The organism is Chromobacterium sp. LK11 (genome assembly GCF_001043705.1).
Lineage (GTDB): Bacteria > Pseudomonadota > Gammaproteobacteria > Burkholderiales > Chromobacteriaceae > Chromobacterium > Chromobacterium alkanivorans.
On the sequence record NZ_LDUR01000034.1, the window covers coordinates 1 to 55,851 of the forward strand.

Consider the following 55,851-nt stretch of genomic DNA (forward strand, 5'->3'; position numbering starts at 1 on the left):
AGCGGTTTTCGCCTTGTCTCGCTCTTGCTCGCGAGATCGTAAACACGTCTAAGAACCTGTTCAATGTCTGCTGCGCTGCGGCGATACGGCGTTAAAAACCGCTTCGAAATGCTCATGTACCACTCGTACATTCCGCTTTCTCAGCGGTTTTCGCCTTGTCTCGCTCTTGCCCGCGGGACTTTGAACAGGCGCTAAGCCAGTGCTGGAATACGACACCGGCCTCCCCGTAAAATCCCTTAGCAATCAAGCCCTCAAGCGATGACGCCGGTTCCTGATCAAGCCCGGCGCTCAAAACGCTTGCCTGCGCGCCGCAAAGCCGACATATTGTTATCGGCATAATGTTACCGGTAACAATCACGATCCGCCTTCATACCATCCGACAACTCATTGGAGTGGCTTCATGAATTCCACACCACATCAGGTTTACGTGCTGATGGGCGTCTCCGGCTGCGGCAAGTCCGCGCTCGCCGCGCGGCTGGCCCAACACCTGACATGCGCCGTGCTCGACGGCGACTTCCTGCACCCGCGCGCCAATATCGACAAAATGGCCGCCGGAACGCCGCTGGACGACGCCGACCGCCTCCCCTGGCTCGCCGCGCTCAGCGACGCCGCCTACGCCATGCAACGCAGCAACGCGCTGTCCGTCATCGTCTGCTCCGCGTTGAAACGGCGCTACCGCGACCAACTGCGCGCCGGCAATCCCCAGCTGTCCTTCCTGTACCTGAAAGGCGATTTCGACCTGATCCTGCAGCGGCTGCAGGCCCGGCAAGGCCATTTCCAGAAAGCCGACATGCTAGCCTCGCAATTCGCCGCGCTGGAAGAGCCGGGGCCGGACGAGACCGACGTCCACACCCTGGACATCCGTCCCGAACTGGACAGCGTCGTCGCCGCCGCGCTGCGCCTGATCCAGTCCCGCCGGGAGCGCTGACATGTCCATCGCAACCCTGGTATTGACCGCGCTGGGCTCGGTCGCCCTGCTGTTGTTGCTGGTGATGAAGGCGCGCCTACACGCTTTCATCGCGCTGATGCTGGTCTCCATCGGCGCCGGCGTGGCCTCCGGCATGCCGGTGGAGAAAATCGCCGACACCATGCAAAAAGGCATGGCCGGCACCCTGGGCTTTCTCGCCGTGGTGGTGGCGCTGGGCGCGATGTTCGGCAAGATCCTGCACGAGACCGGCGCGCTCGATCAGATCGCCGGCCAACTATTGAGCCGCTTCGGCGAACGGCGCGCGCATTACGCGCTGGGCGTGGCCGGGCTGGTCTGCGCGCTACCGCTGTTCTTCGACGTCGCCATCGTGCTGCTGATAGGCGTGGTGTTCGCGGTGGCGCGCCGCACCGGCGGCAATGTGGTCAAGCTGGCGGTGCCGCTGTTCGCCGGCGTGGCCGCCGCGGCGGCCTTCCTGCTGCCCGGCCCCACGCCCATGCTGCTGGCCTCGCAGATGCAGGCCGACTTCGGCTGGATGATCGTCATCGGACTGGCGGCGGCGATTCCTGGCATGCTGCTGGCCGGACCGCTGTTCGGCAGCTTCATCAGCCGGCACGTCAGCCTGGCGCTGCCGGACGACATCAGCGAGCCGACGCTGGAACGCGGCCGCATGCCCTCCTTCGCCTTCAGCCTGGCCCTGGTGCTGTTTCCGCTGCTCATGGTGGCCTGCAAGACCCTGGGCAGCCATCTGGCGACGCCGGGATCGGCCGTCTTCCACTGGCTGCAGTTCATCGGCCACCCGTTCAGCGCCATCCTGGCCGCCTGCCTGATCGCCATCTACGGCCTGGCCATCCGCCGCGGCATGAGCAAGGATCAAGTCATGCAGATCTGCAACGCCGCGCTGCAGCCGGCCGGCATCATCCTGTTGGTGACCGGCGCCGGCGGCGTGTTCAAGCAGGTGCTGGTGGATTCCGGCGTGGGACCGGCGTTGGGCAACGCGCTGATAGGCGCCGGCCTGCCCATCGCTGTCGCCTGCTTCGCGCTGGCGGCCGCGGTCAGGGTGATCCAGGGCTCGGCCACCGTCGCCTGCCTGACCACGGTGGGGCTGGTGCTGCCGGCCGTAGAGACCATGGGCTTGTCCGGCGCGCAGCTGGCGGCGCTGTCCATCTGCATCGCCGGCGGCTCCATCGTGCTCAGCCACGTCAACGACTCCGGCTTCTGGCTGTTCGGCAAATTCACCGGCGCCGACGAGGCCCAGACGCTGAAAACCTGGTCCTTGATGGAAACCATACTGGGCACCACCGGCGCGCTGGTCGGGATGGCGGCCTTCGCCATGCTGTAAGCACCTAGCCAGCCTTGGCGTCAGTGGCTGCAGCGGCTCGGCCAGATGAGCGGTCCCAAGCCGTTTTCAACGCCGCCTCGCCGAGGCGCAGCGAACATTGAACAGGCGCTCGGCGCCCGTTCAAGGAGCGGCGCTTACCTTGGCAAGCATGGCCGCCGGGTACGATACTCACTGAAACACGCTCGAGTAGCCCACCGCCATGACGGACGCCCTCTGCATCACCCTGCTTGCCATGCTGGACGACAGCGCGACCCTGGTCGCGCTGTTCGACCAGCACGACAAGCTGCGCTACGCCAACACGGCCTTTCGCCAGAGCTTCTTCCTGGCGCCGGAGGAAAGCCTGAGCTGGGCGGAACTGATGCGGCGCAACCATCGGCAGGGACAGGGCTCGCGAATAGAAACCGACGATATTGAAACCTGGCTGCGCTCCGCCTGTTCGCGCCGCGGCAAGCTGCCTTACCGCGCTTTCGAGGCCGATCTGCGCGACGGCCGCTGGATGTGGATGACCGAAACCATGAGCGCGGACGGCTGGATGCTGTGCCAGGCCAGCGACATCACCGAGCTGCGCGCCGACCGGCGCGCGCTGCGCCAGGAGCGGGACGTGGCGCTGCGCGCCGCCCAGACCGATCCGATGACCGGCATCAGCAACCGCACCCATTTGATGCAGTTGTTGCAACTATTGCTGCAACAGCGGCTGCGGCACACGGCGCCGGCCTGCCTCGCCATCCTGGATCTCGATCACTTCAAGCGCATCAACGACCTGGAGGGCCATCCGGCCGGCGACCAGGTGATTTGCGGCTTCGTCCAGGCCGCGCGCGCCCAGCTGCGGCAAAGAGACGGCTTCGGACGGCTGGGCGGCGAGGAATTCATGCTGCTACTGCCGCAAACCTCGCTGCTCGAGGCGGAACAGTGCTGTGAACGGATTCTCGCCGCCGCGCGGCTGGACCGCCCGCTGGCGGCCAAGCCGGAACTGGGCTACACCTGCTCGATCGGCCTGACCGAGCTGCGCCCCGACGACGACATCGCCAGTTGCTACGCCCGCGCCGACGAGGCGCTCTACCACGCCAAGGGCAGCGGGCGCGATTGCTTAAGCAGCACCCGCTAAACGCCGGCTCGCGGTCGCACGGCCCCTAAGCTCAGTCGGCCGCCAACAGCTCGGACGCCCGCCAGCGCTGGAATCTCCGCTGCGCCGCCGCCACGCTGGACGCGGTCAGCGTCAGACCGCCGCAAGCCGGCGCCCAGCCGTCGGCGCTTTCCGGCGCATCGTCGAAGGCCAGCAAATGCGGCGCGTCTCCCGCCGCCATGCCCGGCCCCAACAGCACCGCGCCGTCCGGATTGCCCGCGCTTTCCACCAGACCCACCCGCCCCTCGTTCAGCAACATCGGGAAGCGGTGGCTGGCCGCCACCGACTGACGCGCGTCGCGGGCGATTTGCAGCTTGTCGGCGTCGCCGGGCTCCAGCAAGACCGGGCAAGGCAGCGCCGACGCCAGCTCGCGGTGGATCTGGCTCTCGATCACGGTGGGCGGCAACAACACCGCGCTGACCAGATCGCTCAGATACGCCATCTCGTTGGGCTGAATCAACACATGCGCCAAGGGAACGCCGGCCGCCAGGCATTGCAGATAAGTCCTTCTTTGCTCCAGCAGCGCTTGCCGTCCGCGCCCCGCCGCCGCCGCGGCAAGCGGCTGGGCCAATACGCTCCAGCCGTCCTCTCGCGACAGCCAGGCGCTCAACTGCTCCGCCTGCTCCAACAGCGCCGGCAAGGGCAAACGCAGCAACAGCACGCGCCGCGCGCCGGTTCCGGCCACCGCGGCCTGGGCCAGGCGGCGGCCGCGCGCCACCGTCTGCCGCGCCCTGTCGTCCGCCATCGCGTCGGCCATCAGTTCGCGCGGCGAGGGCAAACGCCGCAAGCCCATCGGCTCCGCCGCCTGTACGCTATCGGGAACACCGTCCATGCTGTCGCTGCCTTCGGAATACATTGTCATTCTCCATCTGCGCCTGCCATGCAAGCGGTTCAATTGGCGGCTACGATATTTTTATTGAGAATGATTGTCAATTGCGTTTTTACCAAAATTAGTCCAATCTCCCGGCATGGCTTCCCTCCCTAAGGCCCCGCATGGCCTGCTCTGCAGCGGCTTTAGCCTACTTAGCAGCCTTCTTCGACCTAGTCGGAAAATGACGAAAACATTGACAGGAAGGTCCTAACCCGAAGCTCGGCCTTGACTAAGTCCTAGAGCAAAAATGTGGAATCAATATCATCTGTACGCAATATCACCGTATTGCAATGGATAACGATTATCATTTATATTCGCCCTCGACGCTCAGACGAGCCATCCCCCACCTACCCAGTGGACTCAGGAATAGCGATGAACCAAACCTCACTCGACCCAGCCTATAGCGGCGAACACAATCTGTTGGCCGCCTACCAGGCCGATTCCGCCTTCTTCTTCGCCTCGCCATGCCACACCCTGCTGGCCGAAGGCATCCAACGCGTCATCACCGACGCCGACCCCAGCGCCGCCATCGCCGCCGCGCTGGCCTCGCAGCCGGACCCGGAGCAAGCCGTAGTCGTTGGCGCCATCCCCTTCATGCCGGAACAACAGCCGTGGCTGTTCGTGCCGCAACAGGTACGCCGCGCCGACGCGCTGAAGCAGGAACAGCGCAGCGCGCTGCGCCAGCCCTTGCAAGCCGAGTGCCGATTGACGCCGCAACCGGCGCCGGCCGCCTACTGCCAGGGCGTCAGCGACGCGCTGGCCCGCATCGGCAGCGGCGCGCTGGACAAAGTGGTGCTGTCGCGCACCTTAGAGCTTTCCGCCGAGCAGGCCATAGACCAGCGTCAATTGCTGCTCAATCTGGCCAGCCAGAATCAGCACGGCTACACCTTCGCCGTGCAACTGAGCGAAGACGGCGCGCCGCGCCGCGCGCTGATGGGCGCCAGCCCCGAGCTGCTGCTGGCGCGCTACGGCCATCAAGTGATCACCAATCCGCTGGCCGGCTCCGCCGCGCGCAGCCCGGACCCGGCGGAAGACCGCCGCCGCGCCGACGCCCTGCTGGAATCCGGCAAGGACCTGTACGAACACAAGCTGGTGATCGACGCCGTAGTCGAGGCGCTGGCGCCGTATTGCCGCGACCTGCAGGTGCCGGCCGGCCCGTCGCTGGTTTCCACCGCCACCATGTGGCATCTGTCCACCCGCATCAGCGGCGAGCTGATCGACCCAGCGGTGAGTTCCTTCGAACTGGCGCGAGCGCTGCACCCCACCCCGGCGGTATGCGGCTTCCCGGCCGACCCGGCACGCAGCCTGATTCGCGAGATCGAACCGTTCGACCGCGGCTTCTTCACCGGCATGGTGGGCTGGTGCGACGGCAAGGGCGACGGCGAATGGGCGGTCACCATCCGCTGCGCCGAAATCGCCGAACGCACGCTGCGCCTGTTCGCCGGCGCCGGCATCGTCACCGGCTCGCTGCCGGAAAGCGAGCTGGCCGAAACCGCGGCCAAGTTCCGCACCATGCTGCGCGCGATGGGCCTGGCCGATTTGGCGGAGGCGGCATGAACGAACAACGACTGGGCTGGACCCCGTGGCCTGAAGACTTCGCCCGCCGCTACCGCGAGGCCGGCTATTGGCAGGGCCAGACCCTGTTTTCCATGCTGGCGGCCCAGGCCGAGCAGCAACCGGAAAAACTGGCCCTGGTGGCCGGCAAGCAGCGGCTGAACTACCGCGAGCTCAAGCTCTACGCCGAACGCCTGGCCGCCGGCCTGTACGCCCGCGGCCTGCGCCCTGGCCAGCGCGCCGTGGTGCAGCTGCCCAATTGCGCCGAATTCTTCATCGTCGCCTTCGCGCTGTTCCGCCTCGGCATGCTGCCGGTGTTCGCGCTGCCGGCGCACCGCCGCGCCGAAGTGTCCTACTTCTGCCAGCACACCGACGCCGCGGTCTACATCTGCGCCGACCAGCACGCCGGTTTCGACTACCGCACGCTGGCGGCCGAGCTGCTGCCGCTGGCGCCGTCGCTGCAACAGGTGATCGTGGCCGGAGAAGCCGGCGACTACACCCCGCTCAACAGCCTCTACCTGATGGACCAGCCGCTGCCGGCGGAGCCGGACGCCAGCGGCCTGGCCTTCTTCCAGCTCTCCGGCGGCAGCACCGGCGTGCCCAAGCTGATCCCGCGCACCCATGACGACTATCTGTACAGCTTCGCCGCCAGCGCCGAAATCTGCGGCCTGAACCGCGACAGCGTCTATCTGTGCGTGCTGCCGGCCGGCCACAACTTCCCGATGAGCTCGCCCGGCAGCTTCGGCGTGTTCCACGCCGGCGGCACCGTGGTGCTGGCTTCCGGCCCCAGCGTCGACGAATCCTTCGAACTGATCGCGACCGAGGCCGTCACCATCGCCGCGCTGGTGCCGCCGCTGGTGCCGCTGTGGCTGGACGCCGCCGCCAAGCAGCCGGGCAAGCTGGCCAGCCTGCGCCTGTTGCAAGTGGGCGGCGCCAAGTTCGGCCCCGAGCTCGCCGCCCGCGTCGAGCCCGCGCTCGGCTGCAAGCTGCAGCAGGTGTTCGGCATGGCCGAAGGCCTGGTCAACTACACCCGGCTGGACGACGGCCCGGAACGGGTGCTGCACACCCAGGGCCGGCCGATCAGCGCCGACGACGAAGTGCGCATCGTCGACGACGAAGACCAGCCGGTGGCGCCGGGCGAAGTCGGCCACCTGCTGACGCGCGGCCCTTACACCATCCGCGGCTACTGGCGCGCCGCCGACCACAATCAGCGCGCCTTCACCGCCGACGGCTTCTACCGCACCGGCGACCTGGTGAGCATGAACGCCGACGGCTATCTGACGGTGGAAGGCCGCGCCAAGGACCAGATCAACCGCGGCGGCGAGAAGATCTCCGCCGAGGAAGTGGAAAATCATCTGCTGGCCCACCCGCTGGTGCGCGACGTCGCCATCGTGGCGATGAGCGACCCCTATCTGGGCGAGCGCTCCTGCGCCTTCATCATCCCGCGCGAGCAGCAGGCGATCCGCCTGCCCCAGGTGGCCGCCTTCCTGCGCGAGCGCGGCCTCGCCGCCTACAAGATTCCGGACCGGCTGGAGCTGGTCGACACCCTGCCGCAAACCAGCGTCGGCAAGGTCAGCAAGAAAACCCTGCGCCAGATGCTGGAACAGAAACTGGCCGCGCAGTCCACCCAAAGGTCACAAGCATGAGCATTCCCCGCATCGCCCCCTACGCCATCCCGTCGCAACTGCCGGAAAACCGCGTCGACTGGACGGTAGCGCCGCAGCGCGCCGCGCTGCTGATCCACGACATGCAGGAATACTTCCTGGACTTCTACGACCGCGACGCCGAGCCGGTGGCCACCGCGCTGCGCAATATCGCCGCCATCCGCGCGCGCTGCCGCGAGCTGAACATCCCGGTGTTCTACACCGCCCAGCCGGCGGAACAGACCGACAGCGACCGCGGCCTGCTCAACGATATGTGGGGCCCCGGCCTGCCGGCGCGCCCGGAACGCCACCCCATCGTGGCCGGCCTGAGCCCGGCCGCCGACGACACCGTGCTGACCAAGTGGCGCTACAGCGCCTTCCAGCGCTCGCCCTTCCTCAACCTGCTGCGCCAGCAAGGCCGCGACCAGCTGATCATCTGCGGCATCTACGCCCACATCGGCTGCATGAGCACCGCGCTGGACGCCTTTATGTACGACATCCAGCCCTTCTTCGTCGCCGACGGCCTGGCCGACTTCTCGGCCGAACGCCATGCGATGGCGCTGGAATACGTGGCCCAGCGCTGCGGCGTGACCCTGGACAGCCAGCGCCTGCTGAGCCAGCTGGCCGCCCCGGCCTCCGCCGCGCCCAGCGCGGAAGCGCTGCGCGCCGCCATCGCCGAACTGCTGCAGCAGCCGGCCAGCGACATCGGCCTGGACGACAATCTGCTGGACTGGGGCCTGGACTCCATCCGCCTGATGAGCTTGCTGGAACAATGGCGCGCGCTGGGCGCGGAAATCGACTTCATCGAACTGGCGCAACAGCCCAGCGTCAACGCCTGGCAGGCGCTGCTGGCGCGCCAGCTGGACGGGGTCGCCGCATGAGCGCCAGCTACCCTGAATTCCACGGCCGGCTGGCCGTGGTCAGCGGCGCGGCCCAGGGCATAGGCGCGGCGCTGGCGCGCTCGCTGGCGGACCAGGGCTGCCGCGTGGCGGCGCTGGACCTGCGCGCCGACGGCCTGCAGCAGCTGGCGCTGCACGCGCCGGCCCATGCCGACGGCCGCATCATCCCGCTGCCGCTGGACATCCGCGACGGCGCGGCGGTGGAACAGGCGGTGGCGCGCATCGAGGACGAGATCGGCACCATCGACATGCTGGCCAATGTCGCCGGCGTGTTGCGCCTGGGCACAGTGGAGCAGCTCAGCGACGAGGACTGGCTGCAGAGCTTCGCCGTCAACACCCACGGCGTGTTCTTCCTCAGCCGCGCGGTGGCGCGGCGCATGCAGGTGCGCCGCCGGGGCGGCATCGTCACCGTCGGCTCCAACGCCGCCGAAGTGCCGCGCACCCAGATGGCGGCCTACGCCGCCTCCAAGGCCGCCACCACCCAGTTCAGCAAATGCCTGGGCCTGGAGCTGGCCGAGTTCGGTGTGCGCTGCAATATCGTGTCGCCGGGCTCCACCGACACCGCGATGCAGCGCCAGCTGTGGAGCGACGACGCCATCCCGCCGGCCATCCTGCAAGGCTCGCTGGAGCAGTATCGCACCGGCATCCCGCTGCAACGCATCGCCGCGCCGCAGGATGTGGCCAATGCCGCGCTGTTCCTGCTGTCGGATCAGGCGCGCCACATCACGCTGCATAATCTGTACGTGGACGGCGGCGCGACGCTGGGGATCTGAAAACCTGTTTACGATCTGCTGCGCGTCGTGAAACGTGTCTCGGTGAGTGCAACTTCGAAATGCTCATGTACCTTATGTACATTCCGCTTTCTCAGCCGTTTTCGCCTTGTCTCGCCTTAGCTCGCGAGATCGTAAACAGGTTCTGAGAGCCGATTCACGATCCACCAAGAAAAACGGGCAAGACCAGATGGTCTTGCCCGTTTTCACGTCGCAGCGCCCAGTGCGGCGCGGCCCCGGTGGATCAGTTCACCGGGCAGCGGTTGGCGGCGCGGTAATCCACCACCTTGATCTTGCCGCTGACGATGTCCTTGCGCGCCTGCAGGATCTTCTTCTCCATCTCCGGCGTGATCAGCGAACGGTTGTACTGGTCCAGCGACCAGTCCACGCCGTTTTCTTTCAAGCCCATCAGCTTGACGTCCGGCTTCCACGCGCCGTTCTTGGCGTCGCGCATGGTTTCGTAGACCGCGTTGTCCACGCGCTTGACCATGGAGGTCAGCACCACGCCCGGCTGCAGATAGTTCTGATTGCTGTCCACGCCGATGTAGAACTTCTTGGCGCCCTTGGCCGCCTGAATCACGCCCATATTCGACAGCGCCGCCGCGGCGAACACCACGTCCACGCCGCGATCGAACTGGCTCTTGGCCAGCTCGCCGCCGCGCGCCGGGTCGTTGAAGGCGGCGTGGGTGGTGCCTATCATGTTCTGCATCACCACCGCCTTGGGATTGGCGTACTTGGCGCCCTGGGCGTAGCCGCAGCCGAAGGCGCGGATCAGCGGCACGTCCATGCCGCCCAGATAGCCCACCTTGCCGCTCTTGGACTTGAGCGCGGCGGCCATGCCCACCAGGAAGGAGCCTTCCTGCTCCTTGAAGGCGATGCTCTGCACATTCGGGCCCTTGGCCACCGAATCCACCAGGGTGAACTTCACCTTGGGGAATTCCTTGGCCACGGTCTCGATGGACTGGGTGTAGGCGAAGCCCACCGCCACCACCAGGTCGGCGCCCTTGCGCGCCATATTGCGCAGCATCTGCTCTTTCTGAGCGTCGTTGCTGACCTGGCCTTCGCGGTAGTTGATGTGGAATTCTTTCTTGAAACGTTCGGCGCCGTTGAATGCCGCTTCATTGAAGCTCTTGTCGAACTTGCCGGCCTGATCGTAGATCACGGCGACAGTGAAATCCTTGGCTGCAACCGGGCCTGCCAGCAAGATGGCAGCGGTTGCGCCTGCGATGTGTTTCAGCGCAAACGTCATGTTTTATCTTTTCTATATGGATTACAGGCGATGCGACAGCGCCGCGGGCGGCGTTGCCGGCGCTTCAAGCGAAAGACGGAGGGGGAAACCGAGTGGACCGCGGCTGCCGGAGCAGACGGGACGAAACAGAACCACGCCGCTGCGAACCGCAGCGGATACAACGCGCCAATTGAAGCTGCCGGATTGTAGGCAGCCCGCCGGCGGCTGTAAACCGGCGTGGCCGAATCCTGCAACAACAGGTCGAAAAATGGACAGCCCGCCGTGGAACGGAGGGCTGTCCATCGCTGCACGACACTAGCTCAGCGCGGAAACAGCTGGCCGATGTCCTTGGCCTCCCAGTGCGGGAAGTATTTGCGCACCAGCGCGTTCAGTTCCAGCTCGAAGGCGCGCAGCCGCTGCAACTCGTCCTGCGGCGCGGCCGCCTGCTCCGTCCCGGCCGCCGTGATCATGCCGGCGCCGGCGGTGGCGTTGCTCAGCCGGTCGATCACGATGAAACTGCCGGTGCCGCGACAGGCGGCGTAGGCGTCTATCACCGCCGGCGCGTTCAGGCTGATCCGGCACAGCGCGATCTCGTTCAGATGCAGCGCCTCCGACGGTTTCTGCTCGAGAGTGTTGACGTCCACCTGGTGCAGGATGGCCTCCACCCGGCCGGTGACGAATTTGCCGGCCAGCTTGAAGCCGTACTCCTTGCCGGCGCGCAGCGGCGCGTCCTGCATCCACACCAGGTGAGCGTCCAGACTGTTGCTCACCGCCGGCGGCGGCTGGTCCGCGCGCACCAGCATATCGCCGCGCGACACATCGATCTCGTCCTCCAGCGTCAGCGTGATCGCCTCGCCGGAGCCGGCCGCGGCCAGTTCGCCCTCGTAGGCCACCACGGCCTTGACCTTGCTGCGGCGGCCGGACGGCAGCGCCAGCACTTCGTCGCCGGGACGAATCTCGCCGGCGGCGATGGTGCCGCAGAAGCCGCGAAAGTCCAGATTGGGCCGGTTCACGTACTGCACCGGCAGGCGGAAGGCCTCCAGCGCCGCGTCGCTGCGCACTTCCACCGTTTCCAGCAGCTGCATCAGCGTCGGCCCCTGATACCAGGGCGCGCCCTCGCCGCGGCTGACCACATTGTCGCCGCGCAGCGCGGAGATCGGCACGAAGCGGATGTCCGGAATCGCCAGGCCCTCGGCGAAGGCCAGGTACTCGTCGCGGATGCGCTCGAACACCGCCGGGTCGTAATCCACCAGGTCCATCTTGTTCACCGCCACGATCACGTGGCGGATGCCCAACAGGCTGACGATGAAGCTGTGGCGGCGAGTCTGGGTCTGCACCCCTCGCCGCGCGTCGATCAGGATGATGGCCAGATTGCTGGTGGACGCGCCGGTGGCCATATTGCGGGTGTACTGCTCGTGGCCCGGGCAGTCGGCGATGATGAACTTGCGCTTGTCGGTGCTGAAATAGCGGTAAGCGACATCGATGGTGATGCCCTGCTCGCGCTCCGCCTGCAAGCCGTCCACCAGCAAGGCCAGGTCGATGTCCTGGTCGGTGGTGTTGTACTTTTTGGAGTCGCGCTCTATCGCCGCCAGCTGGTCCTCGAAGATCAGCTTGGAATCGTGCAGCAGCCGGCCGATCAGGGTGGACTTGCCGTCGTCGACGTTGCCACAGGTGATGAAGCGCAGCAGATCCTTGTTTTCGTGCTGGCGCAGGTATTCCAGGATGTCGCCGGCGATCAGATCGGATTGGTGAGTCATCAGAAATATCCTTCCATCTTTTTCTTTTCCATCGAGCCGGCGCTGTCGTGGTCTATCACCCGGCCCTGGCGCTCGGAGGTTCGGGTCAGCAGCATCTCCTGGATGATGTCCGGCAACGTGGCCGCCTGCGACTCCACCGCTCCGGTCAGCGGATAACAACCCAGGGTGCGGAAACGGACCCGCCTGGTTTCAATGCTCGCCTTCTCTTCCGGGCTCAGATATTCCAGTATCCGCTCGTCGTCTATCATGATCAGCGTGCCGTCGCGCTCTATCACCGGCCGTTCGGCGGCGAAGTACAGGGGCACGATCTCGATGTTTTCCAGGAAGATGTATTGCCAGATGTCCAGCTCGGTCCAGTTGGACAGCGGGAACACGCGTATGCTCTCGCCCTTGTCTATCTTGCTGTTGTAGATGTTCCAGAGTTCGGGACGCTGGTTCTTCGGGTCCCAGCGATGGTTGCGGTCACGGAAGGAATAGACGCGCTCCTTGGCGCGGCTCTTTTCCTCGTCGCGGCGCGCGCCGCCGAAAGCCGCGTCGAAACCGTATTTGTTCAAGGCCTGCTTCAGACCCTCGGTCTTCATCACGTCGGTGTGCTTGGCGCTGCCGGCGGTGAACGGATTGATGCCGGCGTCCACGCCGTCCTGGTTGACGTGGACGATCAGATCCCAGCCGTATTCGCGCGCCTGCTTGTCGCGCAGCGCGATCATTTCCCTGAACTTCCAGGTGGTGTCCACGTGCATCAAGGGGAACGGCGGCTTGCCCGGCGCAAACGCCTTCTTGGCCAGATGCAGCATCACCGCCGAATCCTTGCCTATCGAATACAGCATCACCGGGTTTTCGAATTCCGCGGCCACTTCGCGAATGATGTGGATCGACTCCGCTTCCAACTGCTTGAGGTGAGTCAGCCTCTGTTGACCGATGTCCATGCTTCCTGCCCATCCTGTAGATGCGCTCAAATCTACCGAAAGCCCATCGGCGCATCAAAACCGATGGGTTATATCAATATGCTCTTAGCAAATCAACAATTAGTCCAAAGGGCAATAAGAACATCGGCGCAAACCTTGCGGAATCTTCGGCCCGCGCTTCAATAACTGTCTACATTAGTACAAATACGCAAGCCGCACGGAGACAGCGATGAGCCCCGCCGCAGAGCCGGAATACCAAATCGTCGCCACGCTGCACTGCCCCGACGGCCTGTCGGTGCTGCTGGCCAGCCGCGACGGCGCGGCGCTGGCGCTGGTGGAGTCCGCGGCGGAGCTGCCGGACGCGCCGCCGCGTTCGGCCTTCCGCCACCCGCTGCTGCTGGCCTGGCAGGGCCCGGTCCGTCTCGACGGCAAGGACTACGCCGCCTACCGGCAAGACACGCTGCAGCCCTTGCGCCTGAAGGCGCTGCCCGCGCTGCCGCTGGCCGAGCGCATCGGCCTGGCCTGCGACATCCTGGAACCGCTGATCCACCTGCACGCCAGCGGCAAATGCCTGGGGCGGCTCTATCCCGAAACCGTGCTGTCCGACATCCACCAGCGCGTCGCGCTGCTGGGCGAACACGCCTGCCAGGCGCTGAGTCCGGAACGACTGCGCCAGGAACTGCTGCAGGCGGAACAATTGCTGCGCTGGCTGATCAGCGCCGGCGCGCCGGAGCGGGAATGCGATCCGGAGCTGGAGCAATGGCTGGCCGCGCTGCGCGACCCGGCGGCCGACGCCGGCGCCTGTCGCCGCGCTCTGGCCGGCCTGCAGGACTGGCTGGCCCGCCACCAGCGCTTCAACCGCCAGGAAGGCGGCCGCGCCGCGCTGGACCACCTGCTGCAGCGCATGCGCCACGCGCCGGACTTTCCGGCGCTGTCGCAGGCGATCGCCGCCATCAACAAGAGCAACAACGCCGACAGCGAGCGGCTGCAAGCGCTGTCCAGCGCCATCCTCAAGGACGTGTCGCTGACCAATAAGCTGCTGAAAGTGGTGAATTCCGCCAATTTCAGCCAGTACGGCGGCGCGGTCAGCACCATTTCGCGCGCCATCGTCATCCTCGGCTTCGACACCATACGCAATCTGGCGCTCAGCCTGCTGCTGTTCGAACACCTGCACAACCGCGCCCACGCCGACGAGATCCGCGACGTGGCGGTCAAGACCCTGTTCACCGGCCTGCTGGCGCGCTCGCTGGCGCCGGCCTGCGGCGTGCGCGAGGCGGAAGAGGCGCTGATCTGCGGCATGCTGCAAAACCTGGGCGAACTGCTGTGCGTCAATTACTTCCGCGACGAATACCGGCAGATCCAGGCGCTGATCGCCGCCGGCGCCGGCGTAGACCAGGCCGCGCACCAGACGCTGGGCGCCCATTACGCCGACCTCGGCGCCGCCACCGCCGCGCTGTGGCGCTTTCCGGAACGGATTCTGACCGGCATGGAGCCGATGCCGGCCGGCGCGGTGCGCCAGCCGCAAACCGGCGAAATGCGGATGAAGGCCTTAAGCTCGCTGTGCCGCGAACTGGTCTGTCAGCTGACCCAGAGCGGCATCGACCAGGCCGACGCCAGCCGCAAGCTGCTGCAACGCTACAGCCGGGCGCTGGCGCTGGAGTGGGCGCCGCTGGAGCGCGAGCTGGCGCAAGCGCAGACCCTGCTCTCCGCCTATCTGGCGGAACTGGGCCCTGAGGCCGGCCAGGGGCCGCGCTCGCAAGCGCTGCGCCTGGCCAGACTGGACAAGAGCGCGCCGCCGCCGGCCGCCAGCGCGCCCCGGCCATCGGCGCCGGACCCCACCCGGCTGCAGGCCACCGCCGGCTCCGCCGGCAGGATCGCCGTGCTGTCCGCCGGCGTCCAGGACATCACCAACACCCTGCTGGGCGACTACAAGCTCAACGATCTGCTGCGCATCATCCTGGAAACCATGTACCGCGGCCTGGGCTTCGACCACGCGCTGATCTGCGCGCGCAGCGGGTCCGATCTGCCGCTGCAGGCCCGCTTCGGTTTCGGCGAAAAAGTGGAATTGCTGCTGCCGGCGCTGCGAGCCGACATCGACAGCGGCGACAGCCTGTTCCGCAAGGCGCTGGAACGCAACGCCGACATGCTGATCGACGACATCGACGCGCCGGCCATCGCCCAGCACATCCCGGCCTGGTACCGCCAGATGGGCGCGGCCCACACCTTCGTGCTGCTGCCGCTGACCTTGGACAAACGCAAGCTGGGCATACTCTACGGCGACCGCCGCCAGGCGGGATCGCTGGCCATCGCGCCGGAGCAGCTCAGCCTGCTGAAGACGCTGCGCAACCAGGCCTTGCTGGCCATCCGCCAGCAGCCCGCGAAACTTTGAACAGGCGCTAAACCACCTCGCCGGCGAAGCCGTCCAGCGCCTCCAACAGGCGATCGACGTCGGCGAACTCGGTGTCCGGGCACAGCAGCAGCATATTGTGGAAGGGCGTGATCAGGAAGCCGCGGTTGAGCAGGTAAAGGTGGATGATGCGCTCCAGCTCCTCGTCCAGCATCGCCCCGGCCTCGCCGCCGTTGCGCGGCGGCTGCGGGGAAAACTGAAACTCGCAGCGCGCGCCGACCCGGCTCACGCACCACGGCAGCCGCCAACGCTCGATCCAGTCCTGCAAGCCGTCCGCCAGGTGCTGGGCCAGCGCGAACATCCGCTGATAGGCGGCGTCGCTCATCACCTCGGCCAGATTGGCGCGCATCGCCGCCGCGGCCAGCATATTGCCGCTCAGCGTGGTGCCGATGCCGGAATGGCCGGGCGCGGCGGCGCGCTTGGCGCGCTGCGCCCGCTCCGCCAGCTCGGCGCTGAAACCGTACACCGCGCACGGCAGGCCGCCGCCCAGCGGCTTGCCCAGCACCAGCGCGTCCGGCTGCAGGCCGTAAGCCGCGCCGTAGCCGCCCGGCCCGCTGCTGATGGTGTGGGTTTCGTCCAGCAGCAGATAGCTGCCGTAGCGGCGGATCAACTCCCGCGCCTCGCCCCAGAAGCCCGGCTCCGGCAGCACCATGCCGATATTGGTCATCACCGGCTCGGCCAGCACGCAGGCCACCCGCTCGTCGCGCAAGGCTCGCTCCAGCGCCTCCAGATCGTTGAACTCCACCACCCGGGTGTGCGCGGCCGGATCGTGCGTCTGGCCCAACAGGCTGGCGCGCGCCCTGGGCCGGCCGTCGGCCAGATCGACGAAGGCGTCGTCCACGGTGCCGTGGTAACAGCCGTTGAACACGATGATCTGGTCCCGGCCGCTGGCGGCGCGCAGCCAGCGCAGCGCGAAGCGGTTGGCGTCGCTGGCGCTGAGCGCGAACTGCCAGTGCGACAGGCCGAAGCGCCGCGCCAACTCCTCCGCCACCCATACCGCGTCCGCCGACGGCAGCATCGCGGTCAGGCCCCGCGCCGCCTGCTCGGCGATGGCGCGCGCCACCGGCGCCGGCGAATGGCCGAACATCGCGCCGGTGTCGCCCAGACAGAAATCCAGATATTCATGGCCGTCCGCGTCGCGCAGCCGCGCGCCTCGGGCCTCTTCCACGTAGAGATTGAACGGGGTGGACCAATCCGCCATCCAGTGCAGCGGCGCGCCGAACAGCAAGTGCTCGCCGCCGGCGGCGGACAGCCGCCGCGAACGCGGGCGCCGCTCGGAAAACATCGCCAGTTCCTGCCGGTGCAAGGCCTGGGCCTTGCCGAAATCGATGCCGTGACGCATAGCCATGAAGCTCTCCTTGGAAGGGAAGACTGCGCGTCAGTATATCCAGAAGCCGTGAACGGGGGCAGCGTCGCCGGCGCCGCCCGGCACAAGGAACAGCCGGTGGCCCGGACGCGACGAAGCCCGGCCTTGGCCGGGCTTCGCAGCCTCCGTGACGGCGGACTTCACAAGGGCAGATGGCCTGCCAGAGCGTTGATTTTTTGCAGCGCGCGGCGGAAACGGCTGTGCGCGCGGGACACGGTGGATTCGCTGATGTCCATTTGCTGGGCGGCGAAGTAGCCGGTCATGCCCTCCACCTCCATCAGCCACACCGCTTCGCGTGAGCGTTTTTTCAGGCCGATCAGATCGGCCACCTGGTTGAAATCGTCAAGTTTCATCGCGCTGTTCTCCTCAGGCGTTCGCCTTCGCATCATGACAATCCATGCAGTGGGCGGCTTTTTCGACAACGACGTGGCCGCGCGTTTCGCGCGGCACTACCAGTATAGAGACTTGCAAAAAAAATGCAGGCAAGGCTCCGTGTAAATACGCAGTCGCCGCCTATTGCGCTGGCGTGGACGCAACAGCCTCAGCCCTGCCGCATCCAGCGCAGCACTCCGCCTGCGGCGGCGCGCCCGGTGGAGAAGCAGGCGGTCAGCAGATAGCCGCCGGTGGGCGCTTCCCAGTCCAGCATCTCGCCGGCGCAGAACACGCCCGGCATCGCCTGCAGCATCAGATTGCCGTCCAGCGCGCCGAAAGTCACCCCGCCGGCGGTGCTGATCGCCTCGTCCAGCGGCCGCGGCGCCAGCAAACGCAGCGGCAAGGCCTTGATGCCCTCGGCCAGCTTGGCGGGATCGTTGAAGATCTCCTTGTCCAGGCATTCGCGCAACAGTCCCATGCGCACCCCCTTCAGGCCCAGCCGGCTCTGCAAATGGCTGGACATCGAGCGCGAGCCGCGCGGCCGCGCCACTTCGCCCAGAATGCGCTGCAAGCTCCAGTCCGGCATCAGGTCCAGATAGCACAAAGCCGCGCCGCTGCGCGCGATTTCATCGCGAATGGCGCCGGAGCAGGCGTAGATCAGATTGCCCTCCACGCCGCCGGCGGTGACGACGAACTCGCCGCGGCGGCTGAACGGATGGCCGACGGCCGGGTGGAACTGCAAAGTCACCGACTTCAACGGCGCGCCGGCGAACTTGTCGGCGAAGTATTCGCTCCAGCCGGCGTCGAAGCCGCAGTTGGACGGCTGCAGCTTGGACACCTCCACGCCGCGCTCGCGCAGCATCGCCGCCCAGCTGCCGTCCGAACCCAGCTTGCGCCAGCTGCCGCCGCCCATGGCCAGCACCACGGCGTCGGCCTCGGCCAGGCGCTCGCCGTCCGGCGCCGACAGCCGCAGGCGGCCGCACTCGTCCCAGCCCAGGAAGCGGTGGCGCACGTGGAAACTGACGCCCGCCTCGCGCAAGCGCGTCAGCCAGGAACGCAGCAGCGGCGCCGCCTTCATTTCCTTGGGGAACACCTTGCCGGAGCTGCCGATGAAGGTTTCTATGCCCAGGCCGTGCACCCAGGCGCGCACATGCTCGCCGTTGAACACGTCCAGCATCGGCCGCAACTCGGCGCTGCGCGCGCCGTAGCGTTGCACGAAGCTGGCGTGGGGCTCGGAATGGGTGATGTTCATGCCGCCCACGCCGGCCAGCAGGAATTTGCGGCCGACCGACGGCATCGCGTCGTAGACATCGACCCGCACGCCCGCCGCCGCCAATTGTTCGGCGGCGGCCAGGCCGGCCGGTCCGCCGCCGATGATGGCTACGCGGCGTCCGCTTGTGTCACCCATATACTGCGCTCCTTGAAATCCATGGTGATGAATGCGCCCGACTGCGGCGAGGGCGGGATTTTCACAGAAAACCGCCGCAAACCCAAGCCTAATCGTTTTAACTATAAGTTTGATTTAAACCAAAATTCCTACGTCATCAAATAACTACCATCGCGCTGCGACCCATTTCAATAAACCTATAGCGGCAATCGCGCGATTCTACAAACACACCGGGAGAACGGACCCTCCGTCCGCACACGCATGCGCAAATTTTCCGATTGGCCGATCTGGCTGAAACTGACCATGGCGGTATGGTGCTGCCTGGTCCTGGCCTGGAGCGGGCTGATTGCCTGGGAAACCAGCGTCAGTCGCGACATCGCGGTGGAGCAGGCGCAAGACCTGGCCCACAGCATGAATGAAATGACCATGGCCGGACTCACCGGCATGATGATCACCGGAACCGTGGGCCAGCGCGACGTTTTTCTGGACCAGATCAAGGAGTTGTCCGCGGTGCGCGACCTGCGGGTGATCCGCGGCCCGGCCGTCAGCAAGCAGTTCGGCCCCGGCAACGCCGGCGACAAGAATCTGAGCGGCGACGCGGTGGAGCAACAGGCGCTGCAGGACGGCAAGCCCCATATCCAGATCGAATCCACGCCGACGCTGGGCGAGCATCTGCGCGTGGTCTACCCGGCGCTGGCCTCGCGCAACTACTTGGGCAAGAACTGCATGATGTGCCACCAGGTGGCGGACAAGACGCCGCTGGGCGTGGTCAGCATGCGCGTCTCCCTGGAGAAGCCCTACGCCTCGGTCAGCCGCTTCCGCGACCAAAGCATTCTGTTCGCCATCCTGGCCTCGCTGCCGCTGATGGCAGTGGTATTCCTGCTGGCGCGCCGCCTCGTTACCCGGCCGCTGCAGGCGATGTCGGCCGGCCTCGCGGAGCTGGCCCAGGGCGAAGGCGACCTGACGCGGCGGCTGCCAGTGCGCAGCCGCGACGAGATCGGCGACACCGCGCAGCGCTTCAACCAGATGCTGGCCGCCATCGCCGAGCTGGTGCGCCATGTCGGCGCCTCCGCCGGCGCGGTGTCTCAGTCCTCGCGCCAACTGGCCGACGGCGCCGCCCACCTGGCGGAAAGCTCCCACAGGCAAAACCGCCAATCCCAATCCGCCGCCGGCGCGGTGGAGCAACTGGCCAGCCATATCGGCGAAATCGCCGGCAAGGCGGAGGACGTCAGCGCCGAAGCCGACCAGAGCCTGCAACGCTCCGAGGACGGCCGCGCCAGCCTCAGCCAGCTGCAGCGCGAAGTCGGCCAGGTGGAGCAGGCGGTGCGGCTGATGGCGCAGGCGGAAACCGAGCTGGCCAGCTCCACCGCCAGCATCACCAATATGACCAAGGAAGTGCGCGAAATCGCCGAACAGACCAATCTGCTGGCGCTGAACGCGGCGATCGAGGCGGCGCGCGCCGGCGAACAGGGCCGCGGTTTCGCGGTGGTGGCCGACGAGGTGCGCAAGCTGGCGGAGAAGTCTGCCCGTTCCGCCAGCGAGATCGACGCCGTGACCGGCGCGCTCAATCAAAAGACCGACGCGGTGCGCGCCGCGGTCAACGCCGGCCTGTCCTCGCTGGCCGCCAGCCGCCAGTCCGCCGACAGCGTGTCCAGCGTGCTGGACGCCGCGAACCAATCGGTGGCCGAAGTGCGCCAGGGCCTGCGTCAGATCGTCGCCGTCACCGAACAGCAGCGCGCCGCCAGCCAATCGGTGACCGGCAGCATCGACGCCATCGCCGAGATGGCGCAAACCAACGATCAGGAGATAGGCCAGACGGTGAACGCCGCCGAACAACTGGAGCACCTGGCGCAGCGGTTGACGGAATCGGTGTCCCGCTTCACTGTCTGAACGCCGCCGGCGGCGACATCCGATTTGGCCGTTGGCCGCCGGCCTGTTACACTCGCAGCCCGATACCGTAATACGCCCAAGTCATTGTGAAAAAAGCCGCTTTCTCCACCCTGCCCCTGCCCGCCGCCCTGTTGTCCAATCTGGACAGCCTGGGTTACCACAGCATGACCGCCATCCAGGCCGCCAGCCTGCCGGCGATCCTGAACGGCGAGGACCTGATCGCCCAGGCCAAGACCGGCAGCGGCAAGACGGCGGCTTTCGGCCTCGGCATCCTCGCGCGGCTGAATCCGCGCTGGTTCGGCGTGCAGGCGCTGGTGCTCTGCCCCACTCGCGAACTGGCCGACCAGGTGGCGCAGGAAATCCGCCGGCTGGCGCGCAGCATAGACAATATCAAGGTAGTGACCCTGACCGGCGGCAGCCCGATGGGGCCGCAGATCGGCTCGCTGGAACACGGCGCCCACATCGTGGTGGGCACCCCGGGCCGGCTGCAGGACCACCTGTTCCGCGGCTCGCTCAATCTGTCCGGCGTCAGCACCCTGGTGCTGGACGAGGCCGACCGCATGGTGGACATGGGCTTCATCGAAGAAATCGTCGGCATCGTGCGCGCCTGCCCGCGCCAGCGCCAGACCCTGATGTTCTCCGCCACCTATCCGGAAAACATCCGCAAGATCAGCGCCCAGTTCATGCGCCGGCCGCAGGAAATCCAGGTGGAGTCGCTGCACGGCGGCGAACGCATCGAACAATGGTTCTACAAGATCAAGCCGGAACAGCGGCTGGAAACCGTCACCACCATCCTGCAACACCTGCGCCCGACTTCCGCGCTGGCCTTCTGCAACACCAAGGAGCGCTGCAAGGAACTGGTGCGCGACCTGCAGGCGCGCGGCTTCAGCGCGCTGGCGCTGTACGGCGACCTGGAGCAGCGCGAACGCGACCAGATCCTGCTGCGCTTCGCCAACAAGAGCGCCACCGTACTGGTGGCCACCGACGTCGCCGCGCGCGGCCTGGACATCAAGGAGCTGGATCTGGTGATCAACGTCGACGTCACCCATGATCCGGAAATCCACATTCACCGCATCGGCCGCACCGGCCGCGGCGAGGCGATGGGCCTGGCGCTGACCCTGGCCGCCGACAACGACGACAAGCGGCTGGCGCTGATCGAAGACTATCAGCAGGCGCCGCTGACCTGGGCCAAGCTGGAACAGCTGACCCCGGCCCCCGGCGGCCCGCTGCTGCCGCCGATGCAAACGCTGGAAATCGCCGGCGGCAAGCGCGAAAAACTGCGCCCCGGCGACATCCTCGGCGCGCTGACCGGCGACGCCGGCTTTGCCGGCGCCCAGATCGGCAAGATCAACATCTTCGAATTCGCCAGCTTCGTGGCGCTGGACCGCGCCATCGCCGAACAGGCGCTGGAACGCCTGGCCGCCGGCAAGATCAAGGGCAAGCAGTTCAAGATGCGCCTGATTTGAACGCCGACGCGCCCCCCGGACCGACAAGCACTGCCGGGCCGGGGGCGTTTTTGCTAGAATAGGTCTCATTAGCCGCAGACACGCACATCACCAGAATCCCATGAGCATCCAACTGAAAAACGCCCAAGACATCGAAAAGATGCGGATCGCCGGCCGCCTGGCGTCGGAAGTCCTCGACTACATCACCCCCTTCATCAAGCCCGGCGTCACCACCGAAGCCATCGACAAGCTCTGCCACGACTACATCGTCAATGAGCAGGGCGCGATCCCGGCGCCGCTGAACTACGCGCCGGACGGCCACAACCCGTACCCCAAGTCGGTGTGCACCTCGGTCAACCACGTGATCTGCCACGGCATCCCCAATGACAAGCCGCTGAAAAGCGGCGACATCATGAACCTGGACGTCACGGTGATCAAGGACGGCTACCACGGCGACACCAGCCGCATGTACCACGTGGGCAACGTCAGCGAGCACGCCCGCCGCCTGTCCCGCATCACCTATGAATGCATGTGGCGCGGCATCGACAAGGTCAAGCCGGGCGCCACGCTGGGCGACATCGGCTACGCCATCCAGCAACACGCGGAAAACTCCGGCTACAGCGTAGTGCAGGAATTCTGCGGCCACGGCATCGGCACGAAATTCCACGAAGAGCCGCAAGTGCTGCACTACGGCCGCCCCGGCACCGGCTTGGAGCTGCAGGCCGGCATGATCTTCACCATCGAGCCGATGATCAACCAGGGCAAGCGCCATCTGCGCATGCTGGGCGACGGCTGGACCGTGGTCACCAAGGACCGCAGCCTGTCCGCGCAATGGGAACACACCGTGCTGGTCACCGACAGCGGCTACGAAATCCTGACCCAGTCCGCCGGCACTCCGCCCAAGCCCGGCAAATAAGCCAGACAAACCATCATCAGCCCGGCGCCGCCGGGCTTTTTCACGCCCATGCCCGCGCCATCGGCCGCGGCGCGACTTTACCCAAAAGCCGGCTTGCCCTGTCCCGCGCGCTTTCTTACACTGAAGAAGTTAAACCACATCCAGCGGGAGCCGGCCATGGCACTGACCATCAATAGCAATCTGAGCGCGCTGCAGGGGCAGAACCAGCTGAATCAGACCCAGAAAGCCAAAGACAAGCTGCTGGCCCAACTCTCCGCCGGCAAGACCACCAACAGCGCCGCCAACAACCCGGCCAACGCCGCCATTTCCGAGGCGCTGCTGGCCCAGATCAACGGCAACAACCAGGCGATCAACAACGCCAACGACGGCATCTCGCTGGCGCAGACCGCCGACGGCGCCCTCAATCAGCTGCAAAGCAACACTCAGCAAATCCAGGAGCTGGCGATCCAGGCCGGCAACGGCGCGCTCAGCGCCAGCAACCGCCAGGCGCTGCAACAGCAGGTGGACCAGCTGACCCAGGCCAATTCCGCCATCGTGCAGAGCACCGAATTCAACGGCACGCAGTTGCTGAACAGCAACGCCTCCACCACCTTCCAGGTGGGCCCCAACGGCAGCGCGGACAACCAGGTCAACATTGCCGGCGTCAATCTGGCCGCCGCGCCGGCCAGCGGCGGGCTGAACAGCTACAACGCCAATCTGAACGCCACCGGCACCATAGACATCAGCACCCAGGCCGGCGCGCTGGCCGCCCAGCAAAGCACCAACGCCGATCTGAACACCCTGGCCAACACCCGCAGCACTCTGGGCTCGATCAGCAATCGTTTCGAGGCCAGCATCAACAATCTGCAAACCGCCTCGGTCAACACCGCCGCCGCCAACAGCCGCATCAGCGACACCGACTTCGCCGCCGCAAGCGCGCAGCTGGCCGCCAAACAGATCCTGGGCCAGACCGGACTCGCCGCCCAGGCCCAGGCCAACGTCGGCCCGCGCGCGGCGCTGTCGCTGCTGGGCTAAAGCGCAAGGCCGGGGCTCCCCCGGCCCAAAGCCCAGTATTAGCGGCGATTGCGCCGCCAAGCCTTGTTACACGCGGTTACAAGCGATATCATTGGCACACACGCTTTTCGCGCACTAAATCATCGGGCACCCCCTGCGGTGCCCTTTGTCTATCTGAAGGAGTTGCATATGTCGACAAGCCCGGCCATCACGGTGTCCTCCCTGGACTATGAGCGCCTCGCCGCGCTGCTGGAGGATTGCGAGAGCGGCCACCCCACCGCGGCCGCGCTGGAAGCCGAGCTGGAGCGCGCCGATGTGGTGGAGCCCTCCGCCATGCCCGCCGGCATCATCACCATGAACAGCTGCGCGCGGGTCAAGCTGGACAATGCCCAGGAAAAAACCCTGACCCTGGTCTACCCGCGCGAAGCGGACAGCGAACAGGGCAAGATCTCGGTGCTGGCGCCCATAGGCGCCGCGCTGCTCGGCCTGTCCGCCGGCCAGAGCATAGACTGGCCGACTCCGGCCGGCAGCATCCGCCTGAACGTGCTGGAAGTCACCTACCAGCCAGAAGCCGCGGGCGAACTGCACCGCTGATAAAAAAACCGGCCATCGCATGGATGACCGGTTTTTTTGCGCCGGAATCCGGCGGCGCCTTACCAACAGCGTTGAATCGTCTGCGCCAGCTGCACCAGCCGGCCATGAAAGAAATGGCCGGCTCCGGGAAACACCACCACCGGCAAGCCTTGCGGCCGGGCCCAATCCATCACCGCGGACAGCGGAATCACCTCGTCCTCCTCGCCGTGAATCAGCAATGTGTCGGCCGGCACCTCCGGCGTCGGGGTCTCGTACTTGCCCACCGCCACGCCCATCAGCAGCAATTTGTCCGCCTCGATGCGCGCGCGGGTGCGCGCCGCGACGAAGCCGCCAAAGGAGAAACCGGCTAGCGCCAGCGGCAGATCGCCCTGCTCGCCGCGCGCATGCTCCACCACCGCGATCACATCCTCCACCTCGCCCAGGCCAAAATCATGCTGGCCTTCGCTGTCGCCCACGCCGCGCAGATTCGGGCAATAGCAGACATAGCCCAGCTGCGACAAGGCCTTGGCCGCGGTCTGCACCACCTTGTTGGTGTTGGTGCCGCCCTGCAAGGGATTGGGATGGCAGATCACCGCGATGCCGCGCGCCTCGCCCTGCGCCGCCACCACGATGGTTTCCAGACCGCCGGCCGGACCGGCCACCACTTGCTTGTTCATCGCCTTCAACATCAGATTTTCAGCCTTTCCACCACGCGCCCGCCCACCATGTGCTCGGCGACGATTTCGTCGATGTCCTCCTTGTCGACGAAGGTGTACCAGGTCTCCTCCGGGTACACCACCATCACCGGGCCGTCGTCGCAGCGCCCAAGACAGCCCGCCTTGTTGACGCGGATCTTGCCCTCGCCGGCCAGGCCCAGCGCCTTGACCTTGTCCTTCATATAGCCCAGCAACTCGCTGGAACCGTGATTGTTGCAGCAATCCTCGCAGCCGGCGCGCTGATTGCAGCAGATGAATACATGCTTGTCGAAAAAGCTCATGGAATGCCTCGTATGCTCACGGAACCGTTAGGAGTCGTTATCTGCCCAGCCGCTAACGCCCAAGGTGGCGGCGTTGTCGAACTTGGCGTACTTGCCGACGAAGGCCAGCCGCACCGCGCCGGTAGGACCGTTACGGTGCTTGCCGATGATGGCCTCGGCCAGACCCTTCACTTCCTGGTTCTCCGGGTTGTAATACTCTTCCCGGTACATGAAGACGATCAAGTCGGCATCCTGCTCGATGGCGCCGGATTCCCGCAAGTCCGACATCATCGGCCGCTTGTTGGGGCGCTGCTCCACCGCCCGCGACAGCTGGGACAGCGCAATCACCGGCACCTGCAACTCCTTGGCCAGGCCTTTCAGACCGCGCGAAATCTCGCCCAGCTCGGCGGTGCGGTTGTCGCCGCGGCCCGAACCCGACATCAGCTGCAAGTAGTCGATCACGATCAGGCCCAGCTTGCCGCCGTGCTGGCGCGCCAGTCGGCGCGCGCGCGCGCGCACTTCCAAGGCGGTTAGCGCCGCGGTTTCGTCGATGTACATCGGCGCCTCGGACAACTTGCCTATCGCGTAAGTCAGCTTCTGCCAGTCGTCGTCGCCCAGCTTGCCGGTGCGCAGGGTGTGCTGATCCAGCCGGCCCACCGAGCCCAGCATACGCATCACCAGCTGCGCGCCGCCCATCTCCATGGAGAACACCGCCACCGGCAGGTGCTGCTCCACCGCCACGTGCTCGGCGATGTTCATCGAGAACGCGGTCTTGCCCATGGACGGACGTCCGGCGACGATGATCAGGTCGCCCGCTTGCAGGCCGGAAGTCTTGGCGTCCAGATCGATGAAGCCGGTAGGCACGCCGGTGACCTCGTCCGGGTTCTCGCGGCTGTAAAGCATGTCGATGCGCTCGACCACTTCTTTCAGCAAGCCCGGCATCTCCAGGAAGCCCTGCTTGGCCTTGGCGGTGGATTCGGCGATCTGGAACACCTTGCCCTCGGCTTCGTCCAGCAGCTGCGAGGCGTCGCGTCCCATCGGCGCGTAAGCGGCCTCGACGATCTCGGTGCCCACCAGCGCCAGTTGGCGCATGATGGAACGCTCGCGCACGATCTCGGCGTAACGGCGGATATTGGCGGCCGACGGCGTGTTCTGCGCCAGCGTGGCCAGGTAGGACAGGCCGCCGACATTGCCCAGCTCGCCGTTCTTGTCCAGGCTCTCGGAAACGGTGACCACGTCCGCGGGACGCGCCAGTTCCACCAGCCTGGCCACATGCTTGTAAATCAGCCGGTGGTCGTGGCGGTAAAAGTCCGCCTCGGACACCACGTCGGCGATCTTGTCCCAGGCGCTGTTGTCCAGCAACAAGCCGCCCAGCACCGATTGCTCGGCTTCGATCGAATGAGGCGGCGTGCGGATCGCCGCCATCTCGCTGTCAAAATTCTCGTACGATTCAGTCATGTAGACTCGGAGTGATGGCGCGGCCTGGCCGCGCGAATGAAGCAAGCCTGGATCAGGCAAAACCGGATTTTAACCCGAAACCGCCGCTCGCTGAGCATGCGTTGACAAGCGCCCCGCGCGGCCCCAGCATCGAAAGCTCTTTCAACAGGAGCCGCCATGACGCCCGCCGCCCTCGTCCAACAACAACTCGACGCCTACAACCAACGCCAGCTGGAGCCCTTTCTCGCCGTCTACGCCGACGACGTGACGGTATACCGGCTGCCCGGCTCGGAACCCAGCCTGCAAGGCAAGGCCGCGCTGGGCTACTTCTACGCCACCCAGCGCTTCACCCTGCCCGGCTTGCACGCGGAATTGGTCAAGCGCATCGAGCTCGGCAACAAGGTGATAGATCACGAGCGCGTCAGCGGCGTGAGCGAGCAGCCCTTCGAGGTGGCCGCCGTCTACGAGATCGTCGCCGGCAAGATCCAGACCGTATGGTTCCTGGCGGCGGACTGAATCAGCAGTTCATCCCGGCCACATAGCCGGACGACCAGGCCCACTGGAAATTGTAGCCGCCCAGCCAGCCGGTGACGTCCACCACTTCGCCGATGAAGAACAGACCGGGCGCCGCGTTGGCCATCATGGTCTTGGACGACAAGGCCTTGGTCGACACCCCGCCCAGCGTCACCTCGGCCTTTTTATAGCCCTGGGTGCCGTTGGGCTTGACGCGCCAGCCGTGCAGCCGTTCGGCCAACTGCTGGCGCTGCTTGGGCGACAAGTCCTTCAGCCGCTTATTGAAGCCCTCGCGCTCCAGCCAGGCCTCGGCGAAACGCTTGGGCCAGCCGAACTCGGCCAGCGCGTTGGCGATCAACTGCTCGCTGCCGGCCCTCTGCTCCAGCCAGGCGGCGGCGTCGGCGTCCGGCAACAGGTCCAGCTCCAGCGTCGTGCCCGGCTGCCAATAGGACGACGCCTGCAGGATGGCGGGACCGGACACGCCCTTGTGGGTGAACAGCACGTTCTCGCGGAAACGGCCCTTGCCGGCGCGCGCCTCCACCTCCAGCGACACGCCGGCCAGCGGCGCGAAGGCCTCCGCGTCTTCCACGTGAAAGGTCAGCGGCACCAGGGCCGGCGTCAGCGACGTCAGCTCCAGGCCGAACTGCTCGGCCAGCTGGTAGCCGAACGGCGTCGCGCCTATCTGCGGAATCGACAGGCCGCCGGTGGCCACCACCAGCGACGCCGCGCGAAAGCCGCCGGCGCTGGTGTCCAGCGCGAAACCGTCCGCCTCCCGGCTCACCTGCAAAATCTGCGTCTCCATGCGTCTGTCCACTCCGCCCAGCCGGCACTCCTCGTCCAGCATCGCGATGATGCGCTCGCTGCCGTCGTCGCAGAACAGCTGGCCCAGCTTTTTCTCGTGGTAGCCGATGCCGTGGCGCTCGACCATGGCGATGAAATCCTGCGGCGTGTACTGCGCCAGCGCCGAACGGCAGAAATGGGGATTTGCCGACAGATAGCAGTCGAAACGGGCGTGGAGATTGGTGAAATTACAGCGGCCGCCGCCGGAAATGCGGATCTTCTCGGCCAGCTTGCGCGCATGGTCCAGCAACAGCACGCGCCGGCCGCGTTGGCCGGCGGTGGCCGCGCACATCAGGCCGGCGGCGCCTGCGCCGATGACGATAACATCGTACTGCAACGGTTTTCATCCTTACTTTACTTTTTTAGTCAACTATTGGCGAGCAGCGGCTGAATCCAGTAAACTTGCGGATAAAGCATCCGCTTATGCGGCTTACTTTCTCAACAAGGAGAGCATAATGGAACACAAACTGCCGGAACTGCCGTACGCGCTGGACGCGCTTGCCCCGCACATTTCCAAGGAAACCCTGGAATTCCACTACGGCAAGCACCATCAGACCTACATCACCAACCTGAACAACCTGATCAAGGGCACCGAGTTCGAAAACGCCTCCCTGGAAGAGATCGTGAAGAAATCCTCCGGCGGCATCTTCAACAACGCGGCCCAAGTCTGGAACCACACCTTCTACTGGCTGGGCTTCGCTCCCAACGCCGGCGAAGAGCGCAAGCCCAGCGGCGCGCTGGCCGACGCCATCAACGCCAAATGGGGTTCCTACGACGAATTCAAGAAAGCCTTCACCCAGACCGCCATCGGCACCTTCGGTTCCGGCTGGGCCTGGCTGGTGAAGAACCACGACGGCTCGCTGGACCTGGTATCCACCAGCAACGCCGCCACCCCGCTGACCACCGACAAGAAGCCGCTGCTGACCTGTGATGTGTGGGAGCACGCGTATTATATCGATTACCGCAACAGCCGCCCGAACTATATGGACAGCTTCTGGAAGCTGGTGAACTGGGACTTCGTCGCCAAGAACTTCGCCTGATTCGCCGCTGCCCGGCAGCGCGACGACAAAAGGGACCTCGCGGTCCCTTTTTTCTTGCCTCAGCCCCCCGTCCCCCGCATGCGCCGCAAAAGCGCCGCCACCGAGCGCAGCGCAAAGGCGTAGACCGACAGCTGCGGATTCGCGCCGACGCTGCTGGGAAACACCGAGCCGTCCACCACGGTCAGATTGTCCAGCTGCCAATGCCGCCCCCACTCGTCCACCACCCCGGACTCGGCGTCGCCCGACATCGCCAGCCCTCCCATCACGTGGGCGCTGACCACCTTGGCCAGCAAGGGCTTGAGCGCCAGCCCGGCTATCATGCTCCGGGCCTCGCTCCAGCTGCGGGCGAGACCCGCCTGCTCGTGCACCGTCAGCACCTGCCGCGCGCCGGCGGCGAACTGGATCTCCGCCATGCTCAGCCAGGCGCGGCGCGCGCCCTCCCACAACGCATCGTTCAAGGGATAGTCCAGCTCCGGCGAGCCGTCGCCGCGCAAGCGCACCTGGCCGCCGCGGCTGTCCGGGTGGAAGCCGTCGCGCAACAGGGCCAGCGTCGCGTGCAGATGCGGCAGCCGGCGCATCAAGGCCGCCTGGCCGGCGCCGAAGCCAGGAAAGGTGATGCCGGCCAGCAAGGGATGGATGGGCGGCACTTCCAGCTTGTAGCCCAAGGGCCCGTCCAGCGCGTGGACATGCATGAAGTGATCGCTGTACACCGTTTGCGGCGCGCCGTTGAACGGCTCCACCGGCTCCGGCATCAAGGCCGTGGACAACACCACCGGGTGCAGAAAGGTCCGCGCCCCGGTATGGCCTCCCGGATCGATCAGGCCGCTGCGCAGCAGGATGGCCGGCGAGCCGATGGCGCCGGCGGCCAGCACCACCTGGGCCGCCTTCACCTTGAAGCGGCGTCCGGTCTCGCCGACTCCGTCCGCAGCCAGAAAGCGGCCCTCCAGCCCTTCCAGCCGGGTTCTGCCGGCATTGGCGCGCAAGCGGTCCACCCGCGCGCGGCTGATCAGCCTGGCGCCGCGCTCCAGCGCGGCGGGTATCGCCGTCACCAGCATCGACTGCTTGGCGTTGGTGGGACAGCCCATGCCGCAATAGCCCAGATTCCAGCAGCCGCGCACATTGCGGCGGATGCGCGCGTGGGCGATGCCCAGGGCCTCGCAGCCGCGGGCCAGCGCCGCGTTGTTGGGGTTCGGGTCCGGCAGCCAGTCGGCGACGCCCAGCCGCGCCTCCGCCTGCTCGAACCACGGCCTCATCGCCTCCTCGCCGACCCCGCTCAACCGGTGCCGCTCCCGCCACCAGCGCAAGGTGTCCGGCGGCGCGCGGAAGGAACTGGTCCAGTTGACCACGGTGCTGCCGCCCACGGCCCGGCCCTGCAAGATGGAAATCCCCTTGTCCGCCGTCTTGCGGCTGGCGGACTCCTGATACAGCTCCGGATAGGCCTTGGCCTCCAGCAGGCGGAAGTCGCGCGAACTGTACAAGCCGCCTTCCTCCAGCAGCAACACGTCCAGTCCGGCCGCGGCCAATTGCTCGGCCGCCATGCCTCCGCCGGCGCCGCTGCCGACGATCACCACGTCGGCCCGCAGCTCCAGATCGGGCAAGGTCGCGCCGTCCAGCGCCTTCCAGCCCGCGGCGAGGCCGGCGGCCACCGGATCGGGTATCGTCGCGCGGCTCACGGCAACATCTCCATCACCGCCGCCGGCTGTCGATAGCCCAGCGCCGGCCAACTGGCCGGATTGCCGTACCAGGCGGCGTTCAGCAATTGGTGCAAGGCCTGGTAGCCGCTGCGCAGCAAGGGAAACACGCTGCCGCGCCAGCGCCGCAGAAAGGCGGCGATGTCCTCGGCCGACGCCTGTCGCCACGGCGCGGCCACGCCGGCGATCCAGCGCCGTCCCCAAGGGTTGCCGAGCAGGTCCAGCAGCTGGCGCAACTCGGCCCGCATCGCCGGCGGCAAGCCGGCCACCGCGCGATCCACGCCGCGCACCACCTCCTCGGGCGGCGCGACGCCCGGGCCCAGCGCGACCGGGGCGATCGCCGCCAGCAACTGAGCGTCCCGTGGCGTCAAGACGCGCAGTTTCAAGGGCCTGGCCCAATCCTCGGCCGGACCGTCAGGCTGCGGCGAGGCCAGCAGCGTGGCCAGCGCCAAGGCGGCGGCGCCGCCCAGGCCGGTTTTGAGCAACTGGCGGCGGCTCAGCATCTCAGCGCAGCATCCATTTCAACAGCCGCTCCACGCCGGCGCCGTAAGGCGCGCGCGTCAAGGCGGTGCCGGCCCAGCGGCTCTGGCGGAACACCGGCTTGAGTTTGGAAAACGCCATGAAACCCTCCTTGGCGTGGCAATGCCCCATGCCGGACGGACCGACGCCGCCGAAAGGCAGGTCCTCCTGCACCACCTGCAGGGCGATGTCGTTGACCGCCACCCCGCCCGACACGGTTTCGCGCAAGGTCTTCTCGATGCGCAGCGCGTCCGTGTCGAACAGGTACAGAGCCAGCGGCCGCGGCCGCGCGTTGACGTAGGCCAGCGCCTCGTCGAACTTGTCGTAGCTCAGCACCGGCAGTATCGGCCCGAAAATCTCCTCTCGCAGCAAGGTGGCGTCCTCCGGGCAGCCCTGCACCAGGGTCAGCGGGAATTTGCGGCTGGGCCGCCAGTCCTCCGCCGCCGGATTGATCTGCTCCACCTCGGCGCCGGCCGCGCGCGCCTCGTCCAGCCATTGCAGCAGCCGCTGACAATGCCGCTCGTTGATGATGGCGCTGTAATCGGGATTGTCCGCCAAAGTGGGATAAGCGCGGCGCGCCGCCCGCCGCAGCTCGTCCAGCAGCGCGGCGCGGTCCTTGTCGTTGACCAGCACATAGTCCGGCGCCACGCAGGTCTGGCCGGCGTTCAGCATCTTGCCGGCGACGATGGCCTCCGCCGCCTGGCGCAAATCGGCGCCCCGGGCGACGATCACCGGCGATTTGCCGCCCAGCTCCAGCGTCACCGGCGTCAGGTTCTCCGCCGCCGCGCGCATCACGTGGCGGCCCACCGCGGTGGAGCCGGTGAAGAACAGATGGTCGAAAGGCAGCCTGGTGAAATCCTGCGCCAGCTCGGCGTCGCCGTTGACCACGGCCATCACCTCGGGCCCCAGATAGCGTTCGGCCAGGCGCTGCAGCAGCGCGCCGGTCGCCGGCGTATATTCCGACATCTTCACCATCACCCGGTTGCCGGCCGCCAGCGCAGACACCACCGGCCCCAGCGCCAGGAACAAGGGGTAGTTCCACGGCACCACCACGCCGATGACGCCCAAGGGCTGCGGCATCACGCTATTGCCCGCCGGCTGGAACCACAGCGACACCCCGCGCCGCTCCGGCCGCATCCAGCGCCGCAGACGCCGGCGCGCGTAACGTATCGCCTCCAGAGAGGGGAAAAGCTCGGCCAACCGGGTTTCCACCGCGCTGCGGTGGCCGAAGTCCTGGCTGACCGCGTCGACGAAAGCCTGGCGATTGTCCTGCAACATGCTCTCCAGGCGCTTGAGCCATTCCTGGCGCAGTTCCAGCGGCGGAAACGCTGAGGCCCGGCTGAGGCGGTACAGGCGGGAAAACTCCGCTTGCAGATGATCATCCCGGCAAATGGGCATGGCGGCGGCATTCATTGTATTATCCTTAGGATAGCAGTATCCGAACGATTGTTTAGAGCCGTAGCTCTAAAACAAGAATATCACCGCCCATCCACGCTGTCACCTTCTAGCCGCGCCATGTTGATCGATTTTTTTTACGCCCTGCGCGAGGCCGGCCTGCCGGTTACGCTGAAAGAATTCCTCACCTTGCTGGAGGCGCTGCAAAAACGCGTCGCCTTCGGCGATCTTGACGCCTTCTACTACCTGGCGCGCACCGCGTTGATCAAGGACGAGAAACACTTCGACCGCTTCGACCAGGTGTTCGGCAGCCATTTCAAAGGCCTGTCGCAATCGCTGGACGAGCTGAAAACCGGCATCCCGGAAGACTGGCTGCGCAAGCAAGTGGAGAAGCACCTGTCCGACGAGGACAAGCGTCGACTGGAGGCGCTGGGCTGGGAGCAGTTGATGGACACCCTGCGCCAGCGGCTGCAGGAACAGCAGGAACGGCACCAGGGCGGCAATAAATGGATAGGCACCGGCGGCACCAGCCCCTTCGGCGCCTACGGCTACAATCCGGCCGGCATCCGCATCGGCCAGAACGAATCGCGCCACCGCCGCGCGGTGAAAGTGTGGGACCAGCGCGAATTCCGCAACTTCGACGACTCGGTCGAACTGGGCACCCGCAACCTCAAGATCGCCCTGCGCCGGCTGCGCGAGTTCGCCCGCGACGGCGCCGAGGAAGTGCTGGACCTGGACGCCACCATCGCCGCCACCGCCGGCAAGGCCGGCATGCTGGACCTGCGCATGCAGCGCGAGCTGCGCAACGCGGTCAAAGTGCTGGTGTTGTTCGACGTCGGCGGCTCGATGGACGACCACGTCAAGGCCTGCGAGGAGTTGTTCTCGGCGGTGAAATCCGAGTTCAAGCATCTGGAGTATTTCTACTTCCACAACTGCGTCTACGAAGCGGTGTGGAAGGACAACGCCCGCCGCCACACCCAGACCTTGTCCACCTGGGACCTGATTCACACCTTCGGCGGCGATTACAAGCTGATCATCGTCGGCGACGCCACCATGAGCCCCTACGAAATCAGCTATCCGGGCGGCAGCGTCGAGCACATGAACCAGGAGGCCGGCGAAGTCTGGCTGCGCCGCCTGCTCGAGCATTTCAAGCACGCCGCCTGGCTCAACCCGGTGCCGGAAGCGCACTGGGACTACACTCAGTCGCTGCACATGCTGCGCCAGCTGATGTCAGGGCGCATGTACGGGCTGACGCTGCAGGGCATCGATCAGGCGATGCGCGCGCTGAAGCGCAGCGCGTCTTGAATTTTAACTTTCCGACACAAATTATTACTTGAGCTTGCGGCGGCTTGTGTTCCAGAATGAAATCACAGGGGGCCGCCATAGACGACTTTGCTTCCAGGCCTGTTCGCCGGCAATCGTCTTCATCAACAAGTTAGCACTCAAGCCTCGGGGAGCCATGCCATGGAAATTTTGCTTTTATTCGCCCTCATCGCCGCTGTGGTCGTCGTCGCCAAGCTGTTGAGCGGCCCGGTGGAAGACCAGGACCAACTGGCTCCGATCCGCATCCGCGACGATCAGGACCAGCGCCGTCGCTGACCCCCGTCCCAAACAGAAGAAATGAAAAAGCGCGCCGAATCCGGCGCGCTTTTCTTTATGGCGGCAACAAGTCGGGCGCGTTCACGCCGCCTCACAGCTCGCGCTGCGGCACCAGCACCGTCCGGTTGCCGTTGCTTTCCATCGGACTGACGATGCCCGCGGCCTCCATTTCCTCGATCAGCCGCGCGGCGCGGTTATAGCCTATGCGCAGATGGCGCTGCACCGAGGAAATCGACGGTTTGCGGGTGCGCATCACGATTTCCACCGCCTCGTCGTACAGCGGATCGCTTTCCGTCGCCGCCTGCGCCTTGGCCGTGGCCGCGGCGGACTCCTCCTCCGCCTCGCTTTCGCCGGTCAGCAGGCCTTCCACGTAGTCGGGCTCGCCGAACTGCTTCAGATGCTCGACGATGGCGTGCACTTCGTCGTCGGTGACGAAGGCGCCGTGCACCCGCTGCGGATAGCCGGTGCCCGGCGGCAGGAACAGCATGTCGCCCTGGCCCAACAGGCTTTCCGCGCCCATCTGATCCAGAATGGTGCGGCTGTCCACCTTGCTGGACACCTGGAAGGCGATCCGCGTCGGGATATTGGCCTTGATCAGGCCGGTGATCACGTCCACCGACGGCCGCTGGGTGGCCAGGATCAGGTGAATGCCGGCGGCGCGCGCCTTCTGCGCCAGGCGAGCGATCAATTCCTCGATCTTCTTGCCGGCCACCATCATCAGGTCGGCGAACTCGTCCACCACCACCACGATGAAGGGCAACGCCTCCAGCGGCTCCGGCGTTTCCGGCGTCAGGCTGAACGGGTTGCCGATGCGCTGGCCCATGGCTTCGGCCTCGCTCACCTTGTCGTTGTAGCCGGCCAGATTGCGCACGCCCAGCGCGCTCATCAGCCGATAGCGGCGCTCCATCTCGCCCACGCACCAGTTCAGCGCGTTGGCCGCCAGCTTCATATCGGTGACCACCGGCGCCAGCAAGTGCGGAATGTCGTTGTACACCGACAGCTCCAGCATCTTGGGATCTATCATGATGAAGCGCACTTCGTCCGGCCGCGCCTTGTACAGCATGGACAGAATCATCGCGTTGACGCCCACCGACTTGCCGGAGCCGGTGGTGCCCGCCACCAGCAGGTGCGGCGCCTTGGCCAGGTCCATCGCCACCGGCTGGCCGGTGATGTCCTTGCCCAGCGCCAGGGTCAGGCGCGAACGCGGCTGCTGGAACACCTCGGAGGAGAAAATCTCGGACAAGCGGATCATCTGGCGCTTGGGATTGGGCAGCTCCAGACCCATGCAGGTCTTGCCGGGTATGGTTTCCACCACCCGGATCGCCGCCAGGCCCAGCGCGCGCGACAAATCCTTCATCAGGTTGACCACCTGATTGCCGCGCACGCCCACCGCCGGTTCCACCTCGTAGCGGGTGATCACCGGGCCGGCGTAGGCGTCCACCACGCTGACCTTGACCTTGAACTCGGCCAGCTTTTCCTCGATGACGATGCCGCGCTCCAGCAATTCCTCTTCCGAGCACGTCACCGTCGCCTCGTCCGCCGGACGCAGCAAGTCCAGGCCCGGCAAACCGTAATCGTCGTACACCGGACGCGGCTTGGGCGGCGCCGGCTCGGCGGCCAGCTCTACCTGCTGCTGCGCCTGTTGCGCCCAAGCCTCGGACTCCGGAGCCGCGTCCCAAGGCGGGCTCGCCTCCTCCGGCGCCTGGTCCGGCGTCGCGACGGCGGCAGGCGCGTCGATCAAGACCCAGGGCATCGGCTTGGCGGCCAGTTGCTGCGCAGCGGCGGCCACCGAAGGCGGCTCCGCCGGCACGCTCTCGCGCTGCACCACGGCCGGTTTTTCCTCGTCCTGCACCAGCACAGAGCGAGTCTGCGGCCAGCGCCACGGCGCCGGCTCGGCGGCTCGCGGCGCGTCCGCTTCGGGGAGGGCCGGCTCAGGCGGCCTTGCCGCGACGACGACCGGCGTCGGCTCGGCCGGGCGCGCCGGCGGCGCGGCGAAAACGGCGGGCTCGGACTCCACGGGCGCTAACGGAGGCCAATCGGCCTCGACGGCGATTGCAGGCTCCGCTGGCGCATCGAAAACTGAGGCGACCAAAACCTCGGGCTCGGCCAGCGCCTCCTCCGCGACGGCCTCAAGCGCCTCCGGCATCGCGGCGGGCAGGTCGGGCGCGGCGGCAAAGGCGACGATTTCAGGCTCGGCCGGCGGGTCGAGCGGATCGGGCGTCTGGGCGAAGGCGACGATTTCAGGCTCCAGCGGCGGCGCAGACGGCCGCGCCGGCGCCAGCCAGCCGTGTTGCGCCGGCCGCGCGCTGGCCGGCAACTCATGCCGCACGACGGGAGGCGGCACGATTTGCGGCTCCGCCGCTTCCTGTGGCTTGACGGCAAGGGGGCGAATGGCGGCGGACGGCGGCGCGGCCATGGTTTTGCCGCGCTTGGAATGAATGTGGCGCAACTGCTCGCGCACCTCGCTGGGCTCAATCACCGGCAAGGACGCGCCGCCCTGCTCCTTGGCGTTCTGCGTCAGCACCCGGGAGGCCTGACGGCGGCGATAATCCGTTTGCAGATTATGCTGCAGCTCATGCAGGCCGATCACCGGGAGATCCTTGGCCTGTGCCGGCTCCGACGACGGCGGACGCGCGCGCTTGCGGTATTCCCGGGAAAGTTCCAGCGTCGGCAACTCCGGCTTGGCCTGAGGCGGCTCGGCCTGCCGCTTCGGCAAGACTATGGTTTCGCGCTCAGCCTCGGCCGGCGGCGCTTCGCGTTCCGAAGGCGGCGGCGCGGCGGCCCGGGCCGGCTCCGGCTCGACTTGAGCGGGAGCTTCGGCGCGCGGCGGCGTCGGCTCGATCCGCGGCCGGCTCCAGGACTCCGCGGCGTTCCGCCCGTCGTCGGCCTCCTCCGCGAAGTAGTCCGGCTCGTGCCGCTCCGTCGGCGACATGCCCAACAAGCGATCCAGCTTTTGGGTCCATTCGGACAGGACGACACGGCCGGTATACACCAGCCAAGCCAGCGCACCCAGCACCAACAGCAGCACACACAGCACAAACCACACAGTTCACAACCTCTGACGATGTCGAAAATTAACGGCCGAGCCCCAACCCGATGTCGGCCCGGCTGCGGCGATTGTACCGTTTTTTATAGCGTTCGCGGCAGGCGCGCGTGGACGATGAGCGCTCCGGCGGAGAAAAAAATTAAGCCGCGGCGTGACGCGGCGGCTTAATTCCTGCGGATGGCGAAAGCGAACTAGGCGGCCAGTTGCAAATACCCCTGCAGTTGACCATTGGCCAATAGGCGGCGCAGATGGCTGCCCGGCGTGGGGCCGGCGTAGGCGACGCCGGCCTGCTTGCAACGCAAGACCTGTCCGGTGGCCAGGGTGACCAGCTCCATTTCCAACACCCAGGCCTGGACGTCGTCCACGCCTTCGATTTCCGGCTCCAGCGTTGCGGTCAGCCGATAGCGGCCGTCGCCGGAATTCACATCCAACAAGCCCATCAGCCCCAGATTGTTGCGCACATCGGCATCGTCCGCGTCAAAAGCGCCCGTCGCCAACGCGGCGGCTGGCAGCTTGTCCTTAACAGTGTTTGCAACCATGACAGTTAATCCCCTTTGATGTTGTTATCGTTTGCCGCCTTGGGCTGGCCGCGGCTCAAAGCGCCGCGCGGGCGCGGGCCACTGAATTAAATCAGCCGCGGAGACAGTAAACGCCGCAACATCATGCTGCATTTCATTGGCTCACTGCAATCCCTTGCCAGACGCCTCGGCGTGGGGAGATGGACAAACTGTCCTTTTTGCCACTTCTTTACATTGCGGGACGGTTACAGCAAACGCGGATTCAGCGTATAGCGGCCGCTCAGGCTCGCCGACGCCAGCACATGGCCGGACAAGGCAGCCATGATGCCGGCCGGCGTCAGCGCGCCGGCCACCGGCAGGCTGGCCACGTCCAAGGCGTACACGGTGAAGACATAGCGGTGCTCCAGGCTGTCGTTCCACGGCGGGCAGGGACCGTCGTAGCCGTAGTAGTCGCCGGCCATCGCCGCGTCGCCGGCGAACCAGCCGGTGTAGTCGTTGACGCCGTGGCGCAGGCCTTGCGGCGCGCCCGGGCCGCTCTTGCCGCGCGCGCTCACGCCCGCGCTGTGGCCGCCCTCGGCGATCTCGCTCTGTTCGGCAGGGATATCCAGCAGCAGCCAGTGGTAGAAGTCCACCCGCGGCAGATCCGTCGGCACCTCCCTGCCCTCCTGGTTGACGTCGTCGCCGCGCGACGGCACGTCCGGATCATGACACACCAACGCGAAGGAACGCGTGCCCGCCGGCGCTCCGCCCCAGGCCAGATGCGGATTGAGGTTGTCGGACAGCGCGACGTGGCTGTCGGCGTCCGGCACGCAGAAGGCCAGGCGGCCCGGAATGCGCTCCCCGTCTTGAAAGCTGCGGCTGTGCAATTGCATGAGTCTGCTCCTCGACTACGGCCGACAAGCGGCCAATTGAAAAAAAGCCCCGACCGGCGGGGCTTTGCAATGCTTGAGGTCAAAACCGGCCAGGCTTAACCCGCCTTCACCACCTGGGCGATGGCGGAAGCCACATAGGCCAGGTTCTTGCTGTTCAAGGCCGCCAGGCAGATGCGGCCGGTGGACACCGCGTAGATGCCGAAATCGGCGCGCAGGCGCTCCACTTGGGCCGCGCTCAGGCCGGTGTAGGAGAACATGCCGCGCTGCTGGGCGACGAAGGAGAAGTCCTGGGCCACGCCCTCGGCCTTGATCGCCTCGACCAGGCCGACGCGCATCGCGCGGATGCGGTCGCGCATGCCGGCCAGCTCGTCTTCCCACATCTGGCGCAGTTCCGGATTGGACAGCACCGCGGCTACTACCGCGCCGCCGTGAATCGGCGGGTTGGAGTAGTTGGTGCGGATCACGCGCTTGAGCTGGGACAGCACGCGCGCCGACTCCTCCTTGCCGGCGGTGACGATGGACAAGGCGCCCACGCGCTCGCCATACAGCGAGAAGCTCTTGGAGAAGGAGCTGGAGACGAAGAACTGTAGGCCGGAGGCCGAGAACAGGCGCACGGCGACGGCGTCGGCGTCAATGCCGTCGGCGAAGCCCTGGTAAGCCATGTCCAGGAAGGGCACCAGGCCGCGTTCGCGGCAGACTTGCACCACCTCGGCCCATTGCGCGTCGGACAGATCGGCGCCGGTGGGGTTGTGGCAGCAGGCGTGCAGCACGATTACGGAACCGGCCGGCAACTGGGCCAGGAAGGCGCGCATGCCGTCGAAATCGACGCCGCGGGTGGCCGCGTCGTAATACGGATAGTTCTCCACCTCGAAACCGGCGGATTCGAACAAGGCGCGGTGGTTCTCCCAGCTGGGGTTGCTGATGTAGACCTTGGCCGCCGGGTTCAGGCGCTTCAGGAAGTCCGCGCCGATTTTCAAGGCGCCGGTGCCGCCCAAGGCCTGGGCGGTCACCACTTGACCCGCCTTGATCAACTCGCTGTCCGCGCCGAACAGCAGGTTCTGCACCGCGTTGTCGTAAGCCTGGGCGCCTTCGATCGGCTGGTAGCCGCGCGGCGGCATGGCCTCAAGACGCGCCTTCTCCGCCGCCTTCACCGCCGCCAACAGCGGAATCTTGCCGTTGTCGTCGGAATAAACGCCGACGCCCAGGTTCACCTTGGTGGTGCGGGTGTCGGCGTTGAATGCTTCGTTCAGGCCCAGGATAGGGTCGCGCGGCGCCAGTTCTACGGCGGAGAAGATCGAAGAGGTCATGCAAGGCTCCATTACTTTACGCAACAACCGGCCAAAAGCTCGCGCCCTGGCCGGCTGGACAAGAAAAACCGGATGGCCACAGTCTAACATGGAGAGCCGTTCTCCGGGCCCTCATCCGTCGCCGCCGCGTTTTGACAGCGCGACGCCCGGCCATTACCCTGACATCAGCCACCCAAGCATACTTGCGGCAGCCACAGGAGCATGACTCATGAAAAAAGGCATCTTGCTGTTCTGGCCCTCCTTCATCATCGCCATCCTGGCGACAGGGGTGTTCTTTTCCATTTTCGATCCGGCCGAGCTCAGCCTGCACGGCAAGATCCTGTTCAACGACAAGCTCTCGGCCTATTCGGTGTTCTTCCTGGTCAGCTGGGCCTTCGGCGCGCTCAACACCAGCATCGTGCTGCTGCTGGAAAAGAACGCCCGCGAACTGAACGGCTTCACGCCGCCGCCGGTGGTGATACCGGAAGACGACGTCGCCCAGCCCTAAGAACCTGTTTACGATCTGCTGCGCTTCGGCGATACAGCGTTGAAAACATCTTCGAAATGCTCATGTACCAACCGTACACTCCGCTTTTTCGGTCGTTTTCGCCTTGTCTCGCTCTTGCTCGCGAGATCGTAAACAGGCTCTAAGACCCGCTAACAAAACCCCTGATCCTGCGTTGCGCCTCCTTGTCGTACTACGGGTACTGTAGCTTCGCAGAAACTTCGTTTTCTGCGTCGGCGCGCCTTGGCTCAGCTTCTCTGCGTGGTTTTGTTAGCAGCTCTAAATCCCTGCCGGCCAGCATGAAAAAAAGGAGCCGCGCGGCTCCTTTTTCTGTTTGACGGCATGGACTCAAATCACGCCCAGACCCTTGAGCATCACCACCAGGATCAACAGCGGCGACACATAGCGCAGCACGATGAACAGCGCCTTCAACAAGCCCTCGTTCTTCAGCGCGCCCTGATTGCTCAGCGCCTGCTTCAGCTGTTCGAAGCCCCACACCCAGCCGACGAACAGGCAGAGGAAGATGCCGCCCAGAGGCATCAGCAGATTGGAGGTCACGAAGTCGAACAGATCGAACAAGGTCATGCCGAAAGGCTTGAAGCCGGACAGCGTGCTGTTGGACAAGGCGCAACCCGCGCCGACCAAGGCCAGCAGCAGCAGATTGATCACCGTGGCCTTGACCCGGCTGATGCCGAAGCGCTCGCTGAACACCGACACCGGCACTTCCAGGATGGACAGCATCGCGCCGGTGGCCGCGATCGCGGCCAGCACGAAGAAGGCCACCATGAACACATTGCCCAGCGGCATGCTGGCGAACACCGCCGGGATGGTGATGAACAGCAGCGACGGACCGGCCGCCGGCTCGAAGCCGAAGGCGAACACCGCCGGGAAAATGGCGATGCCGGCCAGGATGGAGACGAACAGGTCCGCGCACATCACCCGGAAGGTGGTGACGGGAATGTTCTGGTCATCGCGGAAATAACTGCCGTAGGTGATCATGGTGCCCATGCCGATGGACAGCTTGAAGAAGGCCAGGCCCACCGCGGTCAGCACCACCGCGCCGCTGATCTTGGAGAAATCCGGAGTGAACAGGAAGTCCAGCCCCTTGGCCGCGCCGGGCAGCATCAGGCTGCGCGCGCCTATCACCAGCAGCAATAGGAACAGCAAGGGCATCAGCTTCTTGGTCACCGCCTCAATGCCCTTGGACACGCCCATCAGCAGAATGCCGCCGATCAACAGCAAGACCAGCCACTGCCACAACAAGGACTGCACCGGGTCGGAAATCAGCGCGTTGAAGGCCTGCGAGGTTGTTTTGGGGTCGCTGGACAACAGACCGCCGCCCAAGGACTTGAACACATAGGCGAAGACCCAGGCCGCCACTTCGGAATAGAAAGCCATGATCAGGAAGGCGGCCAGCACGCCGAAAGCGCTGATCAGCCACCAGGGCTGGCCGGCCGGCGCCAGCGTCTTCAGCGCCGTCACCGCGTCGCGCTTGGCTTTGCGGCCCAGCATGATCTCGGCGATCATCACCGGCAGGCCCACCAGCAGCGTGGCCAACACGTACACCACCAAAAAACCGGCGCCGCCATTGGTGCCGGTCAGATAAGGAAACTTCCAGATATTGCCGAGGCCCACGGCGGAACCGAGAGTCGCCGCCAATACGCCAAAGCTGGAGGTGAAGCCGTCTCGCGACTTGGCCGCGCCTCCCTGCCGCACAGATCCCACGTTCTGACTCATTTATTTTTTCTTTCTGACTACCGCGGCGCCAACGCTCGCCGACCCCTTGGGACCGGGCGTTGAACAACTGCTCACGCCGCCATAAAACAAGCCCGCCTAAGGGATCCCCCTGGCGGGCAACTTGAGTGTTCGGCTTGTCGCCGGCAGCGATTTTGCGGCTATTCGGTCATCAGCGCAAAAAAATCTTCACGGTTTTTGCGTCAGCTCATCTCCCAGCCGTCGCAACCAGGCGGCGCACTGCTCCAGTTGCTCGATGTCGATGTATTCGTCGGGCCGGTGCGCCTGTTCGATGTTGCCCGGACCCAAGACAACGCAGGCGATGCCCGCCTCGCTGAACAGCCCAGCCTCGGTGGTGTAGGCCACGCCCTTGCCGCCCTCGCAGCCGCACAAGCGCGCCACGGTGCGGCGCACCTCGCTGTTTTCCGACGACTCGAAGGCCGGGCTGTACACCACCCGCTCGATCTCGATCTCCGCCTCCGGCGCCACCTGCCGCATCTCCAGCAGCAAGGTGGCCGCGTAATCCCGGACCGAACTGACAAAACGCTCAGGTCCGTCGCCCGGCAGCCAGCGGCACTCGAACATGAACTCGCAATCCTTGGGCACGATGTTGCAGGCGGTGCCGCCGTGGATGGTGCCGGTCTGCAAGGTGGTGAACGGCACATCATATAAGGCCTGCCGATGGCCGAACGACGCCTCGGCGTCGGCCAGCTTGCGGATGTGGGTGATCAGCCGCGCGGCGAACTCGATGGCGTTGACGCCCTGCGGCGTCAGCGAGGAATGCGCGGCGCGGCCGCGGACCTTGCACAGGAAATGAGCGATGCCCTTGTGCGCGATCACCGGCTGCATGCTGGTGGGCTCGCCTACGATGCAGCCGGACACCTTGACCCCGTCCGCCGCCAGCCGGTCTATCATCCGGCCCACGCCCAGGCAGCCCACCTCCTCGTCGTAAGACAGCGCAATGCCTATGCCCTGACTCAAACCGCCCCGCGCCGCCAGCTCGACAAACCAAGGCGCCAGCGACAGCACGCAGGCGATGAAGCCCTTCATGTCGGCGGAGCCGCGGCCATACAGCCGGCCGTCGCCCTTGTCGGTCAGCGCGAAGGGATCGCTGCTCCAGACCTGGCCGTCCACCGGCACCACGTCGCTATGGCCGGACAGCACCACCAGCGGCAGCTCGGGCGCGCCGATGCGGGCGAACAGATTGGCCTTGCTGCCTTCGTCGTTGAAGGTCAGCGTAGCTTCCACGCCCATCTGCCGCAGATAAGCGCGCACCCACTCGATCAGCTCCAGATTGGAATGCCGGCTGGTGGTGTCGAAGCGGACCAGTTCCGCCAACAATTCTTGCGCCGATTGAGCCATCACACACTCCCACGCTTGCCGCGGTATAGATTAGATGCCGCCCAGTCTGCCTGCGCGACCGCGCTTCGGCAACCGCCGCCGCGCGCGCCCGCGCGACAAAAAACGCACGCCGGGCTTGGCAAAACGGCCGCTTGTCGTTAGAATGCGTCTTCTCTTGAGGCGGGTCTCCCCGCATTGCGCGATAGCGAACCTGGTCAGGTCCGGAAGGAAGCAGCCACAGTTATTTAGCGCAAGTGCCGGGGGTCAGGCTCGCCGCCCCTCCCCTTTTTTTCTGCCTCGAATGCCAAAACGCTTTACAAAAAAGCGACCACACAGTATCTTTTTGCGTCTCGACCTGCAAATCCCATTGTCCTTGACAATAAGAATCCACTAACATTGCAAAAACCGAAGTTGATGCTTAACGGAACTTCATGAACTTTTTTGCATCAGAATTATTCCTGATGGATTTTTTTTGCTATTTTTAGGGTGCAGGGCACGAAACCTAAAAAATATTAGAACCAATATTCTTTGATACTGAGAGGAACACTCAATGAAACTGTTTGAAAAGATCCCCAACCCGCGTGAGATCCGCCGCAAGCTCGGCCTGAACCAGCAAGAGTTCTGGAGCCGCATCGGCGTGACCCAGTCCGGCGGCTCCCGCTATGAAAGCGGCCGCAACATGCCCAAGCCGGTGCGCGAACTGTTGCGCCTGGTCCACGTCGAGCAGATCGACCTGTCCAAGGTTCGCCGCGAAGACTTCGAAATCGTCGAGTACCTGAAGGAAACCCACCCGGACCTGTACAAGAGCCTGCGCAAAGCGGTTCGCACCAAGCTGGAAGCTCAGGATGGCAGCGTGGAAGTCACCGCCGGCTGATCCTCTTCCGCCGAGGAAAGCCAGCCCGCAGCAATGCCGGCTGGCTTTATTTTTGCCCGCAGGATTGTCCGACAAGCAACGGCGCGCCGCATCCCGCCCAAGCCGCGCGCCCGCCATGCCATCAGCCTAGTCGCCTGGGTTGCGTACCAGCAACACCGGCACGTCCGCCAGCTTAAGCACGCCCTCCGCCACGCTGCCCATCAGCAGATGCATCAAACCGCTCCAACCATGGGTACCCATCACTATCAAATCGGCGCCCCAAGCGCCGGCGTCGTCCACCAGCACCGCGGCGATCTTGTCGCCCCAGCTTTCCAGAATCTTGCAATCCGCCGTCACGCCCAATTCCTTGGCCTTGGCCCCGGCCTGCCCCAGCACCTGCTCGCCCGCCTGCTTGATCGACTTTTGCAGCTCGGTCGCGTCCAGAAACTCGGTGCCGCCCCAGCCGAACTGGGCCAGATCCACCACATGCACCAGTTTCAGGCTGGCACCCACTTCCTTGGCCAGATGGCAAGCCTCGTGCAATGCCAGATTGGAGGTCTCGCTATCATCCACCGGTACGAATATGCGCTGATACATGACTCTGCTCCTTGTTGTATTTGCCTTACACTTGCAGTCTATCAAACCATGCCACTGCCCTGTTGACTCAGGTTAAGACAAACAACTCAGCCAAACCACTCGCCCAAAGCCCACATCATGTCCAGAATCCAGCTCGCCCTGCCAGAGCGCTTCGCCTTCGAAACCCGCGTCGACATCCGCATCGGCGACGTCAACTACGCCGGCCACCTGGGCAACGACGCCGTATTGAGGCTGGCTCACGAAGCGCGTCTGCGCTTTTTACAAAGTCTAGGCTATCCGCACGAACTCAGCATCGAGGGCCTGGGCGTGGTGGTGGCGGACACCGCGATCTGCTACCGCGCGGAGGCCTTCCACGGCGAAGTGCTGCGCTTTGGTCTGGCCGTGGACGACATCGGTCCGCGCGGTTTCGATTTGCTCTATCAGGCAAGCAATGACAAAACCGGGAAAGAAGTGGCAAGATTGAAGACAGGCCTAGTCTTCTTCGACTACGCCAGCCGCAAGCTTGCCGCCACGCCCCCAGCGTTTCTGGAACGGCTAGGCGTCACATCAGAATAAAGGAAAGGCGTCATGAGAAAATACGCACTCAATAGCCCGGAAGCACTGGCGCGCCTGCTGGCCATGTTTATGATCACGGATGGCAATATGGACCCGCGCGAGCTGGAGCTGCTGGAGAAACTCCACGTCTACGACCTGATCGGCCTGCCGCGCAAGCAGTTCACCAAGGTGCTGGTGGATTACTGCGACGACGTGTCCGACGAAGCCAACGACGACGGCACCATCCATTTGCTGGACGCGGAACGCATCAACGACCTGCTGGCCGAGGTGACCGACCACCGCAAACGCATTCTGGCCTGCGTGTTGGCCATGGACATCAGCAAGTCCGACGGCACCATCAGCGAGCCGGAAATGGCGCTGTTGAGCCATATGATGAAAAGCTGGGGCATTTCGCTGGACGATCTGGAACGCGAATTCGCCCGTTGACCTCTTTCCGCGCCAAAGCAGCCGTCCGCGCGGCTGCTTTGGCCATTTTGAAGCCACCCCACCCATGACGAGCAATACCCGATTTTCCGGCACCGACAACTACATCGCCACCGAAGACCTGATGATGGCGGTGAACGCCGCCATCACCCTGGAGCGCCCGCTCTTGATCAAGGGCGAGCCCGGCACCGGCAAGACCATGCTGGCCGAGGAAGTGGCCCGCAGCCTGGGCCGAGAGCTGATTGTCTGGCCGATAAAGTCCACCACCAAGGCCCAGCACGGCCTGTACGAATACGACGCGGTCTCGCGGCTGCGCGACTCGCAACTGGGCGACGCCCGCGTGCACGACATCCGCAACTACATCGTCAAGGGCAAGCTGTGGCAGGCTTTCGACGCCGACAGCGCGCCGGTGCTGTTGATCGACGAGATCGACAAGGCCGACATCGAATTCCCCAACGACCTGCTGCGCGAACTGGACCAGATGGAGTTCTTCGTCCACGAGACCCAGGAATTCGTGCGCGCGCGCCAGCGCCCCATCATCATCATCACCTCCAACAACGAGAAAGAGCTGCCGGACGCTTTCTTGCGCCGCTGCTTCTTCCACTACATCCGCTTCCCGGACCGGGACACCATGCAGGCCATCATCGACGCCCACTTCCCCTCGCTGCGCCAGCAGCTGGTCAGCGAAGCGCTGGAAGTGTTCTTCTCCATTCGCGAACTGCCGGGCCTGAAGAAAAAACCCAGCACCTCGGAGCTGCTGGACTGGCTGAAGCTGCTGTCGGCGGAAGGCATGGACGCCGCGGCGCTGAAACAACGGCATCAGGACAACGCCCCGCCGCCGCTGGCGGGCGCGCTGCTGAAAAGCGAACAGGACCTGCAATTGTTCGAGCGCCTGATGCAAATGGCAAGGCTGCGCCGCTGAGATGGACTGCCTGGAGCGCTTCGCCGCCTCGCTGGCCTTGGCCGGCCGCAGCGGCCACACCGCCGCCGCCTATCTGCGCGATCTGGAGCAGCTGGCCGCCCTCATCCAGCCCTCCCCGCTGGAGCGGGCCGAGCACGCCCAGCTGCGCAAGACGCTGGCCAAGCTGCACGCTCAGGGCCTGCACAGCCGCAGCCTGGCGCGCAAGCTCTCCGCCTGGCGCCGTTTCTACCAATGGCTGCTGGACAGCGGACAACGCGCCGACGACCCCAGCCAGGGGCTGCGCGCGCCCAAGCAGGACAAGCCGCTGCCCAAGGCCTTGCCGGTGGACAGCACCGCGGCGCTGCTGGACCGCATCGACGACGCCGACGCGCTCTCCATACGCGACCGCGCGCTGTTCGAGCTGATGTATTCCTGCGGGCTGCGCCTCTCCGAAGCGGTAGGATTGAATCTGGAAGACCTGGACTTTTCCGACGATCTGCTGCGCATCCGCGGCAAGGGCGGCAAGGAACGCATTGCGCCGCTGGGCGCCGAGGCGCGCGCCTGCCTGCAACGCTGGCTGGCTCAGCGCCAGGCGGCGCCGGACGAGCGCGCGGTGTTCATCGCCCGCCACGGCGGGCGGCTGGGCGGCCGCCAGGTGGAAAAGCGCCTGCGCGACTGGGCGATCAAGACCGGCGCGCAGCAGCACGTGCATCCGCACATGTTGCGCCACTCCTTCGCCTCCCATCTGCTGCAATCGTCGGGCGACTTGCGCGCGGTGCAGGAGTTGCTGGGCCACGCCAACCTGTCCAGCACCCAGATCTACACCGCGCTGGACTTCCAGCACCTGGCCAAGGTCTACGACGGCGCGCATCCGCGCGCGCGCAAGAAACCGGACAACAAGGATTAAACGCCCGGGCCAGGCGCTTGTTCGGCCCTGCGAACCAGGACGAGGCAATGCGCTCGCGGCGCACGACCTGTCGGAGTCGCATTCGCCGCGCAACGCTGACGGCGCGCGCCAGCCCTCGAGCAGCGCCTAAGCCGCGCGGCCGCGGCCGGCCACCAGCTCATCCAGCCGCTGCAAGGCGCGGATCACCGTTTGAGCGCGCACCTGGGCGCGATCGCCGTCGAAGCGGCAGCTGAAAGCCTCGCTCCAACCGTCGGGTCCGGCAATGCCGAACCAGACCAAGCCCACCGGCTTGGCCGCCGTGCCGCCGCCGGGACCGGCCACGCCGGACACCGCCACGCTCCAGTCCGCGCCGGACAGGCGCAGCGCGCCGGCCGCCATCTGGCGCACCACCGCCTCGCTGACCGCGCCGTGTTCGCGCAAGACGTCGCCTTCCACCTGCAGCAGACGCTGCTTGGCTTCATTGCTGTAGGTCACCACGCCGTAGCCGAACCAGGCGGAGCTGCCGGCGATGTCGGTCAGCGCCGCGGCTATCATGCCGCCGGTGCAAGACTCGGCGGCGGCGACGCTCTCGCCCGCCGCCAGCAAGCGCTCGCCTAAACGGCGGGCCAATTCCAGGCTTTCTTGCATGGCTCTCTCCCTCAAGCTCGCCGCGATTTGAAATGGCGAATCAAGCCGTTGGTGGAGCTGTCGTGCGCCAGCGCGTCGTCGTCGGCCGCCAGTTCCGGCAGGATGCGGCGCGCCAACTGCTTGCCGTACTCCACTCCCCATTGATCGAAGGAATTGATGCCCCAGATCACGCCCTGCACGAACACCTTGTGCTCGTACAAGGCCAACAACATGCCCACGCTGCGCGGGCTCACCTCGTCCAGCGCCAGGGTATTGGACGGCTGGTTGCCGGGGAACAGCTTCTGCGGCAACAACATGTCCAGCTGCTCGCCCGGCAGATGCGCCAGCTCCCGCATCGCCTCGGCCTCGCTTTTGCCGCGCATCAAGGCCTCGGTCTGCGCCAGACAGTTGGCCACCAGCACCTGGTGCTGATCGGCCACCGGATAATGGCTGCGCATTGGAATGATGAAGTCGCAAGGCACCAGCCGCGTGCCTTGATGCAGCAACTGGAAAAAGGCGTGCTGACTGTTGGCCCCTTCCTCCCCCCAGATCACCGGGCCGGTGTCGAAGTCCAGCGACTCGCCGTAGCGACCGACGCGCTTGCCGTTGGACTCCATGTCCAATTGCTGCACATGGGCCGGCAAGCGACGCAGGCCGTGGTCGTAAGGCATGATGGCGTGGGTGTGGGCGCGGTAGAAGGTGTTGTACCAGACGCCGATCAGCGCCAGCAGCACCGGCATATTGGCGGCGAACGGCGCGGAAAAGAAATGCCGGTCCATCGCGTGGCCGCCCGCCAGGAATTCCTGGAAGCGCTCGAAGCCTATCGCCAGCATCACCGGCAAGCCGATCGCCGACCAGGTGGAATAACGGCCGCCCACCCAGTCCCAAAAGCCGAACATGTGCGCGGGATCGATGCCGAAGGCCTCCACCGCCGGCTGATTGGAGGACACCGCGACGAAATGGCGCGCGATGTCGGCCTCGCCGCCGGCTTGCAGAAACCATTGCCGCGCCGCCTGCGCGTTCAGCAGCGTCTCCGGCGTGGTGAAGGATTTGGAAGCGATGATGAACAGGGTTTCGGCCGGGTCCAGCCGCTCCAGCGTGCGCGCGACGTGAGCGCCGTCCACATTGGAGACGAAATGCACCTCCAGCTCCGGCGTCGCGTAGGCGGCCAGCGCCTCCTTCACCATCAGCGGACCGAGATCGGAACCGCCTATGCCCAGGTTGACCACGTGGCGGATGCGTCGGCCGCTGAAGCCTTTCCACTCGCCGCCGCGCACCTGCTCGCTGAAGGCGCGCATCCGCGCCAGCACCGCCTGCACCCCGGCCACCAGCTCACACCCGTCCAGCGTCAGGCTCTCGCCGGCCGGCAGGCGCAAGGCGGTATGCAGCACCGCGCGGTCTTCGCTGACATTGATGCGCTCGCCGCTCCGCATCCTCTCCATCCAGCCGGCCAGGTCGGCCTCGCGCGCCAGCTCGAACAACAATTCCAGCGTGCGCTCGGTGACGCGGTTCTTGGAATAGTCCAGCAACAGGCCGTCCAGCTCCAGCGAAAACCGCTGGAAGCGCTGCGGATCCGCGTCGAACAGCTCGCGCATATGCATGTGCCGGGTGGCTCGCTGATGTTGATGCAAGCGGGCCCAGACCCGGGTGGAGTTGATGTCGGACGTGCGTTGCGAAGCCATATGGATTGCCGCTGGAATGAAGTTTGCCAATAGTAAAGGGGCAAGCCCCGCCATGGAGCAGCCCCTGCGGAACAGCGCCCTGGTTACAGCTTGAGGAAATGCTCGCGGTAGTAGCGCAACTCCTCGATAGACTCCAGGATGTCCGCCAGCGCCTCGTGCTTGCCGCGCTTGACCACGCCGCGCGCCACTTCCGGCTTCCAACGCTTGCACAACTCTTTCAGCGTAGACACATCCAGGTTGCGATAATGGAAATACTCTTCCAGCCTGGGCATCCAGCGCACCATGAAGCGGCGGTCCTGATGGATGGTGTTGCCGCACATCGGCGTGATCCGCGGCGGCACGTACTGAGCCATGAAGTCCAGCAGAATCTGCTCGGCCTCGGCCTCGGCCAGCGTGGAGGCCTTGACCTTCTCGATCAGCCCGCTCTTGCCGTGGGTGTTCTTGTTCCAGTCGTCCATGCCGTTCAGCACTTCGTCGGGCTGATGGATCACCAGCACCGGCGATTCCGCCACCACGTTCAGCTGGCTGTCGGTGACTATCATCGCCACTTCGATGATGCGGTCGGTCTCTGGATTCAGGCCCGTCATTTCCATGTCGAGCCAGATGAGGTTCATTTGATCTTGTGTCATACTTGCCAATCTTTGCAAAACCCTGCCATTTTCCTTCATTGCCGCGCTGGCGGCAAACCTGACAGCAGATAACGGACTCCGATGACCGAGGCATTCAGCTCTCTCTTCCTGGCCGCGCTGGCGGCCACCCTCGCGCTAAAGATCTGGCTGGGCTGGCGCCACGCCCGCCACATCGCCCGCCACCGCGCGGAAGTGCCCGCGGCTTTCCGCGACGCCATCTCCTTGCAACAACACCAACTGGCCGCCGATTACTGCGTCGCCAAGACCCGCTTCAGCCTGTTTTCCGCCCTGATGGACAGCCTAGTGATTCTGGCGCTGACCTTTGGCGGCGTACTGCAATGGCTGGCCGGCGTCGCCGCCGGCGCCAGCGCTTCGCCGCTGCTGTCCGGCCTGCTGCTGATCGTCGGCGTGGCGGCGCTGACCGGCTGCGTCAGCTTTCCGCTCAGCCTGTACTCCACTTTCGGCATCGAGGCCCGCTTCGGCTTCAACAAGACCACGCCCCGGCTGTTCATCATCGACCAGATCAAGGGCCTGCTGCTGGGCGCCGTCATCGGCCTGCCGCTGGTGGCCCTGGTGCTGTGGCTGATGAACATCTCCGGCCCGCTGTGGTGGCTGTGGGTGTGGCTGGTCTGGACCGGCTTCCAGTTGCTGATGGTGGCGCTCTACCCGACGCTGATCGCGCCGCTGTTCAATAAATTCACCCCGCTGCAAGACCTGGAGCTCAAGGCGCGCATCGAAGCGCTGCTGCAGCGCGCCGGCTTCAAGAGCCAGGGCGTGTTCGTGATGGACGGCTCGCGCCGCTCCAGCCACGGCAACGCCTACTTTACCGGCTTCGGCGCCGGCAAGCGCATCGTGTTTTTCGACACCCTGCTGGGACAGCTGGACCACGCAGAGATCGAAGCGGTGCTGGCGCATGAGCTGGGCCATTTCAAACGCCGCCACATCGCCAAGCGCATCGCGCTGGCCTTCGCGCTGTCGCTGGGCTTCCTGTTCCTGCTGGGCCAGTTGCTGAACGCGCCGTGGTTCTACGCCGGCCTGGGCGTCTCCACGCCCAGCACCGCGATGGCGCTGATCCTGTTCTTCACCGCGGTGCCGGCCTTCACCTTCCCGTTCACGCCGCTGTCCAGCAGCCTGTCGCGCCGCCATGAATACGAGGCCGACGACTTCGCCGCCAGCGAGACCGACGCCGGCAAACTGGTGTCGGCTCTGGTCAAGCTCTACCGCGACAACGCGTCCACGCTGACGCCGGACCCGCTGCATTCCGCTTTTTACGACTCGCACCCGCCCGCCGCCCTGCGCATCAACCACCTACAAGGAAACCGCTGACATGAACCTGCTCGAACTGTCCTGCGAAGCCCAACACGGCGCCAGCCCGCTGGCCGCCAGCACCGTCAATCAATTGATGGGCTCGCTGCCCGGCTGGAACATCCGCGGCATCGAACTGACCAAAACCTTCCCCTTCGCCAACTTCCACGACACCATGGCCTTCGTCAACGCCCTGGCCTGGATCGCCCACCGCGAAGACCATCACCCCGACCTGTCTGTGCATTACAACCGCGTCGTCGTCAACTTCAGCACCCACGACGCCGGCGGCCTGACGCTGAACGACTTCATCTGCGCGGCCAAGACCGAAGCGCTGCTGGCCCGCCCATGACAGGTCAGACCGGACAAATCATCCGCAGCCACGGCCGCCGCTTCATCGTTGAATCCGGCGGCCAGGTTTACGATTGCACCACCCGCGGCAAGCGCGTCGACTTCGCCTGCGGCGACTGGGTGGACATCCTGGTGCAGAACAAGGAACAGGCCGTCATCGAGCGCTCGCAGGAACGCCGCAGCCTGCTCTACCGCCAGGACGACTGGAAAACCAAGGTCATCGCCGCCAACGTGACCCGCATCCTGTTCGTGATCGCCGCGGTGCCCAGCCCCAACGAGGAACTGCTGGGACGCTGCCTGATCGCGGCGGAAGCCGGCGACATCGATCCCGTCATCGTGGTCAACAAGGCGGACTTGCCGGAAACCGCGGACTTGCTGCGCAAGCTGGAGCTGTACCGGCAACTGGGCTATCAGGTGGTCACCCTGTCCGCCAAACAGGACGTCGCGCCGCTGCTGCCGCTGCTGCAAGGCCAGACCAGCGTCTTCGTCGGCCAGTCCGGCATGGGCAAGTCCACGCTGACCAACGCGCTGCTGCCGGACGCCAACGCGCGCATCGGCGACATCTCCACCGCGCTGGACTCCGGCCGCCACACCACCACCCACGCCACGCTCTACCATCTGAACGCGGACAGCCACCTGATCGATTCCCCCGGTTTGCAGGAGTTTGGCCTCAAGCATTTGAAGGCCGCCGAGCTGACCCGCTACTTCCCGGAAATGCGTCCGCTGATCGGCCAATGCCGCTTCCACAATTGTTCGCACCGCGTGGAACCGAACTGTGCCATCATGGCCTCATGTGAGTCCGGCGCCATCGCCAAGTCCCGGCTGTCTTTGCTGCAACGGCTGACGGATGAACTTTCACCGTCTAAGCCGTGACGAAGGGTGTGCGTACTTTCCATTCACATACACGGGTAATTCACTTATCCTAAAAAACTGAAAGTCGTATCGCATAAGCATATCCGGACAGACAGCTAAAAAGGAGCCAGCACTATGACTAAGCGAATCGCACTCGTAACCGGAGGCATGGGCGGTATTGGTACCGCCATCTGCAAAGCCCTGGCGGAAAGCGGTCACATCGTAGTCACCACCTACAGCAAGCCCGGCCGAGAACAAGCCTGGCTCGCCGACATGAAGGGGCTGGGACTGAAGGATATCCACGCCTATCAATGCGATGTCACCGACACCGCAGCCTGCAAGGAACTGGCCGAAAAGGTGGCCAAAGACCTGGGGCCGATCGACGTGCTGGTCAACAACGCCGGCATCACCCGCGACTGCAGCTTCAAGAAGCAGACCAAGGAAGACTGGGACGCGGTGTTGCGCACCAATCTTGACTCTCTGTTCAACATGACCAAGCCGGTGGTGGACGGCATGGGCGACCGCGGCTTCGGCCGCATCATCAACATTTCCTCGATCAACGGCCAGAAGGGGCAGTTCGGCCAGACCAACTACTCCGCCGCCAAGGCCGGCATGCACGGCTTCACCATGGCCCTGGCGCAGGAAGTGGCGCGCAAGGGCGTGACCGTCAACACCATTTCGCCCGGCTACATCGCCACCGATATGGTGATGGCGGTGGCGGAAGACGTCCGCAACAAGATCGTCGCCCAGATCCCGGTGGGCCGCCTGGGCAAGCCCGAGGAAATCGCCGCTCTGGTGACCTTCCTCGCCTCCGAACAGGCCGGCTTCATCACCGGCGCCAACGTGGCGATGAACGGCGGCCAGCACATGATGTGACGCGCCCGCCGTCGGCTCCGCTTGCAGCGCCACCCCAGGGTGGCGTTTTCTTTTTAGCCCCCCGCTGTGTATGCTGTCGTTTTTCCCAGCCACACCCCGACGACACCCCATGGCAGAACAGCTGATCATCCACGGCGCCGACAAACAAGAGCGCTATCAAACCCTATTGCCGCAAGCGCTGGCGCTGATTGAATCCGAAACCGACCAGATCGCCGCGCTGGCCAATCTCTGCGCCGCCTTGCACGGCAGCTTCGACTGGCTGTGGACCGGCTTCTACCTGGTCAAGGACAAGCAACTGGTGCTCGGCCCCTTCCAGGGCCCGATCGCCTGCACCCGCATCCCCTTCGGCAAAGGCGTCTGCGGCAGCGCCTGGCAGGCCGGCAAAACCCTGGTGGTGGAAGACGTCGACGCCTTCCCCGGCCACATCGCCTGCTCGTCCAGCGCCCGCTCGGAAATCGTGGTGCCGATCCGCAACGCCGCCGGCGAGGTGGCCGCGGTGCTGGACGTGGACTCCAGCGAGTTGGCCAGTTTCGACGCGGTGGACGCCGAATACCTGGAGCGCATCGCGGCGGGACTCGCGCGCCTGCTTTAAGATCCGCCGACAAAACCCCGATCCTGCGCTGCGCCTCCTTGTCGTGCCACGAGCACCGCCTGCGGCGGCGCGCCTTGACTCGGGTTCTCTGCGAGGTTTTGTTAGCGGCTCCGGGAAGCGCCCCGTCCCGGCTCGCGGGATTGCGTGCCGCACCGATGCGAGCATGAAAAAAGCGCGCCCGGCGGCGCGCTTTCTCAATGGTCCAACCGGCTCCGCCGGCTATAGCTGCAAGCGCATCGAATCGCGCCCCTCGCGAGACCGCGACCAAACGCGCCCCGCCAGCTCCAGAATCCAGAACACGGCCAAACCGGACAGAATGGACAGATTCTTGCCCGCGGCCATCGCCAGCACCCCCTGCCAGAGCGAGCCCCCGTCCGCCCAGCACAAGCCGCACCACACGAGCAAGGCCAGCAGGGTGATCAAGGCCGGGGCGCGGTAGTATTCGCCGAAAGTCATATTGCCTCCAATAAGGACAATCCTCACGACAAATTAGCAAAGCCCGCTTCCAGCGGCATCGTGGCAAGCACTTAGTAGAAACACGCTCCCGGCAAAGCCGCTCAGCCCAATAGCGGCAACTGCAGCTGCCGCCCCAGCCATTCGCGCAAGCCGGCCTCGTCCAGCGCCAACAGCTCCTGCCGCGACCCGGCCAGTATCTCCACCAAGCGCGCCAGCTGCCGCTCCGCGCCCAGATTCATCTCGCCGGCCAGCCGGCTGTTCTCGCTGGCCATATCCAGCAGGCGCGCCGAGGTCTGCTCCAGCTGCACCGCCTGTCGCAGCGCGTCCTGCTCCAAGGCGGCGTTGCGCCCTTCCAGCCATTCCAGCCGCGCCTCCAGCCGACCGTTGTCGCGCTCGCGCTCCGCCAGGCGGTCGCGCCACTCCCCCTCCAGCCGCGTCCGCTCGCGCCGGCTTTGCTGCAAAGCCTCCTCCTGCCGCACCTGCGCCTGTTGCATGGTCCGGCGCTCCTCCTCCATCTGTTCGTAGAGCCGCAGCCGCAAGCCTTCCAGCCGCTCATAGGCCAGCGCTTCGCGGCGCGCGGCTTCTTCGCGC

General features: G+C 65.5%; 54 protein-coding genes and 1 other RNA gene (1 of these 55 only partly in view). 29 read left to right on the top strand and 26 right to left on the bottom strand.

The genetic code is table 11. The features are described 5' to 3' along the window. Nucleotides 1–400: 400 nt before the first annotated feature. From gntK to VK98_RS18575, 3 genes are all read left to right on the top strand, one after another. A complete protein-coding gene (gene gntK / locus VK98_RS18565) occupies nt 401–928 on the top strand; it encodes a gluconokinase (protein ID WP_048415465.1) in 528 nt (175 codons plus the stop codon). 1 nt (nt 929) lies between these two features. Beyond that, nucleotides 930–2,267 (top strand): gluconate transporter, encoded by a 1,338-nt coding sequence (gene gntU / locus VK98_RS18570; RefSeq protein ID WP_048415466.1) that lies wholly within the window; start codon nt 930–932, stop codon nt 2,265–2,267. A gap of 199 nt (nt 2,268–2,466) precedes the next feature. After that, complete coding sequence (locus VK98_RS18575; protein ID WP_048415467.1) at nt 2,467–3,372, top strand: sensor domain-containing diguanylate cyclase; 906 nt, start codon at nt 2,467–2,469, stop codon at nt 3,370–3,372. Nucleotides 3,373–3,403: 31 nt separating this feature from the next. Here the strand turns inward: VK98_RS18575 and VK98_RS18580 are convergent, their stop codons facing one another. Further along, entirely contained in the window at nt 3,404–4,246 is an 843-nt protein-coding gene (locus VK98_RS18580; RefSeq protein WP_048415468.1) for a hypothetical protein, read from the bottom strand. Nucleotides 4,247–4,633: 387 nt separating this feature from the next. Here VK98_RS18580 and dhbC point away from each other — a divergent pair, with 387 nt between their 5' ends. From dhbC to VK98_RS18600, 4 genes are read left to right on the top strand one after another with little or no spacing between them, the layout of a single operon-like run. Further along, nucleotides 4,634–5,818, top strand: a complete 1,185-nt coding sequence (gene dhbC / locus VK98_RS18585; RefSeq protein ID WP_048415469.1) for an isochorismate synthase DhbC — start codon at nt 4,634–4,636, stop codon at nt 5,816–5,818. Beyond that, the gene (locus tag VK98_RS18590) at nt 5,815–7,461 is read left to right on the top strand and encodes a (2,3-dihydroxybenzoyl)adenylate synthase (protein WP_048415470.1); all 1,647 of its coding nucleotides are present in this window, start codon (nt 5,815–5,817) and stop codon (nt 7,459–7,461) included. Before dhbC ends, VK98_RS18590 begins: the two co-directional genes overlap by 4 nt. Then, the gene (locus VK98_RS18595; RefSeq protein WP_048415471.1) at nt 7,458–8,339 is read left to right on the top strand and encodes an isochorismatase family protein; all 882 of its coding nucleotides are present in this window, start codon (nt 7,458–7,460) and stop codon (nt 8,337–8,339) included. Before VK98_RS18590 ends, VK98_RS18595 begins: the two co-directional genes overlap by 4 nt. After that, nucleotides 8,336–9,130 (top strand): 2,3-dihydro-2,3-dihydroxybenzoate dehydrogenase, encoded by a 795-nt coding sequence (locus tag VK98_RS18600; protein WP_048415472.1) that lies wholly within the window; start codon nt 8,336–8,338, stop codon nt 9,128–9,130. Before VK98_RS18595 ends, VK98_RS18600 begins: the two co-directional genes overlap by 4 nt. A 241-nt stretch (nt 9,131–9,371) precedes the next feature. Here VK98_RS18600 and VK98_RS18605 read toward each other — a convergent pair whose 3' ends face one another. The 3 genes from VK98_RS18605 to cysD form a co-directional block, all read right to left on the bottom strand. Next, nucleotides 9,372–10,376, bottom strand: a complete 1,005-nt coding sequence (locus VK98_RS18605) for a BMP family protein (protein WP_048415473.1) — start codon at nt 10,374–10,376, stop codon at nt 9,372–9,374. Nucleotides 10,377–10,675: 299 nt separating this feature from the next. Beyond that, the gene (cysN, locus tag VK98_RS18610; RefSeq protein WP_048415474.1) at nt 10,676–12,112 is read right to left on the bottom strand and encodes a sulfate adenylyltransferase subunit CysN; all 1,437 of its coding nucleotides are present in this window, start codon (nt 12,110–12,112) and stop codon (nt 10,676–10,678) included. Continuing rightward, nucleotides 12,112–13,038, bottom strand: coding sequence for a sulfate adenylyltransferase subunit CysD (gene cysD / locus VK98_RS18615; RefSeq protein WP_048415475.1), 927 nt, complete (start codon nt 13,036–13,038; stop codon nt 12,112–12,114). Before cysD ends, cysN begins: the two co-directional genes overlap by 1 nt. 208 nt (nt 13,039–13,246) lie before the next feature. Between cysD and VK98_RS18620 the strand changes: the two genes are divergently transcribed. Continuing rightward, nucleotides 13,247–15,406, top strand: a complete 2,160-nt coding sequence (locus VK98_RS18620; RefSeq protein WP_053077484.1) for an HDOD domain-containing protein — start codon at nt 13,247–13,249, stop codon at nt 15,404–15,406. 7 nt (nt 15,407–15,413) lie between these two features. Here VK98_RS18620 and VK98_RS18625 read toward each other — a convergent pair whose 3' ends face one another. From VK98_RS18625 to VK98_RS18635, 3 genes are all read right to left on the bottom strand, one after another. After that, complete coding sequence (locus VK98_RS18625; protein ID WP_048415476.1) at nt 15,414–16,772, bottom strand: aspartate aminotransferase family protein; 1,359 nt, start codon at nt 16,770–16,772, stop codon at nt 15,414–15,416. Nucleotides 16,773–16,930: 158 nt separating this feature from the next. After that, complete coding sequence (locus tag VK98_RS18630; protein WP_048415477.1) at nt 16,931–17,143, bottom strand: sigma factor-like helix-turn-helix DNA-binding protein; 213 nt, start codon at nt 17,141–17,143, stop codon at nt 16,931–16,933. Between the two features lie 188 nt (nt 17,144–17,331). Then, on the bottom strand, nt 17,332–18,570 hold the full coding sequence (locus VK98_RS18635) for a TIGR03862 family flavoprotein (RefSeq protein WP_048415478.1): 1,239 nt from the start codon (nt 18,568–18,570) through the stop codon (nt 17,332–17,334). 240 nt (nt 18,571–18,810) lie between these two features. On the opposite strand from VK98_RS18635, the gene VK98_RS18640 reads away from it, so the two are divergent. From VK98_RS18640 to rnk, 5 genes are all read left to right on the top strand, one after another. After that, the gene (locus VK98_RS18640; RefSeq protein ID WP_048415479.1) at nt 18,811–20,439 is read left to right on the top strand and encodes a methyl-accepting chemotaxis protein; all 1,629 of its coding nucleotides are present in this window, start codon (nt 18,811–18,813) and stop codon (nt 20,437–20,439) included. Between the two features lie 86 nt (nt 20,440–20,525). Further along, on the top strand, nt 20,526–21,905 hold the full coding sequence (gene dbpA, locus VK98_RS18645; protein WP_048415480.1) for an ATP-dependent RNA helicase DbpA: 1,380 nt from the start codon (nt 20,526–20,528) through the stop codon (nt 21,903–21,905). A gap of 67 nt (nt 21,906–21,972) precedes the next feature. After that, complete coding sequence (map, locus tag VK98_RS18650) at nt 21,973–22,800, top strand: type I methionyl aminopeptidase (protein ID WP_255411671.1); 828 nt, start codon at nt 21,973–21,975, stop codon at nt 22,798–22,800. 156 nt (nt 22,801–22,956) lie between these two features. Then, on the top strand, nt 22,957–23,814 hold the full coding sequence (locus VK98_RS18655) for a flagellin (protein ID WP_048415482.1): 858 nt from the start codon (nt 22,957–22,959) through the stop codon (nt 23,812–23,814). A gap of 168 nt (nt 23,815–23,982) precedes the next feature. After that, nucleotides 23,983–24,387, top strand: coding sequence for a nucleoside diphosphate kinase regulator (gene rnk / locus VK98_RS18660; protein WP_048415483.1), 405 nt, complete (start codon nt 23,983–23,985; stop codon nt 24,385–24,387). Nucleotides 24,388–24,446: 59 nt separating this feature from the next. On the opposite strand, the gene VK98_RS18665 is transcribed toward rnk, so the two are convergent. Genes VK98_RS18665 through dnaB form a run of 3 tightly spaced genes read right to left on the bottom strand, consistent with a single transcriptional unit; the run spans nt 24,447 to nt 26,800 of the window. After that, nucleotides 24,447–25,055, bottom strand: coding sequence for an alpha/beta hydrolase (locus VK98_RS18665; RefSeq protein ID WP_048415484.1), 609 nt, complete (start codon nt 25,053–25,055; stop codon nt 24,447–24,449). Then, on the bottom strand, nt 25,055–25,363 hold the full coding sequence (locus VK98_RS18670) for a ferredoxin (RefSeq protein ID WP_043590538.1): 309 nt from the start codon (nt 25,361–25,363) through the stop codon (nt 25,055–25,057). Before VK98_RS18670 ends, VK98_RS18665 begins: the two co-directional genes overlap by 1 nt. A gap of 27 nt (nt 25,364–25,390) precedes the next feature. Further along, entirely contained in the window at nt 25,391–26,800 is a 1,410-nt protein-coding gene (gene dnaB, locus VK98_RS18675; protein ID WP_048415485.1) for a replicative DNA helicase, read from the bottom strand. Between the two features lie 156 nt (nt 26,801–26,956). On the opposite strand from dnaB, the gene VK98_RS18680 reads away from it, so the two are divergent. Continuing rightward, nucleotides 26,957–27,295 carry a nuclear transport factor 2 family protein gene (locus tag VK98_RS18680; RefSeq protein ID WP_048415486.1) on the top strand — a complete coding sequence of 113 codons (339 nt, stop codon included), beginning with the start codon at nt 26,957–26,959 and terminating at the stop codon, nt 27,293–27,295. A gap of 1 nt (nt 27,296) precedes the next feature. On the opposite strand, the gene VK98_RS18685 is transcribed toward VK98_RS18680, so the two are convergent. Continuing rightward, nucleotides 27,297–28,469, bottom strand: a complete 1,173-nt coding sequence (locus VK98_RS18685) for an NAD(P)/FAD-dependent oxidoreductase (protein ID WP_082159130.1) — start codon at nt 28,467–28,469, stop codon at nt 27,297–27,299. 118 nt (nt 28,470–28,587) lie between these two features. Here VK98_RS18685 and VK98_RS18690 point away from each other — a divergent pair, with 118 nt between their 5' ends. Next, complete coding sequence (locus VK98_RS18690) at nt 28,588–29,172, top strand: superoxide dismutase (protein WP_048415487.1); 585 nt, start codon at nt 28,588–28,590, stop codon at nt 29,170–29,172. A gap of 59 nt (nt 29,173–29,231) precedes the next feature. On the opposite strand, the gene VK98_RS18695 is transcribed toward VK98_RS18690, so the two are convergent. Genes VK98_RS18695 through VK98_RS18705 form a run of 3 tightly spaced genes read right to left on the bottom strand, consistent with a single transcriptional unit; the run spans nt 29,232 to nt 32,795 of the window. Then, entirely contained in the window at nt 29,232–30,845 is a 1,614-nt protein-coding gene (locus tag VK98_RS18695) for a GMC family oxidoreductase (RefSeq protein ID WP_048415488.1), read from the bottom strand. Then, nucleotides 30,842–31,366, bottom strand: coding sequence for a twin-arginine translocation signal domain-containing protein (locus VK98_RS18700; protein WP_048415489.1), 525 nt, complete (start codon nt 31,364–31,366; stop codon nt 30,842–30,844). Before VK98_RS18700 ends, VK98_RS18695 begins: the two co-directional genes overlap by 4 nt. A 1-nt stretch (nt 31,367) precedes the next feature. After that, nucleotides 31,368–32,795 carry a coniferyl aldehyde dehydrogenase gene (locus VK98_RS18705; protein WP_048415490.1) on the bottom strand — a complete coding sequence of 476 codons (1,428 nt, stop codon included), beginning with the start codon at nt 32,793–32,795 and terminating at the stop codon, nt 31,368–31,370. Between the two features lie 102 nt (nt 32,796–32,897). Between VK98_RS18705 and VK98_RS18710 the strand changes: the two genes are divergently transcribed. Both VK98_RS18710 and VK98_RS24380 read left to right on the top strand, forming a co-directional pair. Then, nucleotides 32,898–34,082, top strand: coding sequence for a VWA domain-containing protein (locus tag VK98_RS18710; protein ID WP_048415491.1), 1,185 nt, complete (start codon nt 32,898–32,900; stop codon nt 34,080–34,082). A gap of 159 nt (nt 34,083–34,241) precedes the next feature. Beyond that, nucleotides 34,242–34,376, top strand: coding sequence for a hypothetical protein (locus VK98_RS24380; protein ID WP_255360665.1), 135 nt, complete (start codon nt 34,242–34,244; stop codon nt 34,374–34,376). Between the two features lie 91 nt (nt 34,377–34,467). Here the strand turns inward: VK98_RS24380 and VK98_RS18715 are convergent, their stop codons facing one another. The 4 genes from VK98_RS18715 to VK98_RS18730 all read right to left on the bottom strand — a co-directional run bounded on the left by VK98_RS18715 (nt 34,468) and on the right by VK98_RS18730 (nt 40,119). Continuing rightward, nucleotides 34,468–37,422: a DNA translocase FtsK gene (locus VK98_RS18715; protein ID WP_048415492.1), complete on the bottom strand. Its 2,955-nt coding sequence runs from the start codon at nt 37,420–37,422 to the stop codon at nt 34,468–34,470. Between the two features lie 191 nt (nt 37,423–37,613). Further along, nucleotides 37,614–37,961: a hypothetical protein gene (locus VK98_RS18720; RefSeq protein ID WP_156187956.1), complete on the bottom strand. Its 348-nt coding sequence runs from the start codon at nt 37,959–37,961 to the stop codon at nt 37,614–37,616. Between the two features lie 224 nt (nt 37,962–38,185). Further along, nucleotides 38,186–38,812 carry a YbhB/YbcL family Raf kinase inhibitor-like protein gene (locus tag VK98_RS18725; RefSeq protein WP_048415494.1) on the bottom strand — a complete coding sequence of 209 codons (627 nt, stop codon included), beginning with the start codon at nt 38,810–38,812 and terminating at the stop codon, nt 38,186–38,188. 95 nt (nt 38,813–38,907) lie between these two features. Then, nucleotides 38,908–40,119, bottom strand: coding sequence for an amino acid aminotransferase (locus tag VK98_RS18730; protein WP_048415495.1), 1,212 nt, complete (start codon nt 40,117–40,119; stop codon nt 38,908–38,910). Between the two features lie 208 nt (nt 40,120–40,327). Here VK98_RS18730 and VK98_RS18735 point away from each other — a divergent pair, with 208 nt between their 5' ends. Then, nucleotides 40,328–40,606 (top strand): hypothetical protein, encoded by a 279-nt coding sequence (locus VK98_RS18735; protein WP_048415496.1) that lies wholly within the window; start codon nt 40,328–40,330, stop codon nt 40,604–40,606. A 345-nt stretch (nt 40,607–40,951) separates the two neighbouring features. On the opposite strand, the gene VK98_RS18740 is transcribed toward VK98_RS18735, so the two are convergent. Continuing rightward, the gene (locus VK98_RS18740; protein ID WP_048415497.1) at nt 40,952–42,340 is read right to left on the bottom strand and encodes a sodium-dependent transporter; all 1,389 of its coding nucleotides are present in this window, start codon (nt 42,338–42,340) and stop codon (nt 40,952–40,954) included. Nucleotides 42,341–42,526: 186 nt separating this feature from the next. Beyond that, nucleotides 42,527–43,699: an acetylornithine deacetylase gene (gene argE, locus VK98_RS18745; protein WP_048415498.1), complete on the bottom strand. Its 1,173-nt coding sequence runs from the start codon at nt 43,697–43,699 to the stop codon at nt 42,527–42,529. A gap of 158 nt (nt 43,700–43,857) precedes the next feature. Between argE and ffs the strand changes: the two genes are divergently transcribed. Together ffs and VK98_RS18750 are read left to right on the top strand one after the other, a co-directional pair. Beyond that, an RNA gene (ffs, locus tag VK98_RS23480) (signal recognition particle sRNA small type) lies at nt 43,858–43,956 on the top strand. Between the two features lie 272 nt (nt 43,957–44,228). Continuing rightward, nucleotides 44,229–44,552 carry a DNA-binding transcriptional regulator gene (locus VK98_RS18750; protein WP_048415499.1) on the top strand — a complete coding sequence of 108 codons (324 nt, stop codon included), beginning with the start codon at nt 44,229–44,231 and terminating at the stop codon, nt 44,550–44,552. Nucleotides 44,553–44,678: 126 nt separating this feature from the next. Here VK98_RS18750 and VK98_RS18755 read toward each other — a convergent pair whose 3' ends face one another. Next, nucleotides 44,679–45,128 carry a universal stress protein gene (locus VK98_RS18755; RefSeq protein ID WP_019100138.1) on the bottom strand — a complete coding sequence of 150 codons (450 nt, stop codon included), beginning with the start codon at nt 45,126–45,128 and terminating at the stop codon, nt 44,679–44,681. 117 nt (nt 45,129–45,245) lie between these two features. On the opposite strand from VK98_RS18755, the gene VK98_RS18760 reads away from it, so the two are divergent. From VK98_RS18760 to xerC, 4 genes are all read left to right on the top strand, one after another. Then, complete coding sequence (locus VK98_RS18760) at nt 45,246–45,683, top strand: thioesterase family protein (protein ID WP_048415500.1); 438 nt, start codon at nt 45,246–45,248, stop codon at nt 45,681–45,683. A gap of 12 nt (nt 45,684–45,695) precedes the next feature. Further along, a complete protein-coding gene (locus tag VK98_RS18765; RefSeq protein WP_048415501.1) occupies nt 45,696–46,109 on the top strand; it encodes a TerB family tellurite resistance protein in 414 nt (137 codons plus the stop codon). 64 nt (nt 46,110–46,173) lie between these two features. Next, entirely contained in the window at nt 46,174–47,028 is an 855-nt protein-coding gene (locus VK98_RS18770) for a MoxR family ATPase (protein WP_048415502.1), read from the top strand. A 1-nt stretch (nt 47,029) separates the two neighbouring features. Continuing rightward, nucleotides 47,030–47,914, top strand: a complete 885-nt coding sequence (xerC, locus tag VK98_RS18775; protein ID WP_048415503.1) for a tyrosine recombinase XerC — start codon at nt 47,030–47,032, stop codon at nt 47,912–47,914. A gap of 126 nt (nt 47,915–48,040) precedes the next feature. On the opposite strand, the gene VK98_RS18780 is transcribed toward xerC, so the two are convergent. From VK98_RS18780 to orn, 3 genes are all read right to left on the bottom strand, one after another. After that, the gene (locus tag VK98_RS18780) at nt 48,041–48,541 is read right to left on the bottom strand and encodes a CinA family protein (RefSeq protein WP_048415504.1); all 501 of its coding nucleotides are present in this window, start codon (nt 48,539–48,541) and stop codon (nt 48,041–48,043) included. 11 nt (nt 48,542–48,552) lie between these two features. Continuing rightward, a complete protein-coding gene (gene pgi / locus VK98_RS18785) occupies nt 48,553–50,202 on the bottom strand; it encodes a glucose-6-phosphate isomerase (RefSeq protein ID WP_048415505.1) in 1,650 nt (549 codons plus the stop codon). Nucleotides 50,203–50,285: 83 nt separating this feature from the next. Further along, complete coding sequence (gene orn / locus VK98_RS18790) at nt 50,286–50,831, bottom strand: oligoribonuclease (protein ID WP_048415506.1); 546 nt, start codon at nt 50,829–50,831, stop codon at nt 50,286–50,288. A gap of 81 nt (nt 50,832–50,912) precedes the next feature. Between orn and VK98_RS18795 the strand changes: the two genes are divergently transcribed. From VK98_RS18795 to VK98_RS18815, 5 genes are all read left to right on the top strand, one after another. Continuing rightward, nucleotides 50,913–52,157 carry a M48 family metallopeptidase gene (locus VK98_RS18795; protein WP_048415507.1) on the top strand — a complete coding sequence of 415 codons (1,245 nt, stop codon included), beginning with the start codon at nt 50,913–50,915 and terminating at the stop codon, nt 52,155–52,157. Nucleotide 52,158: 1 nt separating this feature from the next. Further along, complete coding sequence (locus tag VK98_RS18800) at nt 52,159–52,485, top strand: 4a-hydroxytetrahydrobiopterin dehydratase (RefSeq protein ID WP_048415508.1); 327 nt, start codon at nt 52,159–52,161, stop codon at nt 52,483–52,485. Continuing rightward, nucleotides 52,482–53,357, top strand: coding sequence for a ribosome small subunit-dependent GTPase A (rsgA, locus tag VK98_RS18805; RefSeq protein WP_048415509.1), 876 nt, complete (start codon nt 52,482–52,484; stop codon nt 53,355–53,357). The genes VK98_RS18800 and rsgA overlap by 4 nt, the downstream gene beginning before the upstream one ends. Nucleotides 53,358–53,471: 114 nt before the next feature. Further along, on the top strand, nt 53,472–54,212 hold the full coding sequence (gene phbB, locus VK98_RS18810) for an acetoacetyl-CoA reductase (RefSeq protein ID WP_048415510.1): 741 nt from the start codon (nt 53,472–53,474) through the stop codon (nt 54,210–54,212). Between the two features lie 109 nt (nt 54,213–54,321). Then, the gene (locus tag VK98_RS18815; protein WP_048415511.1) at nt 54,322–54,804 is read left to right on the top strand and encodes a GAF domain-containing protein; all 483 of its coding nucleotides are present in this window, start codon (nt 54,322–54,324) and stop codon (nt 54,802–54,804) included. A 219-nt stretch (nt 54,805–55,023) separates the two neighbouring features. Here VK98_RS18815 and VK98_RS18820 read toward each other — a convergent pair whose 3' ends face one another. Both VK98_RS18820 and VK98_RS18825 read right to left on the bottom strand, forming a co-directional pair. Then, on the bottom strand, nt 55,024–55,260 hold the full coding sequence (locus tag VK98_RS18820; protein WP_048415512.1) for a hypothetical protein: 237 nt from the start codon (nt 55,258–55,260) through the stop codon (nt 55,024–55,026). Nucleotides 55,261–55,361: 101 nt separating this feature from the next. After that, nucleotides 55,362–55,851, bottom strand: the 3' end of a protein-coding gene (locus tag VK98_RS18825) for a DNA-binding protein (RefSeq protein WP_048415513.1). The gene runs 578 nt beyond the window's last position; the window shows 490 of its 1,068 coding nt (coding positions 579–1,068); its start codon lies off the right edge, out of view; the stop codon is at nt 55,362–55,364.

Coding starts and splice junctions, on each gene's coding strand:
- gntK (WP_048415465.1), top strand. CDS start 401: ATGAATTCCACACCACATCAGGTTTACGTGCTGATGGGCGTCTCCGGC.
- gntU (WP_048415466.1), top strand. CDS start 930: ATGTCCATCGCAACCCTGGTATTGACCGCGCTGGGCTCGGTCGCCCTG.
- VK98_RS18575 (WP_048415467.1), top strand. CDS start 2,467: ATGACGGACGCCCTCTGCATCACCCTGCTTGCCATGCTGGACGACAGC.
- VK98_RS18580 (WP_048415468.1), bottom strand. CDS start 4,246: ATGTATTCCGAAGGCAGCGACAGCATGGACGGTGTTCCCGATAGCGTA.
- dhbC (WP_048415469.1), top strand. CDS start 4,634: ATGAACCAAACCTCACTCGACCCAGCCTATAGCGGCGAACACAATCTG.
- VK98_RS18590 (WP_048415470.1), top strand. CDS start 5,815: ATGAACGAACAACGACTGGGCTGGACCCCGTGGCCTGAAGACTTCGCC.
- VK98_RS18595 (WP_048415471.1), top strand. CDS start 7,458: ATGAGCATTCCCCGCATCGCCCCCTACGCCATCCCGTCGCAACTGCCG.
- VK98_RS18600 (WP_048415472.1), top strand. CDS start 8,336: ATGAGCGCCAGCTACCCTGAATTCCACGGCCGGCTGGCCGTGGTCAGC.
- VK98_RS18605 (WP_048415473.1), bottom strand. CDS start 10,376: ATGACGTTTGCGCTGAAACACATCGCAGGCGCAACCGCTGCCATCTTG.
- cysN (WP_048415474.1), bottom strand. CDS start 12,112: ATGACTCACCAATCCGATCTGATCGCCGGCGACATCCTGGAATACCTG.
- cysD (WP_048415475.1), bottom strand. CDS start 13,038: ATGGACATCGGTCAACAGAGGCTGACTCACCTCAAGCAGTTGGAAGCG.
- VK98_RS18620 (WP_053077484.1), top strand. CDS start 13,247: ATGAGCCCCGCCGCAGAGCCGGAATACCAAATCGTCGCCACGCTGCAC.
- VK98_RS18625 (WP_048415476.1), bottom strand. CDS start 16,772: ATGGCTATGCGTCACGGCATCGATTTCGGCAAGGCCCAGGCCTTGCAC.
- VK98_RS18630 (WP_048415477.1), bottom strand. CDS start 17,143: ATGAAACTTGACGATTTCAACCAGGTGGCCGATCTGATCGGCCTGAAA.
- VK98_RS18635 (WP_048415478.1), bottom strand. CDS start 18,570: ATGGGTGACACAAGCGGACGCCGCGTAGCCATCATCGGCGGCGGACCG.
- VK98_RS18640 (WP_048415479.1), top strand. CDS start 18,811: ATGCGCAAATTTTCCGATTGGCCGATCTGGCTGAAACTGACCATGGCG.
- VK98_RS18655 (WP_048415482.1), top strand. CDS start 22,957: ATGGCACTGACCATCAATAGCAATCTGAGCGCGCTGCAGGGGCAGAAC.
- rnk (WP_048415483.1), top strand. CDS start 23,983: ATGTCGACAAGCCCGGCCATCACGGTGTCCTCCCTGGACTATGAGCGC.
- VK98_RS18665 (WP_048415484.1), bottom strand. CDS start 25,055: ATGTTGAAGGCGATGAACAAGCAAGTGGTGGCCGGTCCGGCCGGCGGT.
- VK98_RS18670 (WP_043590538.1), bottom strand. CDS start 25,363: ATGAGCTTTTTCGACAAGCATGTATTCATCTGCTGCAATCAGCGCGCC.
- dnaB (WP_048415485.1), bottom strand. CDS start 26,800: ATGACTGAATCGTACGAGAATTTTGACAGCGAGATGGCGGCGATCCGC.
- VK98_RS18680 (WP_048415486.1), top strand. CDS start 26,957: ATGACGCCCGCCGCCCTCGTCCAACAACAACTCGACGCCTACAACCAA.
- VK98_RS18690 (WP_048415487.1), top strand. CDS start 28,588: ATGGAACACAAACTGCCGGAACTGCCGTACGCGCTGGACGCGCTTGCC.
- VK98_RS18700 (WP_048415489.1), bottom strand. CDS start 31,366: ATGCTGAGCCGCCGCCAGTTGCTCAAAACCGGCCTGGGCGGCGCCGCC.
- VK98_RS18705 (WP_048415490.1), bottom strand. CDS start 32,795: ATGAATGCCGCCGCCATGCCCATTTGCCGGGATGATCATCTGCAAGCG.
- VK98_RS18710 (WP_048415491.1), top strand. CDS start 32,898: ATGTTGATCGATTTTTTTTACGCCCTGCGCGAGGCCGGCCTGCCGGTT.
- VK98_RS24380 (WP_255360665.1), top strand. CDS start 34,242: ATGGAAATTTTGCTTTTATTCGCCCTCATCGCCGCTGTGGTCGTCGTC.
- VK98_RS18720 (WP_156187956.1), bottom strand. CDS start 37,961: ATGGTTGCAAACACTGTTAAGGACAAGCTGCCAGCCGCCGCGTTGGCG.
- VK98_RS18725 (WP_048415494.1), bottom strand. CDS start 38,812: ATGCAATTGCACAGCCGCAGCTTTCAAGACGGGGAGCGCATTCCGGGC.
- VK98_RS18730 (WP_048415495.1), bottom strand. CDS start 40,119: ATGACCTCTTCGATCTTCTCCGCCGTAGAACTGGCGCCGCGCGACCCT.
- VK98_RS18735 (WP_048415496.1), top strand. CDS start 40,328: ATGAAAAAAGGCATCTTGCTGTTCTGGCCCTCCTTCATCATCGCCATC.
- VK98_RS18740 (WP_048415497.1), bottom strand. CDS start 42,340: ATGAGTCAGAACGTGGGATCTGTGCGGCAGGGAGGCGCGGCCAAGTCG.
- argE (WP_048415498.1), bottom strand. CDS start 43,699: ATGGCTCAATCGGCGCAAGAATTGTTGGCGGAACTGGTCCGCTTCGAC.
- VK98_RS18750 (WP_048415499.1), top strand. CDS start 44,229: ATGAAACTGTTTGAAAAGATCCCCAACCCGCGTGAGATCCGCCGCAAG.
- VK98_RS18755 (WP_019100138.1), bottom strand. CDS start 45,128: ATGTATCAGCGCATATTCGTACCGGTGGATGATAGCGAGACCTCCAAT.
- VK98_RS18760 (WP_048415500.1), top strand. CDS start 45,246: ATGTCCAGAATCCAGCTCGCCCTGCCAGAGCGCTTCGCCTTCGAAACC.
- VK98_RS18765 (WP_048415501.1), top strand. CDS start 45,696: ATGAGAAAATACGCACTCAATAGCCCGGAAGCACTGGCGCGCCTGCTG.
- VK98_RS18770 (WP_048415502.1), top strand. CDS start 46,174: ATGACGAGCAATACCCGATTTTCCGGCACCGACAACTACATCGCCACC.
- xerC (WP_048415503.1), top strand. CDS start 47,030: ATGGACTGCCTGGAGCGCTTCGCCGCCTCGCTGGCCTTGGCCGGCCGC.
- VK98_RS18780 (WP_048415504.1), bottom strand. CDS start 48,541: ATGCAAGAAAGCCTGGAATTGGCCCGCCGTTTAGGCGAGCGCTTGCTG.
- pgi (WP_048415505.1), bottom strand. CDS start 50,202: ATGGCTTCGCAACGCACGTCCGACATCAACTCCACCCGGGTCTGGGCC.
- orn (WP_048415506.1), bottom strand. CDS start 50,831: ATGACACAAGATCAAATGAACCTCATCTGGCTCGACATGGAAATGACG.
- VK98_RS18795 (WP_048415507.1), top strand. CDS start 50,913: ATGACCGAGGCATTCAGCTCTCTCTTCCTGGCCGCGCTGGCGGCCACC.
- VK98_RS18800 (WP_048415508.1), top strand. CDS start 52,159: ATGAACCTGCTCGAACTGTCCTGCGAAGCCCAACACGGCGCCAGCCCG.
- rsgA (WP_048415509.1), top strand. CDS start 52,482: ATGACAGGTCAGACCGGACAAATCATCCGCAGCCACGGCCGCCGCTTC.
- phbB (WP_048415510.1), top strand. CDS start 53,472: ATGACTAAGCGAATCGCACTCGTAACCGGAGGCATGGGCGGTATTGGT.
- VK98_RS18815 (WP_048415511.1), top strand. CDS start 54,322: ATGGCAGAACAGCTGATCATCCACGGCGCCGACAAACAAGAGCGCTAT.
- VK98_RS18820 (WP_048415512.1), bottom strand. CDS start 55,260: ATGACTTTCGGCGAATACTACCGCGCCCCGGCCTTGATCACCCTGCTG.